The following is a 57,671-nucleotide window of genomic DNA, read 5'->3' on the forward strand; positions in this document are numbered from 1 at the left end:
TCTTCATCGCGCGGAACGCGGCCTGAAGGCAGAAGAAAGCGCCGTTGAGATTGGTATCGATCACCCGGCGCCAATCCGCCTCGGTCAGTTCATCGAGTGCGACCGCCGGCGCACCGATACCGGCATTGTTGAACAACAGATCGATCCGGCCGAGCCTGGCGATAACCTCGGCGAACAGGGTATCGACCAATTCCCGGATGCTCACGTCGCTCGTGATGCAGAAGGTCTCGGCGCCTTCGACCGCGCACAAGGCAGCGCTTTCTTCGAGCTTTCCGAGGCGCCGCCCGGTCAGTGCCAGCCGGTAGCCGCGCCGCGCCAGCGATAGAGCGACCGCGCGGCCGATCCCGCTGCCCGCACCGGTGATGATCGCGATTTTCGCCACATGCATTGCCCTATGCCACCGCCGCCGGCGGCTCCTGCCCCGCCATGACCGCGTCCAGATTGGCGAGCACCATATCGGCCATCGCGCGGCGCGTTTCGACGGTCGCGCTCGCGATGTGCGGGGTGAGCACCGTGCGGTCGCTGCTCCGCAAGGCGGCGGGCACGTGCGGCTCGTTCTCGAACACGTCGAGCGCCGCGCCAGCCAGCCGGCCGGCAGTAAGCGCCTCGGTCAGCGCGGCCTCGTCGACCACCGATCCGCGTGAGATATTGACGAGATAGCCGTCAGGCCCGAGTGCAGCGAGCACGTCGGCATCCACCAGATGGCGCGTCGCCGGATTGGCGGCCGCGGCCACGCACAGCACGTCCGACGCCCCGGCGAGCGCCAGCAGATCGGGAAAATAGTCGTATGGCACGTCCTTGCGATGCGGATCGTAATAAGCGACCGGCCCGAACGCCGCGAGCCGCTGCGCGACGGCAAGGCCGATATGCCCGAGCCCGAGAATGCCGAACCGGCGCCCGCTCACCTTGCGTGCGAGCGGGCGTTCGGCATCCGGCCAGTCGCCGCGGCGGACGTGCGCGGCCGCCGCGGGAAGATCCCGCAGCAGGGCAATCACCAGCCCGATCGCCAGATCGGCCACGTCCTCGGTCAGGGTGCCCGGGGTGGTCGTGACACGGACACCGCGCGCCCGCGCCAGATCGAGATCGACCTTGTCGAAGCCGACGCCATTGATCGCGACGATGCGCAGCGCGGGCAGTCGTTCCATCAGCGCGCTCGGACAGCCGATATGGCCGCCGGTCGCCGCCGCCCGCACTTCGCCGGCATGCTCCGCCAGCCAGTCTGCCTGCGCGCCCGGCGCGAGATCAAACCAGCGCACGACATTGAACCGCTCGGCCAGCCCGGCTTCGAGATAGGGCGAAAGCGGACAGAGCTGCAGTGCGGTCGAGCGATCGGTGGTCATGGCGCCTGCCCTCAGATGACGGAGGTGATGCCGCCATCGACGAAGATGGTCTGGCCATTGATGAAGTCGGATGCGCCCGAGGACAGGAAGATGGCGATGCCATGCAGATCCTGGAGATTGCCCCAGCGCGCGGCGGGCGTGCGCTTGCGCAACCAATCGTCGAACGCCGGATCCTCGACCAGAGCACGGTTCATGGGCGTCGCGAAATAGCCCGGCGCGATGGCGTTGACCTGAATGTTATGGCGCGCCCAATCGGCGCACATGCCCCGCGTGAGGTTGCGGACCGCGCCTTTCGACGCGGTGTAGGGCGCGATGCCGGGCCGGGCGAGATCGCACTGGACGCTTCCGATATTGACGATCTTGCCCCGTCCCCGCGCGATCATGTGCGGCGCCACCGCCTTGCTGACATAATAGATGCTGTCGAGGTTGGTCGCCATCAGCTCGCGCCAGTCATTGTCGTCGAACTGTTCAAGCGGCGCGCGGCGCTGGATGCCCGCATTGTTGATCAGGACGTCGATCGCGCCGATATCCGATTCGATTGCCGCGATCGCCGCGCGGACGGCTGCCGCATCGGTCACGTCGAACACGCTGGTCTCGATGGTCGCACCCGCGGCTCGCAAGGCGGATGCGGCTTCTTCGAGGGTAGCTGGTGAGCGGCCATTGAGGATGATCCGCGCCCCTGCCCCAGCCAGCGCCTCGGCGATCGCATAGCCGATCCCGCGCGCAGCCCCGGTGACGAGCGCGGTCTTTCCCTCCAGGCTGAATGGATTCACGTTCGCCTTGCCCCTCTCCACAGTGATCTCCGCCTAATAAGGGAACGATAACATTGCAACATCGGAGCGCAAAGGATTCAAAATCCAGCTTGCACGGAAAGCATATGGATTGGGCCGCTTGCAGTAAAAAATTGCGCAAGGTTAAAACAAATGATAGCGGTCACATCCGGGAGAGAGGCATGCCTGCCGCAGTTTGCCACGACCGGACCGATCTGCAACTCTGGCCTGCCGCCAATCGCGTGGCCAGAAGTCGATAGAGAAAAGATGAACATGCCCGAGAGGATATCCGATGCGGCGCCGGACGCGGCATCTCCGCCTTGGCCGAGCCCGGCGAGCGGCTGGTTGCTGGCATCGTTGCTGGCGCTCGCATCGATCGTTTCGCAGTTCGACCGCACGGTCATCAATCTCACCGTCCAGCCGCTCAAGGCTGCGTTCGGGCTGGACGATACCCATTTCGGCATGCTGCAAGGCCTCGCCTTCGGGCTGTTCTATGTCACCGCCTGTATCCCGCTCGGGCGAATGGCGGATCTTTACCAGCGGCGGCTGATGATTGCGGGCGGGCTGTTCCTGTTCAGCTGCTTCGCGATGGGATCGGGGCTGGCGCCGACCTTCTTCATCCTGTTCCTGACGCGGGTCGGGGTGGGCGTCGGCGAGGCGACGCTGACGCCTTCCGGCTTCTCGATGCTGAGCGATCATTTTCCGCCCGATCGGCTCGGTCGGCCGATCGCCGCCTTCCTGATGAGCGCACCGTTCGGTCAAGGCCTCGCTTTCATCCTCGGCGGCAGCTTGCTGCAATGGCTCGCCACATCGTCCGTCCTGACTCATGGCCCGCTTGCCGGACTGCAGCCCTATCAGGCGGCCTTCATTATCGTCGGAGCGCCGGGCCTGCTGCTCGTGCCGTTGTTCCTGCTGCTGCGCGAACCCAAGCGCCGGGGCGTCCGGACCGAGGCCATGCCGTTCGGTGAAGTCGTCGCTATCGTGCGCAACCGCTCGGCGGCGTTAGTACCGATGCTGGCCGGCTTTTCGATGGTGACGTTGGTCGTCTACGCCATCTTCATATGGGCCCCGGCGATGTTTCAGCGCTCCTATGGCTGGAATCCGGCAGAGGTCGGGCTCGGCTTCGGGCTGATCCTGATGACCTGCGGCATGGGCGGCGCCTTCTTCAGCGGTTGGATGATCGATCGGCTGACCAGAAAGGGTTATGTCGATGCGCCCCTGCTAGTGGCTGGCTATGGCTTCGTCGGCTGCGGCTGCTTCGGGGCCGCGGCCGCGTTGATGCCGAGCGCGCCGCTGGCGCTCGCTTTCTTCGCGCCCGCGATCTTCCTCAGCAACATGCCGTTCGCATGCGCCGCGACCGCTATCCAACTGATCGTCCCCAACCGTGCACGCGCGCAAGTGAGCGCACTCTACATCACTTTGACGACTTTGGTCGGCTTGACGATCGGACCAATGGTGATCGGGCTGATGACCGATCATCTGTTCCGCAATCCGGCCGATGTGCGCTATTCGCTCGCCATCATCGTTGGCCTACCCGCCCCGATCATGTTCACTTTGATGATGATTGCGCGGCGCCCCTACCGTGCGTTGAGGGCAGAGTTGGCATGATGAAGCGAATTGTTTTCGCCGCGCTCGCTTTGCTCGAGGCTACAGGGGCACACGCCGCAGCGCCCTGCCCGTCCAGCGACGGCCTGCATTATATTTGCGGGCCTGTCGGGAGCGAAGATCTGGCGCGCGTGCCGGGCACATCCTGGCTGATCGCGAGCGGCATCCGGACCGACGTGCCGGGCCGACTCTACCGGATCGACACGCGCACCGGGCGGGCCGAAGCACTGACGATCGCGATCCGGCCCGATCCCGTGCTCGCGAAGGATTGCCCTGCCCCGCTCGATCCGTCGCGATTGTCGATCGACGGGATCGGACTGCGGGGGCGCCGGCTTTATGGTGCCAATCATGGCGGTCGACAGGCGATCGAGATATTCGATATCGATCGGCAAGACGACAAACCGCGTCTGACATGGATCGGCTGCGCGCCGACGCCGATCGGCACGCTCGCCAATTCCGTCGCGCCCTTGCCCGACGGCGGCATCGTCGTCACCAGCTTCTATGATCCACGTGACATGGCGGCGTGGGAACGGATGGGGCGTGGTGAGCCGACCGGTTCGCTTTGGGAATGGCATTCCGATCGCGGTTTCCGCCGGATGGATGTCGGCCCGATTTCAGGCGCGAACGGGCTCGCGATCAGTCGCGACGCCGGCACGCTCTATGTCAGCGCGTGGAGCAGTCATGCCTTGCTGGCGATCGACCGGCAAACTTTGGGGCGCCGCACGATCGCACTCGATTTCATGCCCGACAATCTCAAGCTGGCGGCGGACGGGACGCTCTTCGTTGCCGGGCAGGCGACGACCGTCGCAAGTATCGCGGCTTGCACCGGGCCGGTTTGCGCGCAGAATTGGGTGGTCGCGCGGGTTGGTCCCGAGCGCGGCACGGTGACCAAGCTCATCGCGCGTGCCGGCAATGCCACCGTCAGCTATGCATGTGGCGCGTTGGCGGTCGGTGACCGGCTCTATATCACTGCGCGCGCGGATCGACGGCTCATCACAATGCCTCTTAGCGAACTGCCATCCTTGCGCTGATCGGGCCAGCCAACGGAACTAGGGAGCGGTACCAAGGCAATCGTCCGTAATCTGTCAAAACGCTTATTTGCCTGACCCAAAAACAAATGGTATCGGTCCCATGGGAGATCATGATGCTTGCTGCCGTTTGTCACGGGAAGAAAGACCTGCGAATCGAGGAGGTCGTCGACCGCGCACTGGCGTCCGATGAGGTGCGGGTTGCGGTGGCCTATGGCGGCATCTGCGGATCGGACATGCACTACTACCATCGTGGCGCGGTGGGCGATTTCGCCGTGCGCGAGCCGATGGCGCTGGGCCATGAAATCTCGGGCGTGGTGGTCGAACTGGGCTCGGCAGTAACGGGTTTGAAGCCGGGTATGAAGGCCGCGCTCGATCCCAGCCGGCCGTGCCGGGTGTGCCGTGCCTGTCGGGAAGGCCGCGCCAATCTGTGCTCGAACATGCTCTTCCTCGGCAGCGCAGGACGCTTCCCGCATGTGCAAGGGGGATTTGCCCAGCGCCTCGTGTTGCGCAGCGACCAGATCATCCCGGTTCCCGATGACACCGATCTTTTGAAGCTTTCGGTCGCCGAGCCGCTTTCGGTCGGCCTCCATGCGGTCAACCGCGCCGGTCCATTGATGGGCAAGCGCGTGATCGTCACCGGATCGGGGCCGATCGGGTTGTTGACCGCACGCTCGGCGCGTCTTGCCGGTGCGATCGAGGTGGTCTGCACCGATGTCGAGGATGCCGCGCTCAAGGTGGCGCACGACACGATGGGCGCCACACGCACCGTCAACGTCGCCGCCGATCCCGAGGGACTGATCGAATTCGAGGCCGATGGCGGCTATTTCGATGTCGCGTTCGAGGCGTCGGGCGCGCAATCGGCGCTGGCCTCGCTGTTCAAGATCGTCCGCCGCGGCGGAAGGATCGTCCAGGTCGGCATGCTGCCGCCGGGCACCGCGCCGATCCCCGTCAATGGGCTGCAATCGCGCGAGATCGAATTCGTTGGTGCCTTCCGCGCCAATGACGAATTCGGGCTGGCGGTCGAGTTGATCGTCTCGGGAGGGATCGACGTCACTCCGATTCTGTCGGGCACTTACAGACTGGCCGATGCGCAGGCCGCGTTCGAACGCGCGGGCGATCGTTCGCGGGTCGTCAAGCTGCACATCGCCGTCAACGAGGAATTGGCATGATCACACGCACTGCCGTCTTCGAGGGCCGGCTCAAGGACGGCTGCGAGGAGCGCTTCTTTTCCGAAATCCGCGAACGCCTCGCCCCGCTCTGGCGCCAGTTCCCCCATGCCAGCAACGTCCGGCTCCATCGCATTGAGAGTACCGATGACGACACGACCCCGATCCTGATGATCCAGCAGATCGATTATCCGTCGCACGCCGCAGTCGAAGAGGCGCTCGCCTCCCCGGTCCGTGCGCAGGCGCGCGCGGTCACGATGGAATTGATGGAGATGTTCGAGGGGCGATTCTATCATCTGCTCAGCGAAGGCAATGCCGTGGAGCCAAGCGCTTGATCCGCCTATACAGTGCGGACCAATGCGAGAGGTAGCCTATGATCCGGCCGGGACAGACGAAGGACAAGGACGAGAAACCGGGCAAGCGCGGATCGTCACAACCGACCATCCGCGATGTTTCGCGACTGGCGGGCGTATCGCGCATGACCGTCTCGCGTGTCGTCAGCGATCCCGAGCTGGTGCTGCCCGCCACGCGCGAGCGGGTGAACAAGGCGATTGCTGACCTGGGCTATGTGCCCGATCGGGCGGCGGGCAGCCTGTCGAGCCGGCGCACCGGCTTCATCGCCCTGATGCTGCCGACGTTGACCAACGCCAACTTCTCGGCGGTGGCGCACGGCCTGACCAAGGTGCTGCGCGAGCGCGATTATCACCTGCTGATCGCTTATACCGATTATGATCTGGCCGAGGAAGAGCGCCAGCTGCGCAACCTGCTCGCGCGGCGCCCCGAGGCGATCGTGCTGACCGGCACGTTGCACAAACGCGCCTCGTCGCGGATGCTGATGGCGGCCGACATTCCGGTGATCGAGATCGCCGATCTGCCACCGCACCCGATCGACCATGTCGTCGGCTTCTCCAACTATCAGGTCGGCCGCACTGCTGCGCGCCACCTGATCCAGAAGGGGTTCAAGCGCATCGGTGCGGTCGCCGCCTCGCCCGAAGGGGAGGTGATGGACCATCGCGGCGAAGAACGCATGCGCGGCTTCGAGGACGAATTGCGCTTCTCCGGGCTCGCGACCGATCTGGTGCTCCGCCATGGCAGCGCGCCGGTCAGCTACGATCATGGTGCCAAGGCGATCGCCTTGCTGCTCGACAGGGCGCCGGACATCGAAGCGGTGTTCGGCGTCTCGGATCTGTCGGCGGTCGGCATCGTGATGGAATGCCAGCGGCGAGGCATCGCGGTACCCGATCGGCTTTCGGTCATGGGCTTCGGCGATTTCGAGATCGGTCGCGAGATCAACCCGCCGCTGACGACGATCCATGTCGATTTCCGCGCGCTCGGCCAGCGCGCGGGCGAGCTCATGCTGAAACTGCTCAAAGGCGATGCTGCAGCCGACACCCCGACGATCGACGATGTCGGGTTGACGGTGGTCGAGCGGGCGTCGGTCAAGGAGATGACGTGATCAAGGTTGCCGTTATCGGCGTGGGCGTGATGGGATCGGCGATCGCCGGTCGCCTGATCGATACCGGTGCCTCCGTCAGCGTCTATGACGCGACGCCGGGAAAGACCGACGCTCTGGCCGCAAAGGGGGCCGTGGCCGCCGGCTCCGCCAAGGAGGCGGCCGCGGCGGCCGATTATGTCATCACCAGTTTGAACAGTGCGGCGATCGTCGAGAAGGCCGTGTTCGGCCCCGACGGCGTTGCCGCCGCAGCTGGCCCAGACAAATTGCTGGTCGACATGTCGAGCATCGACGCCGCCAAGACCGCCGAAATGGCGGCCCGCCTCGCGACCGAAACCGGCATGGGCTGGGTCGATGCGCCGCTTTCGGGCGGCGCGCCAGCGGCGGCCAACGGGACGCTGACCCTGATGCTGGGCGGCGCCAAGGGCGATGTCGCGCGCGCGCAGCCGCTGCTGTCGCTGTTGTCGACCAATTTCAACCACATGGGCGCGTCAGGCGCGGGGCAGACGGTCAAGCTGATCAACCAGATCCTCTGCGCCAACACCTTTATGGCGGTGGCCGAGGCGGTGCGCTTCGCCGAGGCGCATGGCGTCGATGCGTCGCTCGTGCCCGGGGCACTGGCGGGGGGCCGTGCGGATTCGCGCATCATGCAGGAATATATGGCGAAGATGGCCCGGCGCGATTTCTCGCCGACCGGGCGCATCGACAACATGCTGAAGGATCTGGAAACGGTGCAGGTCGCGGCGCAGGGCAAGCGCCTCGCGCTTCCCGTCACCTCGCTGATCGCCGATCTGCATCGTATGCTGGTGGCGGGCGGCCTCGGCGCGGCCGATAGCGCCGAATATGTCCGGTTGTTCGATTTCGGACGCGAAACCGCATCGTGATCCGGGCTGTAGTGGTGATGGGCGTCAGCGGCAGCGGCAAGACGACCCTGGGGCTGGCGCTGGCAGAGCGTCTGGGCTGGCACTATGTCGAGGCCGACGATCAGCATCCGCCCGAGAATATCGCGAAGATGGCGGCGGGCATTCCGCTAACCGATGACGATCGGATACCCTTCCTCACCAATGTCGCCAATGCGATGGCGGCTCTTAAGGATGAGGGCGTGATCGCGACTTGCTCGGCGCTCAAGCGCAGCTATCGGGATCTCATTCGCGATCGGGTCGGTGCGGTCGCCTTCCTGATGCAGGTGCTGACCCCGGAGGCACTGCGCGCGCGAATGAAGCATCGGGAAGGCCATTTCATGCCAGCCTCCCTGCTCGACAGCCAGCTGGCCTCGCTCGAACTGCCGGGCGACGACGAGAATGCGATCTTCGTCGATGGCGATGCGCCGGTCGACGCGCAGGTGGCCGAGGCAATCTCCGCACTGAAGCGCCTCGCCACGATCGCTTGAAAGCGTCGCATTTTGGGCATCGCGTCGTTCGGTATGCCGCGCCCGCCACTCCGATCTTTCGGGCCTGTCGCCCGCCGCGTATACGCAGTATCGGCGAGCTGCCCGATGATGCTCGAACAATCATGCTGAGCTTGCCCGAACAGGCCATGCTGAACCTGGAACAGGCGCGCGATCTGCGCGCGTCCGGCTACCCCTATCGTGAGATCGGCCGCCGGCTCGGCCTGACGTCCAATCAGCTCAGCCACATCCGTCGCACTTTGAAACGCCAGAAAGCGGCCAGCACGCGGTTGCGTACGCGCCGGCCGGACGCGACCGATCGCGACCTGCCGGTCGGCCAGTCGGTGCTTCCGCCCGGGCTGCGAAAATTGCTGAAGGCACTGGGTTATCTGACGCTTGGCGATCTGGCCGATCGCGTCGCAGACCCTGACCTGCCGGGCCTGGCGACAATCAACGGCATAGGCCCATATCGATTGCAGCTGATCCGCAGGATGCTCGATCATTACGGCCTGCTGCCGGGATCGGATGATCTGCAGGCCGAGGTGGAGCAGCTATTTCCGGAGTTTGGCGACGCGCTCCCCGCCACGCCCATGCCTGACGACTTCTAGTCAGACACTCAACTCCGCCGCTGCGATATCGCGGCGCACGGTCCGCCCCGCCAACCAGTAATGCAAGCCGGCCCAGACGTTGACCAACGCGACGGTCGCCATAGCAGTGCGCAGGGCTTCGGGGCCAAGCCGGGGCAGCAGCGCATCGCTGATCATTCCGGTGACAAGCGGGCCGATACCGAGGCCGATCATCGTCTGGATGAAGAGCAGGACCGAGGCAGCGAGCGCGCGGCGGCTGGGGCTGGCAAGGGCCTGTCCCATGGCAAAGGACGGGCCGAAGAAGAAGGACGCAAAGAAGGCGCTGAAGGCGAAGCCGGTCATCGCCAGCGGCACGGTTGGGGCGAGATAGCCGAAGATCTGGAACGGGATACCGACCACCGCAGCGGCGCCGGGCGCCCACATGTAGAAACGCCGATCATGGAACCGCGCCGACAGCCGATCGGCGAGCATGCCGCCGGCGAACGTACCGGCCGCGCCGGCAATTGAGAGAAAGGCAAGCCAGCTCCCTACTGCGCTGGTCGTGAGGTGATGCGTCTTCGTCAGGAAGAGCGAGTTGAACGTGCTCGCGCCATACCAGACGAACGAATGGAGCGCGACGCCGAGTGCCATGTTGCGGAAGGCGGCGCGCCGCATCAGCTCGGGTATCGCGCCAAACGATCCTGCGGCGAGCCCGGTGCGCCGGGTGGAAACGTGCGTGCGCCGCGGCTCACGCACCGTCGTTGCCATCACCAGGGCGAGCGCCAGCCCCGGCACGCCGGCCAGCATGAAGGTGGTTCGCCAGCCGAAATGGTCGCTGCTCCAGCCCGCCAGCGGCAGGCCGACAATTCCGCCGACCGAAACGCCGAGCGCATAGAAAGCGAGTGCCGTGCCCCGCTTGTCGGGCGGGAAATAGTCCGAGATCAGCGAATGCGAAGCCGGGCTCGCGCCCGCCTCGCCCGTCGCGGTGCCGACGCGGCCGATCAGCAACTGGACGAAGTTGGTCGCCAGCCCGCACAGGCCGGTCATCACGCTCCAGCCGACGATGCAGATGGTGAGCACCCATTTTCGGCTGGTGCGATCGGCCAGCCCGGCGATGGGGATGCCGAGCGTGGCGTAGAACAGCGCGAAGGCCAGCCCACCGAGCAGGCCGACCTGCGTGTAGCTGAGCGCGAACTCCTTCTGGATCGGCGGCATCAATATGCCGAGGACACCGCGATCGATCGAGTTGACGACGTAACCCAGGAAGAGAACGAACAGGACGTAATTTCGGTAGCCTACGGACGGGGCGACGTCGTCGTTCAAGCAAATGCTCCTGAAACTGAAATCCTCCCCGAGCAACCCAAGGGAAGGACTTCCTAAAGTCGATCGTCGATCCGGGAGCGTACGAAACCTACGGGGAAATCCTCCACGTGATTACCCACGATCGTATATTCCTTGCCGGCGCCGGTGAAGCGGCTTTCCAGCTCCATATAGGACTGCGGATCGAACAGGGGCGTGGCACTCATGCCCATGATGCCGGTCGCATCGACCTTCTGGCAGGTGTAATGGCAGCCCTGCTGCTTCACATTGTGCAGCCCATGCTCGAGCATGCCGTCCATCGCCGCCTTGAGCGTATAGTGCATCGTCAGGAAGTTGAAGCCGAGCGGCCACAGATCCTCGACCGTCACGCCGGGCTTACCGTCGATATCGCGCACGTCGGGGAACATCTTCCAGCCCGGCACCTTGCTCGAGACGTACTTGGCATGATCGAGCGTGCTGATCTTGACGACGGTGCTCATCTTCGCACCGAGTTCGATCGCCATGGCCATGCGCTCGCAGCCTTCGTCCATCTGCGTCTCGGGATCGGCGTTGGTGCGCGCGAGCAGGAAGCAGTCGGTCCCTTCCAATGCGGCGACAGCGGCGCGGACCTTCTCATAATATTTCTCGCGCGGCAGCAGCCCGGTCGATTCCTCCATGTCGCTGGCATCCTCGAGCTGGAGCGCCTTGGCGCCCGCCATGGCGAGGCGCTTGGCCGAGCGATACACCGCGAGCGGGCCGCCGAAACCGTCCTCGATATCGGCCGCCAGCGGAATGGCCGAGGTCTGGCTGATGCGGCTGGTGATCCATTCGATATCGGTGAGGTTGCAGAAGCCGTAGTCGATCACGCCGTTCATCGCGATCGAGACCTCACCGCCCGACAGCATCATCGCCTCGAACCCGACCAGCTCGACCGCGCGCGCCGACGCACAATCATAGACGCAGGGCGCCACGATGGTGTGGTTCGTCCGTTCCAGCAGCTGCAACAACGACTTGTTCGCCATTCCGGGGATTCCTGATTACTGAGTGTGTATATTGGTTGGCGATCGCGGCTGCCGGTCACATCCGGACGCGCACGCCCGCCTTGAAGTAGCGTCCGATCGGATCGAAATACACTTGGTTGGTGCCGCCCTGCGCGCTCGGCGCCAGGGGCGGATCCTTGTCGAACAGATTGTTGATTGCGCCGAATATCTCGATGTTCGAGGTTACGCGAAAATTGCCGCTGAGATCGAAATAGGTGCGCGCGGCGACCCGGTTCGAGCTGACGCTATTGGTGAGCGTGACCGCATAACCCGGATCCTCAGGCCCGACGAGCAAGGCATCGAGCTTGCCGCGCGAGATGAAGCGGGCATGGCCGGTCAGCGTGAAGCGATCGATCGTCCAGCCGATCAACGCATCGGCGGTCCAGTTGGGCACGCCGGTGGTGGTACCGGCGCGGTAGCCGGTCTGGCCGACGCGATCGGTAACGCCGACCGTGTCGCGCGTCGAGAACTCCAGATAATGGGTGGCCAGCAGGCGGAAGTCGAGCTTGCCGAGCGAGCCGATGCGGGTGGCGTAATCGCCCTCGAAATCGATGCCGCGGCTGACCTGCTGGTTCACGTTCTGCAGCACGTCCTGCACCAGGGTCAGGGTGTTGGTAGAGTCGCGACTGACGAACGGGCAGAATTCGGTCGCGCCGGCGGCACAGCGCTGCACGACGGTCTGTGCGCCGAGCGTCGCGATGGCACCCTTGACCTTGATGTCGAAATAATCGGCCGAGAAGCGCAGCGAACGCACGAAATCCCAGTGCGGGCTGAGCACGATGCCGGCCGTCCAGGTGTCCGCCTTCTCGGGATTCAGCGCCGGGTTCGATCCGCTGAGCGAGTTGATCTGGATCTGCTGGCCGCCATTGACAGGATCGATGATCGTGGTGCGACCCGACGTCACCGGCCCGAACAATTCGCTGATATTGGGCGCGCGGATGTCGCGCGATTTGGTGGCGCGGAAGCGGATGTCGGGGATCGGCTGCCACACCGCGCCGAACTTCCAAGTCGTCGCATTGGCGGTCGACGAGGCGGCGGCCACGCTGCTGCGCTTGTAGTGGGTGCGGCGTACGGCGCCGTTCAGTTCGAGCGATTCAGCGAAGGGTACGTCCTTGAGCAAAGGCGCTACCGCCTCGACATAGCCTTCGGCCACCTCGATCTTGCCATTGATCGCCTTGCCGTTGAACGACCAGAAAGCACTTGCAGCCGAGAGCGGATCAGCACCGCCGACCAGCTTGTCGCTGCGAAACTCGGCGCCCGACGCGATCGACAGAGGACCACCCGGCAATTGGAACAGATCGCCATGGACGTTGCCCGACACGACATTCTCAGTGGTGTCGGCGGTTTGCCAGCCGCTCGGTGCGACATAGGCGCGCGCAGCGGCGCTGGACTGGCCCCGGCCGAACAGGTTGAACGGCACGCATGATGGATCGTCGTTGGTGGTGATGTTGTCGGCGTTGATCGCACAGACGGTCGTGCCGTTGCTCACCACCGCATTGGTGGCGTTGCGCATCCGCGCGATGATCACGTCGCCGGTATAATCCTGGCGGAATTTGTTGCGCCCATATTCGTAATAGGCGTCCCACTTCCACGATCCGCCGATCCTGCCTTCGAGCGACGCGACCGCACGATACGTATCATTCACAGAATGGTCGACCGAACCGCCGAGATCGCCGAACACGCGGCCGACCGAGACCGAGGTCAGGTTGTTGGCATCCATGACGCCGGCAAGCTGGGCCGGCAGGAAGGCGTTGTTGCGATTGATCACAAAGGCCGCATCGCGCGCTTCGGAGCCGATGATGGTACCCTTCACCTGGCCGTAGGACAGGTCGAGGTTCGCCTTGAGCGCATCGCTGAATTCATAGTCGAGATGGCCGTAGCTCGTGATGCGGCGCACCGGTGGCATCAGGATGATGCCCTGTAGGTAGCCATTCTCGTTGGCACCCTCGCCGCCGATCATGAACAAAGGCGCGGTGCTGTTGCCGATGATGCGCCCATACTGATACTGGCGGGTCGTGCCGCCGGGATTGAAGGTGATGCCGCGCGGTGCGAGCGACGTGGCGCCGGCTGCCGTCGTCCCGAAATTGACGAGGCCGTCTTGCGACAGGTTGCCCGTGCCGTTGGGGCCGGCGCGGTAGCTGGCCGGAAACCCGCCGTCGCCTGCCTTCGAATTGCCGACGAGCATGTCGTTCGGGCACCAGGCGCTGCGCGTGTAGCAATCGCCCATGCCCTTATTCTTGTCGAATTCGCCGCCCACGATGAAGTGGCCGCGATCTTCCGCGAACTTCGTGCCGTAAGCGAGCGAGACATTGTAGTCCTTGGCGTCGCCGCGCTGGGACTCACCATATTGAACGCTACCCTTGAAGCCCTGAAACTTCTTGTCGAGGATGAAATTGACGACACCCGCGACTGCATCCGATCCATAAGCGGCAGACGCACCACCGGTCACCACTTCGGTCCGCTGGACGAGGATGCTGGGGATCAGATTGACGTCGATCGTGCCGGTCGTGGTCGAAGGCACGAAGCGCTTGCCGTCGAGCAGCACGAGGGTGCGGGCAGCACCCAGGCCCCGCAGATCGAGCACGCGCGCGCCGATATTGCCGCCCGCCGCCTGCTGCGTCGCCGGCGTTACCAAGGCGCGGAAGGACGGCAGCTCGTTCAGCGCCTCGCCGACATTGGTGATGGCGCGTGCTTCAAGCCGCTCTGCACCGACAACCGTGACCGGGGTCGGCGAGGTGAAGCCGGTGCGTGCGATGCGCGATCCCGTGACGACAATATCCTGCGTCGGATCGGCCGACGGCACCGAAGGCCCGGTGGACGCTTGCTGCGCGTTACCTGCGCTACAGGCCAGTACCAACGCACCGAGGGCAACGCCCCGACATAGAAAACTTCCCTTGAATGTCCTTGATCAATTCACCGGCCATCCCCTTTGCATCTTTTGTTCGCTTTCCGGCGCAAGGCGGCGGAAAAGCACATGCTATCAATGTGACCGATATCATAATTAATTTTGCTGTCTACCCCCTCAGCGAATGACCGCCTTCCCGATACGTCTAAACAACGGTCTATATGACGATTAAATATGGTTTTTTAAAATCGGACGCCGCCATCAAAAACACTGCCCAGGGCCATGATAGCGTTATCAAGATGCGCTACGAACGATCGTCTTAGCCGACCGTTACGGGACGTGGCTCGGCCCAAATGTCTTCATAGAGAAGCCACGCGGCAACCCACGCTGCGCATAGTAGGCGCAGCGTGGGGTCGTTCATAATACCTCACGGATCAGCCGGGCGTCAGCACGGTCCGATCGGTGGCGTGCGCTTCGACGGCTGCCTTGCTAAACCACAAGGGCTGCTCCGCCCCTGCCAGCCAATCGGCATAGAAATCGCGATAGTGCGCCGAGCGTGGGTCGGTCGACTGGCCGGGCAACAGCAAATAGCGCGTATTGTCCCACGCACCGACGTCGGCGACCATCAGATAGCTCGCGCCATGCATGACGTTGTAGCTGCGCGCGGGACTGACGCCCCGCGCCATGACGGTCGTGCCGTCGCCGCCCGATCGGCCGCCCTCGATCTTCGGGAAGGCCGCTGCGATCGCCGGGATGCTGGCGGCGAGCGGATGCGCCAGCACCACGGCGTGCAGATCACCCCAGCGCCATTGAGCGGGATCGGCGCCGCGCAGCCGCACCGCCTTTTTCCACCCGGCGACAAGCGCCTTGTCGATCAGCGTGTCGCGCGCGGCCGCCGGATCCTTGCCCATCCGCGGATCGGGATTAGCCAGCAGCTGCAACATTTCGGACAGGTTGACCGACTTGATTAGATCCTGCGCAGCCGGCGGAATGACGAGATCGCGGAAGCGCGCCGACAATTCGGGCATGACTATCTCGTAGAGCAAGGCAGCGGCGCTATCCGCCCCGATCTCGCAATCCCAGCCGCGCAGCAGCGCCACCGCCGGCGCCGCCTCGGGAGAGGGCGCCGTGGGTAGCAACTTGATCAGAGCGCGTGCCGGTAGCGATTGCACATCGTGCTGGAGCGCGACGCTATCCTCGATGCGATGCTTCGGCTGCGCGCCCAGCACCTCGTCGATGCGATCATGCCGATAAGGATCGCTCCAGCTGAAGCTGATGATGCGTTCCTTGTAGGGATAATCGGGCGGCAAATTCATCTGGTTGGCCGAAGCGAACCAGCCCTGCTTCGGATTGTAGATGCTCGGCATCTCCTCGACCGTCAGGATCCCCGCCCAGTCGAAGCTGCCGTCGCCCGGCGCGGGGAAGAGACCGTCATGCTTCGGGCGCTTCGGCGTATAGCCACTCGCCTGCCAGCCGGTATTGCCCTGCACATCGGCATAATGATGGTTGGTCGGCGAGACGTGGAGCTTGAGCGCCTCGCGCAGCGATGCCCAGTCATGTGCCAGGTTGATCGCGATGATCGCGAACCGCATGTTCGCCCCCGGCAGCAATTCGACCGACGCGAACGCGACGGCACGGTGCCGGGAAGGATCCTGCGAGACGATCGGGCGCCCCTGCGAATAGCGCAGGGTGACGCGTTCGGACGGCGCGCCCTGGACGAGGATTTCCTCCTCGACGGTCTCGAACCGCTTCCACTGCCCGTTATGCCAATATTGCTCGGGGTCGTCCTCGCGCGTCCTGAGGATGAAGAGATCGGTCTGGTCGATGTGAAAATTGGTGCGGCCGAAGGCGAAGCGATCGGTATGCCCTTGCATGATCCCCGGCAGTCCGGGCTGGCCGCCACCGATCACATCGAGCCCTGGCGCGGTCAGATGCGCGATATGGCGTGGGCTGGTGCCGCCGATACCGAGATGCGGATCGTTGGCGAGAATCGGCCGCCCCGTCGCAGTGCGCGATCCCGCAACCGTCCAGGCATTGCTGCCCTGCCCTGCCAGATCGACGCGATCCAGTTCGCGATCGTAGAAGGCCACTTCCTTCACGCCGAACGGCAGCGGCTTGGCGGCGTCGAGCAACGTGCCGAGGTCGGCCTCGGTCACAGCGCCGCAATCGAGCCCATCGGGTACCTTGAAGTTCCATGCCGGGCGCAGCGGATCGAGCAGCAGATCGAAGTCGAGCAGACCGCGCGCCTGAAGCTGGGCGCGGCGCACCTCGTCATCGACATCGCCCATCGCCGCGCTGCGGATGCGGACGAGATCGCGGATGTCCCAGCGCAGCGGCTTGATACCCAATATGCCATATTCGGGCGGCAATAGGCTGGGATCGGCCTCCAGTTCGGCGATCCGGGCATTGACGCCGGCGACATAACCCTTGGCGCACTCCAACACCTCGGGCGGGAGCGCCTTGAGTTCGGCTTCGATGTCGCCGTGGTAAAGGAACAGCCGTGCGGCGCGATCGGCCGCCACGAAGCGGGGGCCGAACACCTCGGCCATACGCCCCGCCTCGCGCCGATAGCTGGAATCGATCTGATAGAGCCGGTCGCGTGCAACGACGTAGCCCTGGCCGAAGAATGCATCATGCTTCGATTTGGCGCGGATGTGCGGAATGCCGCGCTCTTCTTCGAGTATCTCGATCGGCGCGCGCAGGCCGGTCAGGCGGATGGTGCGGCTTTTCTTGAGGATCGGCCGGGCGCACCCGACGCCTTGCAGCGACAGCAAGGCGACCGAAGCGAGCAGGAACGAGCGGCGCTGAAGCATTACGCGCAATGCTCCGGCTTGGGGCGGAGTAGCGCACGACCGGCCGTCACACCCGTGGTCTGGCTGTTCTCCACGGCAAGTTGGCCGTTGACGAACAGCTCCTTCACCCCGACGCTCAGTTCGCGCGGATGCACATAATTGGCGCGCGGCGCATAATGGGCCGGATCGAGCACGACCACGTCGGCGAAATAACCCGGCCGCAAATAACCGCGCCGATCGATCTTGTAGATGTCGGCGGTGCGTCCGGTCGATTGGCGGATGAAGGTGGTGAGATCGATCACGTGCCGATCGCGGACATATTTGACGTATTTTTCGGGGAAGGTCGCGAACATGCGCGGATGGCCGTCCGATCCGTCCGACGAGGTGACCACCCACGGCTGCTTCATGATCAGGTCGACATCGGCCTGCGCCATGTTGAACGAGGCGACCGCGGTGCCGCCGCGCTCCTCGCCCGAATCTTTGCTCGCGGCGCTGCGGCGGATGATGCGCAGCGCCGCGTCGAGCGGATCGACACTCCATTCCTTGGCGACCTGCGCCAGCGTCTTGCCAGTCCAGGGAAAGCCCGCGGTGATCAGCAACAACGAATCCGGGCCGCCACGCCGGCGCATATTCTCCTTCATTTCCGTGCGGATACGCGCCAATGTTTCCGGATTGTCGAGGCGCGCGAGCAAAGCCTTGTTGCCGCCGTCGACCGACCAGCGCGGCAGCAGCGAGGCATCGAGACTCGATCCCGAGGCCAGCCACGGATATTGATCGGCGGTGACATCGAGCCCGCTTGCGCGTGCGGCGTTGATCGCGGCGATCACCGCCGGTGCCTGCCCCTGCACATCGACGCCCAATGCCTTCAGATGCGCGAAATGAACGGGCATGCCCGCCTCGCGCCCGATGCGGATCACCTCACGCACCGAACCGAGCAGGCCGATCGTATAGGAGGATTCATCGCGCTGGTGGGTGTCATAGAGGCCGCCACGGATCGCCGCCTCGTGCGCGACCGCGATCACCTCCTCGGTCTTGGCGAAGCTCTGGGGCGCGTAGAAGAGGCCGGTCGAAAGCCCGACGCCGCCCTCGCACATCCCCTTCGCGACGAGCTTCTTCATCCTATCCAGTTCCGCCGGGTTGGGCGCACGCGCATCCTGCCCCAGCACGCGCTCGCGGATCGCGCCGAAGCCGATGAAGGAAACGATGTTGGTGCCGATCCCCGACGCGACCAGCTTGCTCGTGTCGGCCGCAATGTCAGGCGTGCCATAGCCGTCGACCCCGATCAGCACCGTGCTCGCCCCCTGATCGAGCCAGGCGGCGTTGACCCGCTTCGCCTTGTCGGGCGAGCGGATGAAGCTGTCGGCATGGGTGTGCGCATCGATGAACCCGGGGGCGACGATCATGCCCTTCGCGTCGATCGTGCGCGTTGCGGTCACATCGGTGGCGCGTCCCACATAGACGATCTGATCGCCGCGCAGCGCGACATCGCCCACGTAGGGCTTGCTTTCGGTGCCGTCGTAGATCGTGCCGCCCTTGATCAGAACATCGACCGCACCGCCCGGCGAGGGCGCCGCCGCCCCCGCGGGAACCGCCACCAACGCGGCCGCCGCCAGCAACGACCGCAGCTTTCGCCCAACAACAGGCGAGGCAGGCAAATGCGGCATGGACGTCTCCCTTTGGCATGAAGCGCGCTGATCCGACGGACTCTTGCAGGCCCGGGAGGCGACGTTCAATCAGGCAAGACTTCCTCATGCCCCGGGCGCCGTCCAGACTTGGTTGTTTGGCGCCCCATAACCGCATGGCATAGGGGCCTTTCCGATGTAAGGTGACGCCCATGAATCTGCGCCAGATCGAGGTTTTCCACGCCGTCTACCTGCATGGTACCGTCAGCGCCGCCGCGCGCGCGCTCAACGTCTCGCAGCCATCGGTGACCAAGGTGCTGCGCCATGCCGAACGGACGATCGGCCTGCCCCTGTTCGAGCGCGCCAAAGGTCGGCTCGTTCCGACCCAGGACGCGCATACCTTGTTCGCCGAAGTGTCCGACGTGACGGATCGGGTACGCGTGCTGCGCCAGGTCTGCCAGAATATGAAGCATGGCCGCGGCAGCCTGCTGCGCGTCTCGGCCCTGCCCTCGCTCGGGCTCGGCGCGATTCCCGAGGCGGTGGTGCAGTTCATGAACAGGCATGGCGATGTGCTGTTCGACCTGCAGACGCTTCATCATGACGAGATGGTCCGCAAATTGTTCGAGCGTGAGACCGATATCGCGATCAGCTTCGAGGTACCGCTGACGGCTCCGGTCGCGCATCAGGTGATCGGCGAAGGCGAACTGGTCGTGCTGTATCGCGAGGAGGATATCCCCGATGCCCCGGCACGTATCCATCTCGCCGAATTGCGCTCGCACAAATTTATCAGCCCGCTGCAGGGGGGCCCGATCGGCCGCCGGCTATCGAGCGAACTCAGCCGGCTCGATGTCGAACTGGACGAGGTGATTTCGGCCCGAACCTATTATGTCGCGGCGGCTCTGGTTCGCGCGGGCATCGGCATGGCGATCGTGGACAATTTCACTGCCCAGGCCTCGCTCTCCCCGGGTCTCGCCTCGCGCCCCCTCCAGCCTGCGATCACGTTCGACGTCAACGCGGTCTATCTGCAGAACCGGCCGCCGTCGCGGATGACGTCCGAATTCCTCGACCTGCTGGGAAGCGTCATCGAGAAGCTCTAAGGAGTCGTCCTTCGCGAGGCGCACCTCAGCGAGGGCCGGCAGCCGAAGATGCTGCCTGGTCCGGCGAGGATCTTGCCGCGTGTCGCTCCGCCATGTTGCGCTTCCATCGAAAACGCAGCTCGCCGGGGCGCGCGGCGTAGCTTTCCGTGAGAAACTCCGCGGCGTGGATCCGATCGGTGCGAAAATGGCGAAAATCCTGCCGTAACTCGCACCAGGCGGCCAACATCCTCGCCTGTTCGAGATAACCGACGATCACCGGCCAGATGATCCGGCAGGTCATGCCGCCATGCTCGTCGCGATAGTCGATCCGGATCTTGCGCCCCTCGCGGATCCAGGTGCGTACGCGGGCGAGGTCGATCCCGTCGGGCACACCGCGATAGGAAGGCCTTGTCGCGATCGACGGATCGACGATGAACGGCCGCAGCCTTTCCGGCACCACCGACGTGATCTTGGCGATGAGATCGCGCGCCGCAGCGGCCAGCACCGGATCGCCACGCCCCGCCACCCACTCCGCGCCGAGCACCGCCGCCTCGATTTCGTCGGGGGTCAGCATCAAAGCCGGCATGTCGAACTGATCGTCGAGCACGTAGCCGAAGCCAGCCTCGCCGCTGATCGGCACCCGCTGCCCGATCAGGTCCGCGATATCGCGGTAGATCGTCCGGATCGAGACTTCGAGCTCGCGCGCAATCTCTCCTGCCGTCACCGGGCGCGCCGATCGGCGGAGAATCTGGATGATCTGGAACAGGCGATCTGCGCGGCGCATCCTGCTGACATGATGCTGTCAGCAGGCCCCACCTACAAGCGATTTCGACAGTCACCGTCGTCGAGGAGATCGCCATGATCACATTATACCACGCCCCCCGTTCGCGCTCGTCGCGCATCATCTGGCTGCTGGAAGAATTGGGCGTGCCCTACGAGATCCGGCCGGTCTCGATCTTTCGCCCGATGACCGGCGAAGGCGAAGGCGATCTCGCCAACCCGCACCCCGACAAGCGCGTGCCGGCGATCGATCATGACGGCGAGATCGTCGCGGAATTGGTCGCGATCGTGCTTTACCTGAGCGAAGCTTTCCCCACACCGGCCTAGCCCCCGCGATCGGCGAGAAGGGGCGCGGCACCCACCTCACCTGGGCGTCATGGTATGCGGCCGAACTCGAACCCGCGATGTTCGCCAGTATGCTGGGCGAACTCGGCACGTCGCCGCAGAAGCAGCGCAATTTCGATGCGGCGATGGCGCGGCTTAACGAGGCTTTGTGGAACAACCCTTATGTGATGGGCGATACGTTCTCGGCGGCGGACTTCCTGATCAGCAGCGCGCTCGCCTTCGCCCGCAACGCGTTTCCGCCGAGCGCGGTGCTCGATGCCTATATCGAACGCTGCCAGGCTCGCCCTGCCGCGATGCGCGCGCTGGCGCTCGATGAAGCATCGGGACCGCAGCACGCCGATTGACGGACCGCGGCTCCGGGTTGCAGGACGTATGGATGCGATGTTCTGCAATCCGGAGTAAGCGATGAAGATCGGCTATTGGGCCCAGCGGGCCGATGACGAGACCGCCGAGCCTGCGCCGATGCTCGGCGCCGCATCGCCCGAGGATGCAGCTGCAGCCCTCGCCCAGCGCCTGATCGAGCAGGGCGAAGGCGACTGGACCGAAGGACCGATCCGGGTTTGGGATGCCAAAAGCGGCGTCGAGCATGCGGTGATCTTCGATGTCACTGCCAGCTTCTTCGAAAGCGAAGAGGAAGAAGGCGAGTTCGACTGCGAACTCGAGATTGTCGAACGCGAATGAGCAAGCCTGCGGCAGCGCCCGAATGGGACGGCGCGATGGTGCATATCTGGCTGGAACGCCGGATCATAGCGGCCCGCGCCGATCAGGTGACCGCCGAGCGTGCCGGCCGGGGCGAGCAGGACGATTGCGACAAGGCAGCGGCCGAGGAAATGATCTGCACCTTGCTGAAGGGCAAGGCAGCGACGAACGCGCAAGGCACCCTTGTCGATGAACTGAAGGCATTGCTGGACCGCGACGATTATATCTGGCGCGGCGTCTATGACGATCGGCGCTTCGATCGTCATACCCGGACCTACATCAGGAAGCTGATGAAAATGGCCAAGACCAACACAGGGTTTGGGAACACCACCCACTATCAGTGAAGGGGTGCTACTCGCCCCCGGTGCCGACCCGCTGGAACTTCGGCTCCATGTACGGGACGATCACGTAAGCCAGGCGCTGCGTGAACTTCCAGCCCTGCGCCGTGCGCACCAACCGGTCATCATAGGCGCCGAGATGCCACACGCGCAGCGTGCCATTCTCGGCGGGCGTGATGTGCTGAAACTTGCTGCTTGCCGTGGCACTGTCCCCATCGATATCGATCAGAACGTCGAGCGTGACGTGCCAGGTCCGTGTCGCCTCACTGTCCCAGGGCTTCATATATTGGCCGAGGATTTCGGCGATCCCCACCGGACCGACGCCGCGACCGACGACGCCGGCCCAAACGCCATCCTCGGTGAAGCCTTCGCCGTAAGCCTTGAGATCGCGATTATCGATCGCGGCCTGCATCGCCATGAACAACCGCCAGATCGCCTCGCGATCCTCGGCTTGAGCGAGGCGCTTCTCCATGGCATCGAGGCGCGCTTGAAGGGCTGCTGCGTCCGTCATCATGCGTCCCTATCCATTTGCTTTCGGCAGCGCGTGCCCGAACCGGAAGAATCAATGGCCTTCGCGGGCCATGGCTTCGATATATTGGCGCAGCGCTTCGATCTGATCGTCGTTCAGTTCGGGAAAAGGCGGCATGCCGCGCTGCGCCAGCGCGCCCTTGCGGACAACCTGAACGAAGGCATCCTGCGAATGGTGCAGCGGCGACGCGCGCAGATCGGGCGCCGAGCCGGGCGAGCGCGCGTGGGTGCCATGACAGCCCATGCAGCCGCCCCACAGCGCACCGCCGAGCTTCACCATGGCCGGTTCGAGCTTCATCGAAGGATCGACCAACGGCTGTTCGGGGCCGGCCACGGCGGGTTTGGGAATGGTGCCAGTGCCATCGAGCGCGAAGGTGACGATCCGCGCCGGCTGGGTGCGGAAATTGTAGCCGTAGGCGCTCGCCCCCTCGAGCGAGAATTGCGAGCCGAGCGGCGGGCCGATCACCAGGCTCACATATTGCCTGTCCTTCCAAGCATAGGAGATCGGCGTGCCGCCAGCGGCGGTGTTGACCGCATAGCGCCATACCGGCTTGCCGCTCACCGCATCGTAAGCGACCAGATGGCCATCGATCTGCCCCTGGAAGACGAGCTTGCCGGCTGTGGTCAAAGCGCCGCCGTTCCACGGCGCGGGGGTCTTCACCTGCCACGCCTTGGTCTTGCGCACCGGATCCCAGGCGATCAGCGACGCCGCGCTCGTTGCCGGAAAGCCATCGGCATAAAGCTCGGGCACGCCATTGTTGAGCATGCCCGGCACGTCCTCCCAATGTGCCGGATCGACCCCCTTGTCGGTCATCTTCATGCCGGTCTCGATCGCCGGAATGTAGACGAGGCCGGTGCCGGAATTGAACGCCATCGGCGGCCAATTGTGCAGCCCGAGATTGCCCGGCCATACCTCCGATGCGGTTCCGTCCGCATAGCGCATGCCGGGGTTTTCGACCGGACGTCCGGTCTGAAGATCGATCCGGTCGGCCCAGGTGACCTTACCAAGCTTGTCGGCCGAGATCAGCTTGCCGCTTTCGCGGTCGATCACATAGAAGAAGCCGTTCTTCGGCGCGTGGAGGATGACCTTGCGGGCCTTGCCGTCGATGGCGAGCGTCGCGAGCTCGATATCCATCGTCGAATTGTAATCCCACGCCTCGTTGGGATTCTCCTGATAATGCCAGAGATATTTGCCGGTCTTCGCATCGAGCGCGACGATCGAGGCGAGGAACAGATCGTCGCCGCCCCTCGGGCTGCGAATCTTGGGGTTCCACGGCGCGCCATTGCCGGTGCCGAGATAGATACGACCGAATTCGGGATCGTAGGTGATCGCGTTCCAGACGGTACCCCCGCCGCCATGCTTCCAATATTCGCCCGACCAGGTCTTTGCGGCCATCGCCTGTGTCGCGTCCTCGAAGCCCTTCGCCGGATCGCCGGGAACGGTGTAGAAGCGCCAGAGCTGCTTGCCGCTCACCACGTCATAGGCGGTCACATAGCCGCGCACGGCCGCAAAATCGGCGCCGCCATGGCCGATGATGACCTTGCCGTCGAACACGCGCGGTGCGCCGGTGATGTAACGGCCGTCATCCTGCCCCTCGGTCGTCTGGACCGACCAGTCGAGCTTGCCGGTCTTCGCATCGATCGCAAACAATTGTCCGTCCTGCGCGCCGACGAACACCCGGCCATGATCGTAAGCGAGGCCGCGCGCGCCCCACGCAAAGCGCATCTTGATCGGTGCGGTGTCGAGCTTTGGTTCGAACCGCCACAGCCTTTTGCCCGTCTCGACATCGAACGCCTGCACGATGCTCAGACCGCCAGTGACATAGAGCACGCCATCGACCGCGATCGGCTCCGAATTGGCGCGTGGGACGTCGAGATCGATCGCAGAGACCGGCTTCAGCCGTCCGATCGTAGTGCGATTGATCTGATCGAGCGGGCTATAATGATTTTCGTCCGTCTGGCCGCCATAGACCGGCCAGTTGACGCTCCTGCCGTCTGGATGCGCGCCGGACAGGGCGACAAGCAGGATTGCGGCGAAACCGAGAGTGTGCCGCCTGAACCCTGCCGACATGATCCGCCCCTCCGCCCTGCCGTCCTTTACGACGGGACATGTTAGGCCTTGTCTAGTCGCTCCCGGCAGCCCTGACTTGTTCAGGGCCGAACGGCGCCATGCTTCGCGCGAAAGCGCAAGGCATTCCCGTCCGGCGGGATCAGGCTTACAAACCCGCGCAAAGCGATCGATTTTCCAGATCGCACGAAGGGTGAGGACAGAGGATGATCAAATCCGTCATCGCGGCTGCGACCGCCGGCCTGTTTGCGTTCGGCTTCGCGGCCATGGCGCAGGTGCCGCCCGACATCGCCGCGAAGGTGCGCGCCGCCGGGCAGGCAATGGATCCCTCCATCGGTCAGCTTTACGCGCCGCTATTCGCCAAGGAGCCCTGGGCCGACGTCACCGTTGCACGCGACATCAGGTACGGGCGCGATCCGCTGCAGAAGCTCGATATCTACACGCCCGTGGGCAAGTCGAAACAGCGGCCGGTTTTGCTGTTCGTTCATGGCGGCGGCTTCGTCCGCGGCGACAAGCATGGCGCTTTCTATCCCGACAATATCACCGCCTGGGGCGCGCAGAACGGCATGATCGGGGTCAATATCGACTATCGGCTGGCTCCCAAGGACGTCTGGCCAACGGGCGCCAGGGACATTGGTTCGGCAATCGCCTGGGTTCACGCCAATATCGCGAACTATGGCGGCGATCCCGATCGCATCATCATCTGGGGCCACTCGGCCGGCGCCAACCACGTCAACGACTATATCGCCCATCCCGAGCTTCAGGGACCGGAGGCCGAAGCGGTGAAGGGCGCGGTGATCCTGTCGGCTTTCTATGCGGAGACGCCCGATCCTGCCAAACCCAATGCCTATTACGGGCAGGACCCGGCGCAGACCGCCACCGTCGCGATCGAGGGGCTGAAGCGCAGCAGCATCCCTTTGTTCGTCGCCAATGCCGAATTCGATCCGGAGCAGTTCAAAGTCTATATGACGCGCATGCGAAGCGAACTCTGCAAGACGCCCACCCGCTGCCCGCGCCATGTCTACGTGAAGAATTCCAATCATTTCAGCGAAGGAATGGCAGTGGGCACGGCAGATCAAACCCTGACGGGACCGCTGCTAGAGTGGGTCAAGGGACTGCGTTGACCACGGAGTTCTTCTCGCGCGAAAAGCATGGAGGGCATTGCACGCCGCCGCTTTACATCAGCAACACACCGACTAGTGTCGGGCCCAGGAGGCGATTCCCATGCTGACGATCGAGCGATTGACCCATGTCTACGGCAACGGGACACGCGCGCTGGACGGGGTCGATCTCACCATACCACCCGGCATGTTCGGGCTGCTCGGTCCCAACGGCGCGGGCAAGTCGACCTTGATGCGCACGATCGCGACCTTGCAGACGCCCACGTCCGGCGCGATCAATTTCAACGGGATTGATGTGATCGCCGAGCCCGAGCGGCTGCGGCGCACCTTGGGCTATCTGCCGCAGGATTTCGGCGTGTATCCAAGGGTCTCGGCCTACGACATGCTCGATCATATGGCTGTGCTGAAGGGCGTCGCCACACCGGCCGAGCGCAAGGATACGGTCGAGAGCCTGCTCAACCAGGTCAATCTGTGGGCCGTGCGCAAGAAGGCGCTGGCGGGGTTTTCTGGCGGCATGCGGCAGCGCTTCGGCATCGCGCAGGCGCTGATCGGCAACCCGCAGTTGATCATCGTCGACGAGCCGACCGCCGGTCTCGATCCCGAGGAGAGGAACCGCTTCCTCAACCTGCTCGGCGAGATTGGGGACGAGGTGGTGGTGATCCTGTCGACCCATATCGTCGAGGATGTCGCCGATCTGTGCCCGCGCATGGCGGTACTGGCGGGCGGGCGCATCCTGCTCGAAGGCGCACCGCTCGATCTGATCGAGGCGACGCGCGGCCGCATCTGGCAGAAGACGATCGCGCGAAGCGAACTCGACGATCATCGCGAACGGTATCGCGTCATCTCGACCCGGCTGTTCGCCGGTCGCACGATCATCCACGTGATGTCGGATACCGATCCGGGTGAGGGATTCGCCCCCGTGCGGGGTGGGCTGGAGGATGTCTATTTCTCGACGCTCGACGCCAGCCGTCGCGCGGCAGCCTGAGGCGGCCATGTTCAGGAGCGTCGCCGGCTTCGAACTGCGCTACCAGATGCGCAATCCGGTCTTCTGGGTGGCGACGGTGATATTCGGGCTACTCGCGTTCGGGGCGACCACGATCGACCAGATCCAGATGGGGGCGGGCGGCAACACGCATAAGAATGCGCCCTTCGCCATCGCGCAGATGATGCTCATCTTCTCGATGCTCTACATGTTCGTCTCGACCGCGTTCGTCGCGAACGTCATCGTGCGCGACGACGAGAGCGGGTTTGGGCCGATCATACGCGCAACGCGCATCACGAAGCGCGCTTATCTGCTCGGACGCTTCACCGGTGCTTTCGCGGCGGCGGCAGTGGGCTTCCTCATGATCCCGCTCGCGGTCTGGCTGGGAAGCCATATGCCATGGCTCGAAGCCGAGCAGGTTGGCCCCAACAGCCTCGCTTTCTATCTGCGCCCTTATCTGTGGCTGGCGCTGCCCAATCTGTTCATGACCGCTGCCTTGTTCTTCGCGCTGGCGACGGTCACGCGATCGATGATGGCGACCTATCTCGGCGTGGTCGGCTTCCTCATCCTGTGGACGCTCGCGACGGTCGTGCTCGATCGCAACCCGGCGTGGGAGCTGTTCGGCGCCTATGGCGAGCCGCTCGGCTTCGGCGCCTATAGCTACGCGACCAAATATTGGACCGCGGCCGAGCGTAACACGCTCACCGTGCCGATCGATGGCATGCTGTTGTGGAACCGCGCGATCTGGCTCGCGGTCGGCGCGGCTGCGCTGGCAGCGGCTTACGCCCTGTTCAGCTTCGGCGAACGGCCCCGCCGCCTGAGGCGCCGGGAGCGGCTTGCGCTGCAGGCCGAGGCACCGGTCAGCGCCCCCGCTGTCCACCCCCTGCCCTCGCCGCGCTTCAATGGCGCGACGGCATTCGCGCAGCTTCGCGTGCGCACCCGACTCGAATTCCTGCAGGTGGTGCGCAGCCCGGCCTTCTTCGTCCTGATGGCGCTCGGCCTGTTCAATGCGATGGGATCGCTGATCGATCTCGGCGAAGTGTTCGGCACCCCGGTCAAGCCCGTGACCCGCATCGTGATCAACCTGATCGAAGGCACGTTCGGCTTCATCCCGATCATTGTCGCCATCTATTATTCGGGCGAATTCGTGTGGCGCGAGCGCGAGCGCAAGACGCACGAGATCATCGATGCCTCGGCGGTGTCCGACTGGGCCTTCCTTGTTCCCAAGGTGCTCGCGGTCGCCCTCGTGTTGTTCGCGACCCTGCTGATCAGCGTCGCCGGTGCGATGCTGATGCAGCTGTTTCACGGTTATGCCGAGTTCGAACTCGGCAAATATCTGTTGTGGTACGTGGTCCCGACCACGGTCGATTTCACCCTGCTCGCGGTCCTGGCGGTGTTCGTTCAGGCATTGAGCCCGAACAAATATGCCGGGTGGGGCATCATGGTGCTCTACGTCATCAGCCGGGCGACGCTGCGCAATCTCGGCTTCGGCGACAATCTCTACAATTATTCGGGCCATCCCGGCGTGCCGATGTCGGACATGAACGGGCTCGGCCGCTTCTGGATCGGGGCATGGTGGTTCCGGCTCTACTGGTCGGCCTTCGCGCTGATCCTGCTCGTCCTGTCGCACGTCTTATGGCGGCGCGGGACCGAGACGCGGCTGATGCCGCGGTTGCGGCGGCTGCCGGTGCGGCTCAAGGGCCCGGCGGGTGCGATCGGGCTGGCGGCCTTGCTCGTCTTCGTCGCGACCGGCGCGTGGAATTACACCAATACGCATGTCTGGAACGCCTATCGTACCGACATCTCGGACGAACGCTATCAGGCCGATTACGAGAAGACGCTCCTCGGCTACGAAAATGTCCCGCAGCCCGAAGTGAAGGCCGCCAAGGTCGCCATTGAAATCTGGCCGCATGCCCCGCGGCTGGAGGCGGCGGGCACTCTCACCCTGGTCAATCACACCGGCAAGCCGATCGATCAGCTCCACATCCGGATGGGCGATCGCGATACCGCGCTCGCCTCACTGGATGTGCCAGGAGCGACGCTGGCGAAGGACTATCCGCGTTTCCAGTATCGCATCTACCATCTCGCGCAGCCGCTTGCGCCCGACGCGACAATGCAGATCGCCTTCCGCACCGTTCGCGCGCAGCGCGGCTTCCGCAACAATGGCAACGATCACCGCGTCGTCGACAACGGCACCTTCGTGAACAGCATGGAGATCGTGCCGACGATCGGCATGGACCGCAACGGGCTGCTGACCGATCGCATCCGCCGCCAGAAATATGGGCTGGTGCCGCAATTGCGCCCGGCCAAGCTGGAGGATCTGTCCGCCACGCGGTTCGCCCAGTTGCGCGGCGGCTGGCTGACGACCGATCTCACCGTCACCACCGATGCCGATCAAACCCCGATCGCGCCGGGCTACAAGACCAGCGACCGGATTGCCAACGGCCGCCGCACCGCGCGCTTCGTGGTCGATGCGCCGATCCTCAATTTCTATTCGGTCCAATCGGCGCGCTATGCCGAGAAGCATCTGATGCATAACGGCGTCGATCTGGTCGTCTATTACGACCCCAAACATGGCGCCAATGTCGATCGCATGCTGGCCGCCTTCGCGCACGGGCTCGATCTCTACCAGCCCGCCTTCGGCCCCTATCAGTTCCGGCAGGCCAGGATTATCGAATTCCCCGATTACGATCAGTTTGCCCAGGCCTTCGCCGGTACAATGCCTTATTCGGAAGGCCTCGGTTTCATCGCCGATCTCTCCGATCCAACCAAGATCGACTATGTGACCTATGTCGTCGCGCATGAGCTCGGCCACCAATGGTGGGCGCACCAGGCGATCGGTGCCGATATGCAGGGCGCGACGATGCTGACCGAGACGCTCGCCCAATATTCGGCGCTGATGGTGATGGAGCATCTCTACGGCCGCGATCAGATCCGCCGCTTCCTCAAGTTCGAGCTCGACCGCTACCTCAAGGGGCGTGGCGGCGATGTCGTCGAGGAATTGCCGCTCTATCGGGTCGAGAACCAGCAATATATCCATTATCGCAAGGGCTCGCTGGTCATGTACCGGCTGAAGGACGAGCTGGGCGAGGCGCGGGTCGATGCCGCGCTCCACCGTTATCTCGACGCGCACAAGTTCAAGGGCGCGCCCTATCCGCGCTCGCTCGACCTGATCGCCGAGTTCCGCAAGGGCGCGAGCCCGGCCGAGCAGGCACTGATCACCGATCTGTTCGAGCGGATCACGCTCTACGACATCAAGACCAAGGCGGCGCAGGTGCGGAAGCTGCCCGACGGCCGCTACGAGACGAAGCTGACGATCGAGGCGCACAAGCTCTATGCCGACGGCAAGGGCAAGGAGACCGAGGCGCCGATGCAGGAGACAACCGAGGTCGGCCTGTTCACCGCCATGCCCGGCAGAGGCACCTTCGCCGCCAAGGATGTGGTGCAGTTGACGCGCGTGCCGATCCATAGCGGGGTGCAGACGGTGACGTTGGTCAGCGCGAAGAAGCCGGACTTTGCGGGTGCCGACCCTTACAATGTACGGATCGATCGCAACTCGGACGATAACGTCATCGCCACCGCGTCCTGATGCCGATCGGTCGGCTCGCACTCCTGGCTCTGGCTGCGTGGCAACCGCCCAATCCGGCGAAATGCTTACTCGGGCAAGGGATCACGGCGGCTCAGGCCAATCAGGGCCTTTGCGGCTTCGACGCAGCGACGCTGCGATTTACCGGAACGCCGGCCGATCAGGCGCGCTGCCTGACACGGCATGTCGGGCGCGGCGGCACGATCGGCGGCCCCCAACTGCCCGCCCACCTCGCGCAATTGATCGGGCTTGCTCTGCCGTTCGCGCCGGAGCGGGTGGCCGCCTATGTGCAGGCGCTCGGCCTGACCGACCGGCAGCTTGGCGGCCCTTTAAGCCGCCCGCTCGCGGCCGATTATTTCATCATCCACGACACCAGTTCGCCCAATTGTTCGCAGCTCGACGACCAGCATGAGAAACTAAGCGAGTGCGATCGGCTCGATGCCTTTCCCGCTGATCGCGACAAACGAAGCTGGTCCGGCAACCAGACGTTCGAAGGGCGCCCGAAGCAGGCCCCCAACCGCGCTGCGAATGTGTTCACCAACCGCGTCGGCAATTCCGTGACCGAGGTCGATTTCGCCGATCCCTTCTACACGACTAAGTTCGAGCAATGCGCGAACGAGGGCCGCGCGATCGGCCATTTCGTCGGCATCGAGAATATCCAGCCGCGCCTCCCCTCCCCCGTGCCGCCACCGTCGCGCGAGCGGATGAACGATCTCGACGCGCCCGATCCGGGCTTCACCGATCCGCAATATGCGCGGCTGGCTTTGCTCTACATCGTCGCGAGCACGCGGCACGGCCGGTGGCTGATCCCGGCCTATCATGCCGTCGTCGATAGTCTCTATCTGGACCGGCACGACGATCCGCAGAAGTTCGACGTCGGGCGATTTGACGCGGCGATCGCGGCGCATCTGAAAGCAATGCGATAAAAAACCGCCCCGGCGTCGGCCGGGGCGGAAAGAGTGACTTCGGTTGCGATCAATCAGAATTTCTGGCCGAACTTGACCCCGAAGAATTGCGGCTTGATCGTGAACGTACGCGACGACCCCGAGCAGAAGGTGATCGAGCAGAAGGTATTCTTGGTCAGCTGCCCACGCTTGTCAAACGCGTTCTGCAGGAAGAAATCGACCGTCCAATTGTCCTTCTTGAAGCCCGCCGAGAAATCGAAGCTGACGAAACCAGGAGTGTCGCCCAACAGCTGATCGTTAAGCGTGTTCAGGTCCTGCGTTGCTCCCGTCTGGTAAAGCGCTGCGCCCATGAGATAGGCGCGATAGGGACCCAGATCGGTGTCGTAGCGGATCGAGGTTGTTCCCTTGAATTTTGGCTGACGGGGTAGGCGCGTGCCGTCAGCTGCCGCAACTTCGGACGTGGCGACATTGACACCGTTCACCTGCTTGGTTGCCGAGCACGTGGCCAACTGGGTGATCGACTGTGTGACCGGGTCTGCGACGAAGTTACAGAAATTTCCCTTCAGCCTGGCATCATTATAGGCACCCGACGAGGAGATCGTAACTTTACCCAGCCTCAAGTCCGCATCATATTCTAAGCCCTTTACCTCAGCCTTGCCGGCATTGCCGGTGTATCCAGCACCCTGAGCACCAGCGACCACCACGCCGTATTGGATATTATTCCATTTCTCGAAGTACACGGCCGCATTGAAGCGGAAGATGTTGTGCCAGGTTGTCTTTAAACCGATCTCATAATTGGTCAGCGTTTCCGATTTAAACGGTGGGGCACCGACGACGATACCGGTGGTCCGGATGCGCAATGGCCGATTGTAGCCGCCTGGACGGAAGCCTGTCGAATAGTTCGCATAGATCATTTTTGACGGCTCGAACTGCCAGTTCAATGCCACCTTGTGCGTTTCGCCACTTTCGCTGTAGCGCCCGACTTCGTCAGATGCGAGCGGGTTCTGGTTGAGGCACTGCAAGCGGGCGGCTGGCAGCGGCGTCGGGCACCCCTTCGTTCCGGTCGGGACGTAGAGCGAACTGGCGGTACTCGCAGCGGAACTCCGCACACCGGCAAAGCCGGTTATGCTGTAATCCGTCCAGAAGTATCGGATGCCTCCCGTAATTTTGAGCTTGGGCGTAATATCGTAATGGCCCTCCGCGAAGATCGCTTCGTCGTGATAAAGTTGGTCAGTTTCGATGATATAGAAGCCGTCCTGCTTCACGGCCGGCGATATCGTCGTTACCATTGTGCCGCCTTGCGAAACGGGAACACCGAAGCCCGCCAAGCTGGTTGTATTACCGTCGCAAGTGTCCTTCACATAGCTATAGGCGCAGGCTTGCGTATAACCGGCGATCTGATCCAGGCCTCGGATCGCATAGTAAGCGTTGTTCTCCTGCTTCTGGCGCTGGTAAAAACCACCGACCGTCACATCGAAAGGCCAGGTCTTTGGCGTGCTGAGCCGAAGTTCCTGCGTGAACTTGTTCCGGTTGGTCGTGCTATGATAATATTGCTGCGGATTGATGAGCGTGGAACACTTCAAGCTGGCGCCTGATCCTGTGCAACCGCTCTTGTCAAAAAATTGCAGATAGTTTTCGTAGCCGCCACCGAAGCCATCATAGGTCACGGTGTAATAGGTGTAATCGTTGTTCAGCTTGGTCTTGCGCTTGAAATAGCCGGTCGCTGAAACCAGGTCCCAGTCGCCGATATGGCCATGGATGGACAGCGCGGCCTGGAACCACTTGTCGTCCTGGCGGGTGAGATCATAGTCGTGCACCTCGAGATCGCCGACCCGCGGATCGTAACCGAAATATCCGTAGGCGATCTGGCGCTGCGCGGTGATCTCCGGCGTCAGGCTCCAGCCTGGCGCAACTTGCCACAGCGCCTGCAAGCGACCGCCATATTCGTAAATCGGATTATAGTCTTTTTTCGCAATAGCGGCGTTGCTCAACGTATAGTTGGTAAGCGGATTGGTATCGCCCAGGCCCAGCGTCGACGATCTACCGTCGTTGAAATTGCCGTTGTTCGGCGTATTATCGATATATCCGCCATCGCGGCGATAATACCCCATGGCACGGACCGCGACCGCATCGCCCATCGGAACATTGACATAGGCTTCACCCTGGCCGCCATAGCCGCCCTTGCCATATTTGTTCCCCTCAAGATCATAGCCGAACTGCCACTCGCCGATCTTAGGCTTGTTGGTGATAAACCGGATCGTGCCGGCCAGCGAACCGGCGCCGTAGAGCGTACCCTGCGGACCCGACAGCGCCTCGATACGCTCGAGATCATAGACGTGGATGTCGGGAACACCGGTACCGGTGATCGGGATGTCGTCGAGATAATAGCCGACCGACGCATAATTGCCGCCCGCGGGCACAATACCGCGGAAATAGGCGGTGCTGCGGCCGGGGCCAATGCCGGCAAACGAAACTGAAGGAAGCAGTGCGGCGAAGTCGCTTAGGCCCTTTACCTGACGCTCGCCCAGCGTTTCAGCACCCAGCGCCTGGATCGAGATCGGGACCTTCTGGATGCTCTCTGCCTTGCGGGTCGCCGTCACGACGATCTCGCCCAATGGCGCGTCCGACGCCGGCTCGGCTGCGGCGGGTGCCGGCGCGGGATCGGCGGCAACGGCCGCAGCCGCGGCACCCGACGTCATCACCGCCTGTGCGGGAGCCTGGCCGCCCATCATGAACGGCGTCAGGAACGTCGTCGTTCCCAACAGCCAAGAGGCGCTCTTACGGCGCCTCGCCGCAATGGTCTTCATCTGTGAACCCCCTTTATTGGTGCGTGACTTTCCTCCTTGTCCTCTCCTGGTCGACGGTGGCTTAGCTTACTAAGTCTCTACCGCGACTCCCCATCTGGGCGGTTGGTCCGATCAGACGGGAAATCCTTTTCCCGCCTCCTGCGCCGGCCGGCTGCAAGCCATTCCCGCCGGTTTCCCGGCGTCCGTGAATGTTCACGGGACTTATCTGACGACCGTCAAGATTCGCATACTGGTCATCATTCAGCTTCTGTCAAGCACTATGGGAAATGGCCCGAACGCGACCCCGCGCTGTGTCCTTTTCTCCTCATCGACAAAGCTTGACTCCCGCCCTAGCTTCGCACCCGCAGCAATACGGGATGGCAGGATATGCGGGGTGTGGCGGCGAATGCGGCGGGTGGCCTGAACGAGGCGATTGCCCATGCCACGCGCCTGCTCGGAGCCGATCCCGGTGGGGCATTGGCCCTCGCGCGCGACATATTGCGCGCAGCACCGGGGCATCCTCATGCCTTGTTGATCGAGGGCCAGGCGCTGCGTCTGACGGGCAATGCGGGCGAGGCGTTATCGCGACTCGCCGCGCTGGCGCGGGGCCAGCCGCGCATGCTCGATGCATTGTGGGAGCTATCGCAGGTGGCGAGCGCGACCGGCGACAGCGCACAGGCGGTCGCAGCATTGGAAAGCCTCACACGGCAACAGCCGGCGGCGGCGAACGCCTGGTTCCTCATGGCGAAGGAATTGCGCAAGCTGGGCCGGACCCAGGATGCGTGGCGCGCCGATCTGTCGGGCGTGCATGCCTCGTCTCGCAACCCCGAACTGCTCAAGGCCGCAGTTGCGATGAACGAAGAGCGCTTCGACGCGGGCGAGGCGATCCTCAAGGCGTGGCTACAGCGCGCGCCCGAAGACGCCGCCGCGACCCGGTTGCTCGGTGAGATGATCTGGCGCCGGGGCGACCTGACCGAGGCAATGGCGCTGGTCGAACGCGCAGTTGCGCTTGCCCCGGGCTTCGATCTGGCCCGCGATTTCCTGATCCGCCTGCTGCTCCAGGCCAATCGCCTGCCCGATGCGCTGGCACACGCAGAAATATTGGTCACTTCCCCGCTCAAGAATCCGGGCCACGATCTCATCAAGGCTTCGGTGCTGGTGCGTCTTGGGGAGCAAGCTCCGGCCGGCGAGATCTACGAGCGCCTGCTGAAGCTGCAGCCCAACCAGCCGCAAGTCTGGCAGAATCTTGGCCATGTACGGAAAACGCTGGGCCAGCAGGCCGAGGCGATCCACGCCTATCGTCAGGCGGTGACCCATCAGCCGACGATGGGTGAGGCCTGGTGGAGCCTCGCCAACCTCAAGACGGTGAAGCTGGGCGACGAAGATGTAGCGGCAATGGAGAGTGCGCTGGCATCGCTGGCGCCGGACCGGCGGGAGGATATCTTCCATCTCCATTTCTCGCTCGGCAAGGCGCTGGAAGATGCGAAGGACTATGCGGCGTCCTTCCGCCATTACGAGGCGGGCAACCGGATCCGCCGGGCGATGGTGCAGCACGATGCCGCCGAATTCACCGCCGAGGTGGAGGCGACGGCCAAAACCTTCACCGCCCCCTTCATCGCCGCAATGGGCGATGGCGGCTGCCCGGCGCCCGATCCGATCTTCATCGTCGGCTTGCCCCGCTCGGGCTCGACTTTGGTCGAGCAAATCCTCGCCAGCCACAGCCAGGTGGAAGGGACGATGGAACTGCCGGAGATGATGATCATCGCCAGCCGTCTGCAAGCCCGGGTGGACGAGGGTGAATTCCCCGATTTCCGCACGATGATCGCCTCCCTCACGCCCGGTGACCGGCTGCGTCTGGGCGAGGAATATATCGAGCGCACCCGCGTCCATCGCCAGACCGGCCGGCCGCTCTTCATCGACAAGATGCCCAACAACTGGCAGCATATCGGCCTGATCAAGCTGATCCTGCCGAACGCGAAGATCATCGATGCACGGCGCCATCCCTTGTCCTGTTGCTTCTCGGGCTGGAAGCAGCATTTCGCGCGCGGCCAGACCTTCTCCTACGATCTCACCGACATCGGCCTTTATTATCGCGACTATGTCGCATCGATGGCCTCTTATGACGAAGCCGCCCCAGGCGCGGTGCACCGCGTCCTCTACGAGGATATGGTGCGGAACACCGAGCATGAGGTGCGCCGGCTGCTCGACTATCTCGGTCTGCCGTTCGAGCCGGCCTGCCTCGAATTCTACAAGAACGACCGCGCAGTGCGCACCGCCAGCTCCGAGCAGGTCCGCCAGCCGATCTTCACCGACGGGATCGAGCAGTGGAAGAATTACGAGCCGTGGCTCGGTCCTTTGAAAGCCGCACTCGGCCCTGTGTTGGCAGCCTATCCATCGGCGCCGGATCGGGCATCGTGACGCCCGACCGATAACCTTTCAACGCTACGCAACGATACGCGGTCCAGCATCTTCACCTTGATGTCGAAGATGCTCGCGTCAGGCTTTGGTGACGATCACCCGCAAATAGGTGGCCGCGATCACGGTATCATCCGCGCCACCCTTATTCTGGCTTTCGAACAAGGCGGCGAGTTCCGCCTGCAGTGCGTCGGCATTGCCCGCGCGCGAGGCCGCCTCGAAAGCGTTCATCGTCGGCCCGTAATAGTCCCGGAACAGGCCCAGCATCTCCACCGGCGGGCCAGGATGGCGAAAATAATAAGGCGCCGGCTTGCAACTGATGTCATCGGGCCTGATGCCCGCAGCTTCGAACCGTTCACGCACCGTCGCCTCGACGCCCCACGTCACCGGGCTTACGAAGCCTTCGGGCGGCGGCGGGGTGTAAGCGGCACTGATCCTGAGAATTTGCGCAACCAACGTCGGATCGCGCGGAATCCAATTGCCCATGACGATCCGGCCACCCGGACGGACGACGCGGACCATCTCGCGCGCCACATCGAGCGGCTTGGGCGCGAACATCGCGCCGAAAATGCTGACGACGAGATCGACGCTTTCATCGGCGACATCGCCCAGGCAGGAGGCATCGCCCTCCTGGAAGCGAAGATTGTGCAACCCCGCCTGCCCAGCACGCGCATTGCCCGCCGCGACAAGATTGGCGGCGATATCGACCCCCAGTACGTTCGCGCCGAGCCGCGCGGCAGGGAGCGCCGTCGTGCCGTCGCCGCAGCCGAGATCGAGGATTTCCATGCCGGGCGTCACCTCAAGCGACGCGATCAATTCTTCGCCGCTTTCGCGCATGCAAGCGGCGATCCGGGTGAAATCCCCTTTTTCCCACAGGGCCTTGTTTGGGTTGGCGGGCAAGGCCGCCGTAACGGGTGAATGTGTCGTCATCATCGAGTTCCAGATTTTGAGCGGCAAGACGATCCCGCCTGCTGGTACCGCCACAGCAGATCGGCACTGCAAGCAGCCAGTTCAGGAATTGAATCCAGACCGGTATAGAAACTGAACTGGTTCGCGCGTGCGCACGGATATAATGATGCGCTAGGTTCAGGTCCGGGGAGGATGTCATGCCGGAAGGTGGTCACAACCAATTTTGTCCGATCGCGATGGCGTCCGACATATTGTGCACACGCTGGACGATCATGCTCGTGCGCGAACTTCTGCTCGGCACCACGCGTTTCAACGATCTGCGGCGCGGTCTTCCCCGGATGTCGCCCGCTCTGTTGTCCAAACGATTACGCGACCTTGAGACGGCCGGGGTCGTTGCCCGGCGCCGCGCCGAAAGCGAACCCGATCTCTACGAATATATTCTGACCGAGGCGGGACAGGCCCTGAAACCGGTCGTCTACGCAATCGGCGATTGGGGCCACCGTTGGGTTACGACCGAGGCCAGCCTCGCCCATCTCGATGTGAGCCTGCTGATGTGGAACATGCGGCGCAACATCGATCCGGACCCGATGCCGGCCGGCCGCAGCACGATCCAGATCATCTATCCCGATCTGCCGCCGGCGCGCCGCAACTGGTGGCTGTTGGTCGAGCCGGGCAAGGAGACCGACCTCTGCTCGGTCGATCCCGGCTATGACGTCGATCTCTACATCACCACCGACTTGCGGACGATGACCGAGATCTGGATGGGCTATGCGACGATCCGCTGCGCCAAGGCCGACAACCGCCTGACCTTCGTCGGCAACCGCGCGCTGGAAAGCACGTTCGAGTTCTGGATCGGCTCGAGCCGGTTCGCGAGAATGGAGAAGCGCGTCGCTTAGGACTTTTCCGTCATCCCCGCGAGGGCCGGGATCCATAAACTCCAAACCTCAAAGAATATGGCCCCCGCCTTCGCGAGGATAACGAGGTTACTTTGACGGGATATGATCCCGATACTTCTCCCAATGCCCCAATATCTCGTGCACCACAGGCGCACCTACCCGGTAATTGGCCTCATAGGCGACCAATTGCCCCGGCCCCTCGTCGCCAACGCTGTCGGCGGCCGACACACCCGGCGGCGGCTCGGTCTGGTTGCTGGCGGTGCGCAGCACCATCATGCGATCGAGATCGACCAAGCCGGCCTTGGCAAGCACGTTCATCGCACCCGCCAGCGACTGGCTTTCCATGTTCGACATCGCGAACACGCCCTTGCCGCCTGTCCACAATTTGACCCAATCCTCGGCCCATTTGGTACGGCCGGGCCCGTGCCAATAGCGCACCGATCCCAAGGTTTCGCCCATCAGCACGAAAGGCGGGCGCTGCGCGTTGAGAAAGCCCTTCCATAAAGCGCGCTGCCTCTGCAACTCGGGTGAATCCGGAATCGGCACGTCCTTCGTGCGATCATAGGCCCAGCGCGCAAGCCCCTGATTGAGTTCGAGCGCCATCGATAATTTGCCGCTGTCGGTATAGCCGGCGAAGCTCCTGGGATCGGCGGGAAGCGCGTTGGGCCGGGCGGCGCCGATCGCGAACAGCCCATAGGGCCAGTCCTTCGCGACCTCGCGATCGTCGAACTCGCGCAACGTATCGCCCTGGATCACCCACCGCGCCCAAGCCGCACTACCAACGGAGGCGAGATTGGGATCGGTCCCGGAGATGCCTGTAAACAGCCAATAGGTCTTGCGGAAATCGAAGCGCGGATCGAGCACCAGCGCTTCGAGTTGCTCCGCGACGCCACCGACCATCGTGCCGGCATCACCCCAAACCATGCCGTACAGCCCGTTCGCGTTGCGCCGCAGCGGATGGAGCGCGCCCTTGATCGGGATCACCTGATCGAGATGCTCGCGCTCGGCCCAGAGTTGAAACTCGCCGGGCTCGTCGCCCATGTCCTTGCCCGGCTCGAAATTGGCGATCACCACGAATTTGACCGCGATCCGGTGCTTCACCACCGGCAGGGGCGGTATAAGAGGTTCTGCCGCTCTCGCCGTTCCGCTCGCGACCAATGCGGCGGCCAACATCGCATTGCGCCACATCTGACGGCTCATCGAACACCCCCCAACTTGTGCCAACCGGGACATATTGCACCGCAGCATAGTCCGGCACAACCCGCGGCTCGGCGCCAAATAGATGGGACGCGGTCACATCGCCACCGGCATCGCTTCACGCTTCCCCTCCTTGCGATAATGTCTTAGCAGATCGCCATAACGCTGGCGGTCGCGACAAAAGAAGGTGAGGAACGCACATGGATGGTATCGGTAACATGGATGTCACGGCTGCAATCCTGAGCGAACCCGATGGCCCCTTCACGATCGAGCAGCTCACCGTCGAGCAGCCGCGCGCGGGAGAGGTGCTGGTCAGGATCGTCGCCGCCGGCATGTGCCACACCGATGCCGCCGTGCGCAGCCGCGATCTGCCGACGCCCCTGCCGGTTGTGCTCGGTCACGAGGGTGCGGGCGTGGTCGAGGCCGTCGGCGCCGGCGTGACCAAGGTGGCGCCGGGCGATCATGTCGTCATCACCGTCAACAGCTGCGGCCAGTGCGACCAATGCCTGTCGGGCCATCCCTCGATCTGCGACATGATCTTCCCGTTGAATTTCGCCGGATCACGCCTCGATGGCAGCCACGCTTTGTGTGGGCACGAGGGCCTGAACGACCAGTTCTTCGGCCAATCCTCCTTCGCGACACGCTCGCTCGCGCACGAGCGCAACGTCATCAAGGTGACGAAGGAGGTCCCGCTCGAACTGCTCGGGCCGCTCGCCTGCGGCATCCAGACCGGCGCCGGATCGGTGATCAGCGGGCTGCGCGTCAAGGCAGGCGAGAGCTTCGTCGTGTTCGGCAGCGGCGCGGTCGGCCTGTCGGCGGTGATGGGCGCACACGTCTGCGGCGCTGCCATCATCATCGCGGTCGATATCAACCCGTCGCGGCTCGAACTCGCGCGCGAACTCGGTGCAACCCACGTCATCAACGGACGGACGGAGGATGTCGTCGCGCGGATCATGGAGATCACCGGCAAGGGCATCCATCATTCGCTTGATACGACAGGCAATCTCGCCGTGATCCAGAGTGCGATCGATTGTCTGCGCCCGGGCGGTGTTTGCGGCATCCTCGGCGCGAGCCCGCCGGGCGCTGCGCTGGCGCTGCCGGTCGGCCCGTTCATGAGCATGAGCAAGACCTTGCGCGGTATCGTCGAGGGTGATGTCGTGCCCGAAATCTTCATCCCGCAGATGATCGCGCTCTATCAGCAGGGGCGCTTCCCGTTCGATAAGCTGATCAAATTCTACGAACTGGATCAGATCAATCAGGCGCTGGAGGACAGCGAAAAGGGTGTCACGGTGAAGCCCGTCATCAAGATGCCGGCGTAACATTCAGCAAGCCTCTCCTTTCGAGACACGTCAATTGGAGTTCCATTTCTCCTCGTCATGCTGAACTTGTTTCAGCATCCACCAGGCAACTTGCACGGACAGTGCGGCACGCACGGTGGACCCTGAAACAATTTCAGGGTGACGGGCGGAGGAGGCAAGCGGCGCCCTTAACCAGCCAGGTGCAATTGCCCTGACAGAAGGCGACAACTCAGACTACCGACGCAATCGCGCGCAGCCACAACGCCACCGCATAAGCCCCCGGATCCGGATGGCCCAGCGCGCGATCACCGACATAGGAGGAACGGCCGAGGCGCGGGTGCATCGTCTTCGTCGCCTCGACACCGCCTTCGGCCGCCGCGACAGCAGGGCTCAGCACGCTGACCGCGCCATCCCCGACAGTCCGTTCGATCGCCTCCGCTGCCGGCAGCAACGCATCGAGCATCGTCCGGTCCCCGGCCTTCCCGCCGCCCAAGGCCTGGATTCCATCGACGCCCGCACGGAACGCTGCAGCCCAGGCCGCCGCCCGGCTCACATCCGCCGCTTCGGCAAGCCCGGTCGCGATCCGCAGCACGAACGCCGCATAGAGCGGCCCCGACGTGCCGCCCAGCGCCCGCCGCAACGTGGCGGAGATATCGCGCAAGGCAGCAGCCGGGTGATCCAGATCGAGGCGTGGGGTCAGTTCGGCGATCGCGCGCGCGCCGCGCGACAGGCTGATGCCGATATCGCCGTCACCCACGACCGAATCCAGTTCGGTCAGCCGCGCCTCGGCCTGTTCGAGCGCCGCGATCACCGCCGCGATCGCAGCGGCAAAGCGTACCTTGTCGGCATTGGTCGCCCACGCGGCCCCGCGCGCCATGTCACTATGGACGTCATCGGGCAGCGACACCGCCTCGATTGCGGAAACGGGCTGCGTCGGAGGCGCCCAGGCGCCGGCCGCGCTAGGCGCAAGCAGGCGCTTCAGGCGGCCTTCGTCGAGTTTCAGCAGCGAGACCGAACAGCCCGGCATTTCGAGCGCGGTCAGGAATGTGCCGACCAGCGCCGCTTGGGCATGCACGCCCGCCCGTCCCAGTCGCTGCAAGGCGTGTCGCGCGACGACGCTCAGTTCCTGGACCGCCGTGCCGCCGAGATTGTTGACCAGCAGGGCCACCCGATCGCCGACGACGATCCCGCCGCGCTCGATCAACCGATCGAGCAATCGATCCAGCATGACATCGGCGGCCGCGATCGGGCCCCGCCGCGCACCGCTCTCGCCATGGATGCCAAGGCCATATTCGACCTCGTGATCGCCCAATTCGAATCCGCGTTTACCCGCCGCTGGAACGATGCAGGCGCCGAGCCCCAGGCCCATGCTGAACAGGGCTTGGCTTGCCGCCTCCGTCTCGGCCTTGACCTCGGCGAGCGATAGTCCCGCCTCGGCGGCGGCGCCCGCCACCTTGTGGATCAGCACGGTACCGGCGATGCCGCGCCGGCCGACCGCGCCGCCATCATCGGCCAGTGCGACATCGTCGCGCACGATCACCATCTCGACCGCGATGCCGGACGCCCGGGCGACCTCGGCAGCGAGGCCGAAATTGAGCCGATCACCCGTATAATTCTTGATGATCAGCAGCACGCCTGCGGGTCCTGCCACCGCGCGGATCGCGGCAATCACCGCATCGACGCTGGGTGAGGTGAAGACCGCCCCGATCACCGCCGCGGTGAGCATGCCGTGCCCGACATAGCCGGCATGGGCAGGCTCATGCCCCGCCCCGCCGCCCGATATGATCGCAACCTTGCCGCTCGCCGCGAGTGCGGCATAATCGCGCCGCAACACGACATTCTCACCCTCGATGCGGGTCAGGCGACCATCGGCCAGCAACAAGCCTTCGATCATCTCCTCGACGATCAGCAACGGATCGTTGACCAGCTTCTTCATGCGTCCTCCGCTTGGCTAGCCCCGATCAAAGTAGGATAAGATACGAAGCCCGTTATCGCTACCGTAGATCGAGCTTGTTCTTCTTCAAGAATAACGAAAGTTGATCGGCCACCTGAACGTTGTTCATATCGGCAAAGGCGATGTGCGTATTGCCTTTGAGCCCGACCGAGGGGAGCATCAGCATCTCGGCATGCCCGCCATGCGCGTTGATGCTGGCGACGAATTGCCGGCAGACCGCGACGCTATCCTTCCAGAAAGTCTGTCCGGTATTGTCGCCCCAGACGATCTGGATCGGTATGTGGGTGAGCTTCATGAATTCGGCCAGCGGGACGTGGGTCGGGCCGAATGCACCTTCGGGCTCTTTCGGTCCTTCGCCATCGGGAAAGACATAGGCCGGCGTCTCGTAGGCGACGATGCCCTTCACATTTCCGCTCTTGAGCGCGGCCAGCATGCCGCGCCAGCCGCCCGCGGAATTGGTCACCAGAACGACCGGGCCGATCCTGTCGATCGCCTTCGCCGCCGCCTCGGCCTCCATGTGCGCATTCTTGGCGATGTCGAATTCGTCGTAGCGCGCGCTCATCGCCTGATCCCAGGCTTCGGCATCGTCGCGCGGAAATTGCACGCCGGGAAACCACTGGCCGGCAACCGGGCCGAAGCGCCACGCCATATGGTTGAGCTGGTCCGAATTGAGCCGCGGGACATAGCTATAGCCCTCGCAGCTCCAGTTGCCGCGGCCGACGCGCGGTCCATCCCAGATGTAGACCGGGAAGCCGCGCCGCAGGAATATCTGTTGATAGCCCTCCCCACCATCCCAGCGTTGCTGCCATACCTGCGCGCTCGAACTGTGCCACAGGAACAGGCCGGTTTTCCGGGCATGGACCGGGATCTGATAGTCGACGAAGCCGTGATCGCAGTGGAGTGTCGCCTTGGCCGGATCGCCGATCACCGTGCCGCCGGCGGTGAAACTGCCGAGCTTCTCGATCATGATGGGCGGCCGGGCTGCGATCGGCAGCGGCAGCGCGAGCGCAAGAACCGCGCTTATATGTTTGCAAAGACCGATGACCGACATGGCATCCCTCCAAGATTTAGTCTTGCTCGCTAAATGCCATCGACTTCCGCCAGCGCCTCGCCCGCAGCGGCAAAACTATCGACCGCAGCGGGAATCCCACCATAGGCCATGGCGTGGAGCAGGATTTCGCGAATCTCGTCACGCGACACGCCATTGGCGAGCGCGCCCCTGACGTGCAGCTTGATCTGATTAGGTTTACCGAGAGCCGCGAGCATCGCGATCGTGAGCATGCTGCGCAGCTTGAGATCGAGATGCGGCCGGTGCCAGAGTTCACCGAAGCAGGAGCGTGTAACCATCTCCTGGAGCGGCCGGGTAAAATCGGTGGCCGCCGCTATTTGCTGGTCGGCGCCGGCAGGGCCAAACATCTGCCGGCGCAGCGCAAGACCGCGATCAAATTCGGCATCTGCCACCCGATGCGCCCTCCCCGCTCCGGCGCCATCCCGTTCGGCTGGTCACCTTTCATCTCGTCACGTCAAATCATTTAACGTGATAAGTTTTGGATGGCAATGCGGACGTCCAATCGACTGAGGCAAGCCGATCACGACCTTGGACCGTGAGGTTATTCGACGCCTTTGATCGCCGCGGAAAGCGCGCGCAGTTCGTTGACCAGTTTCTCGAGGCGCTGGGCGCCGAACCGATCCGAATATTCGCGCATGATGCGGACAACCTGACGGGACACCACCTTGACGATCTCGCGGCCTTCGGGGGTAAGCGCCACCAGCGCGCGACGCCGGTCGTTGATGTCGGGCTCGCGCACGACGAGCTTGCGCTCTTCCAGTTCCTTGAGGATCCGGGTGACGCTCGGCGCATGGAGCAGGCCGACTTCGGCCAGTCCGGTCGCATCGGTCGCACCGCGATCGTTGATCACGCGCATGACGCGCCATTGGGGTTCGGTGATCTTGAACTCGCGCAGCTTGGGCCGCATCGGCGCAATGACCGCTTCCTTGGAGCTGAGCATGATCGCCGCGAGCGACTGCTCGAACGGCGGGATTTTGCGGATGGCGCTCATCCCTGACTATTGCTCCGGCCAACCGGCATTACGTCTCTCCCGTTAAGATTTAAACCGAAACAGCACCAAATCGTATCATGCTACCAATATTCGAAAAGCCCCGACATCGCGCGTTCGAAGGATCGGATATCAGAGGCGACCGGAGATGTCGCCTTTTGCTGCGACCGGGGGAAGCCGCGATTGCAGGGCGCGTAACAGAGTTGTCGCCGGTCATTTGTAGATCGCGCCCGCAGGGGGGCGCAACTCGACATGCCGCACGGCCTTGGCGGACCATTACGGCGGGCCACGATCGGTGTCGCGATCGGGCTGATGTCGGCCGACACGCCGGCTTACGCGGCGGGCGGTCCCGATATCGTCGATGATGCCTTTGCCGAAACCCCTAAGGTCTGTCATCTCGAAAGCTGGCTGATCGCGCCACTCCATGGCGATGCGCTGACCCACGCCGGCATAGGCTGCACCTTCGCCGCCGTCCCGCGGCTGGAGCTCGACGGCGCGGTCGAATATCAGCGCGGCAATGCCGATGGGCCATGGTCGTTCCAGCCGACCGCCAAATATACGCTGCTTGTCCACCCCGGCGTCTTTGCGATCGGCCTGAGCGGCGCCGGCTTCGTCGATCGCCACGGCCATTTGGATGGTTTCGCGGTGGACATGCCGGCCAGCTTCACGCGCGGCCGCTTCACCACGATCAATGTCGATATCGGCTGCGTCGGCACGCTCGAACGGCACGCGCCGGCACAATATCAGGTGAGTTGGGGCGTGCAGATCGTCCAGGCGATCGCGCCGCATTTCTCGCTGATGGGCGAGGTGTTCGGCGTCGAGGCGCAGAAACCCGGGGAACAGGCCGGGGTGCGCTGGTCACCCGGGCCACAGAAGGTCGATATCGATCTGCGTGCATCGCACGGCGGGACGTTTGCAGGGACGGCGCTGACGTTGGGAATTACGTTCCGGGTTTAGGGGTTGACCGCCGCAACCTTCAGCCGCACCTCGTACAGCGCATCGCAGGCGGTGATGAACAGGCTCCTCCCGTCCGCGCCGCCGAAGGCGAGGTTGGTCGCGCAAATCTGCCGTTTGGGTTCGCCACCATAGATGGGTAGGTTGAGCGTGCCGAGCAATTTGCCGGAGGGCGCGGTCACCCGGACGATGCCGGGGCCGCCGCCATTGGTGGAATAGAGATTCCCCGCTCGATCGGTCTTCATGCCATCGCCCATGCCGATCCCGCGGGTGAAAGGCTCACCGGGGCCGAGCGTGCCGTCGGCCAGGACCGGATAGCGCCGGATCAGATCGAAGCCGACCGAGAGATAGAGATATTTGTCATCGGGTGACAAAGCGATACCGTTGGGGATACCGCCGAGCGCCTTGTCGTCCATCAACTTGATCGTCTTGCCGCCGCGGATCAGATAGATGCCGTCTGACATCTGCTTGTCCGGATTCTTGCCATAGTCGCGCAAGCCGAACGAATTGTCGGCGAGGTAGATCGCGCCGTCGCGCGCGATCGCGATATCGTTGGGGCCGTTGAATTGCTTGCCGTCATAACCCGCCGACAGGACGGTGCGCGTCCCGTCCTTCTCCAGCCGCATCACCATCCGGTCATTGTCCGCGCACCAGAGAAGGCGCCCCTGCGCATCGCGGGCGGTGCAGGACGGGCCGATCAGCAGCACGTGCGACCGGCCCGATCGGGTCTGGGTGCCGGCATGCTCGGGATCGTTGCCGGTGTAGCCCGCACGTTCGAGGAAAACGGAGACCTTATGGGCGAGCGTCACCTTGTAGATGACGTTGTCGAGCAGCCCGCTCACCAGCACGAAGCCGCTTTTGCCGTCGGGAAACCAGACCGGACCCTCGTTGAGGCCGAAGCCGCGCGCGAGTTCGATCGGCTTGGTTTTGGGATCGATGATGGCGGCAAAAGCGGGATCGCTGACCGTGATGCTGAAGGGGGTCGGCGCCGGCGGTGGGCCGTCGCCGCGCATTTGCGGTCTGGGTGTGACCGGGGGTTCTATCTTCGACATCGGGGCCGCGACCTGTGCGGATGCCATCGAACAACCGAAGATCAGCGCAAAAGCAAGCAATCCTCTCATCACACCCCCGTCGCCCCTGTGTAGGCAGGGGCCCAATCTCTATTTGATCGAAAGCTGCCTTTCGTTGGGAGAGACATAGGCCCCTGCCTACACAGGGGCGACGGTTATTCTACTTCCCTTTCATCCGCTTCGCGGCGATGCGGCACCCCTCCGACATCGCTTTGAGTTTAGCCCAGACGATCTCCTCATGGCCGACGCGTGAGCCGATACCGCAATCGGTGCCGGCATGGACATTTTCCATGCCAACCAATCTGGCGAAATTGAGCAATCGCTCGGCAACCAATTCGGGATGCTCGACCAGATCGGTATAATGGCCGACCACGCCAGGCACGAGGATCTTGCCCTCGGGCAGCTTCACATCCTCAAACACGTGATATTCGTGCGCGTGGCGGACGTTACTATGCTCGAACGAATAAGCCTGCGCGTCGATCTTGAGCAATTTATCGACGATATGCTTGAACTCGATATCGTTGACATGCGGGCGGTGGCCCGATCCCCAGCACATGTGGAAGCGGATCTGCTCCTCGGGCAGCCCTCGCAGCGCATGATTGATGATCTCGACGCAGAAATCGAGATGACTGCGATATTGCTCGACGCTCCAGTCGGGATAGAACATCCACGTCGTCGCGAATTCGGGCTCATCGACCTGCAGGATCAGGCCCGCATCGGTGATCGCCTTATACTCTTCGCGTACGCAATCGGCGACCGCGAACATGTAATCGCGCTCGTCCTTGTAGTGGAGATTGTGGATCCCGGCACCCAAGCTGAGCGGCCCCAAGGCGGCGATGAAGCCGTCGACGCCCGATTTTCCGATCAGCGCCTGCTTGAGCGCGTCGATGTCCTTCTGGATGGCATCATAGCCGTGATAGGTCACCGCCGCGGTGCAGGCGCGGATCTTAGCCGGCTTCGGATCCATGATCCCGCGCCAGCCACCGCCAGGCGCGACGAAGCCGGGGCGCACCGGCCCGCCCGAACCCGCAAACCACAGGCCGCTCTCGTAGAAGCCCGGAAAGTCGCGCCGGTCGCGCTCGGCGGTGAAGTAGCGCTTCGGTTCGAGCCCCTCGGGTCGGTCGATCGTGCTGTAGCCGCTGATACGATCGAAGATGTAGGCGGCGTAAGTGCCGGGATGCGCGGCCTTCACATATTCGCCGTCGTTCAGGATATCGACGCCGCACTCCATCTGCTTGGCGACGACCCAGTCGACCGCCTTGGGCAGTTCCTCCGCGATCGCGGCTTCATTCTCCTTCGCGTTGGGCAGAAGGCTGGAGAGGCTTTCGGGCAGCGGCAGATTGCCGCCATGGCTGCTGAGGAAATAGTCGGTCGAACGCCGCATTGGCTGTCCCTTTCAAAAATAGCTCGGTGGATTAGCGGCCGAAGCCCCAGCTCATCGGGGGTGGGCCCCAGTCCTGCGAAGCCGGTGGCAGGTTGAACAGGCGGCGTGCATTGCCGCCGAGCACCAGTGCCTTCTGTTCGTAGGTCAGATGGCCCGAATGGAGGAGGTAGTTGAGGTTTTCGCCATAGGTGATGCCGCGCCGGCGCGGGCGGTCGCCCTTGGGCAGATCGGCGCTGCGCAGGCGGGTATAATCGCTGCCCCACAGGATGCGGTCATGGCCGAAGGCCGCGAACATGCGGTCGAGGTTCGGCCACACATCCTCGTAAGGATAATTTTCCTGCGACAGCAGAGGCGCGCCACACAGCTTGACGTGGACATTCGGATACTTGGCCAGTTCGAGCAGATCCTCGAACGGTGCCCAGGTCATCGTTTCAGGCGGCGACACCGGATGCTGCGCGACCCCGATATGGTCGACGATCAGGATCAGGTTGGGATGCCGCTCGGCCACCGCCGCCATGTGGGCACAGCCGCCGTGGGTGGAATTGAAGATCGGCAGGCCGACCTCCTCTGCCGTCGCATAGATCGGATCGAACACGCCGGCGGCGAATTCGGGCCGCATCCTGGCATTGATGAAGTCGCCGACCAGCGCCCGGCCCGCCACCATGGCCGGATTGGCGCGGATGCGTCGCACCTCGGACGCCAGATCGGGGTGGGTGTGGAAGAGCGTGTGAACCCCCGGGAAGCGCCCCGGATAACGCTGATGCGCCAGCTCGATGAACGCCTCGCTCGTCACCGCCAGCGCGATATCGACCCCGATCGCGTCCATCGCCTCGCGCGCCAGCTCGACCTGCCACAGGCTGGTCTGCGGCTTCATGTCCTCGTCGAGCGGCTTGCCCGGCCAGGGCTCATGGATTTGCGCGTCGATGATCTCGAGAGATTCCAGATTGGTGCTCATGCCGTCCTCTTCGTTGCGGCGGATAGGGATCAGTTGGCGAATTCGCGCACGGCACGCTCGTAGGAGCGGGCGTAGGGCTTGAGTCCCTGCCACACGACCAGCAGCGCGAGCGTGCCCATGATGACGGCGTTGAGCACCATCGAGTAACGCAGCGCGGAGGAGTCGCCGAACAGGTAGTCGGTGAACAGGGCAACGATCAGCGGGCTGATCGCGAAGGCGATGACGTTGTTGCAGAACTGGGTCAGCGAACCGACCTGCGCGCGCATCCGATTGGGCGTGATTACCTGGAAGGCCGCGATGCTCGGGCCGAACCCGAGCGTGCCGATGAAACCGCACAGCGCGTTCACCGCCAAGACGAGATAGGGGCTCGGCATCAGCGGTGAGATGATCATGAGCGGGACGGACGCGAGCAGGCCGTAGAAGACGATGCGCAGATTGGCATCGTTGCGGCCCTGCCTGGTCCAATATTCGGACAGTTTGGCCCCCGCCAGCAGCGCGATCGGCGAGATGATCAGGGTGATCGTGCCGCTGATCATGCCGACCTTGGCCAGTTCCCACCCGAACTGGCGGTGGAGGAAGGTTGCCCCCCAGGTGGCCGGGCCGGTCAGCAGCATCGCCTTGATGCACATGCCGCCGATCACGGCCAGATACGTGCGCCAATCGTCGCGCAACCAGCGCCCGACTTCGCCGACCGGCACCTTCCGCGCCTTCTGCCCGGCAAGCAGCCCGCGGCGCGGCGGCTCCTTGGTGGTGAGCACGATCAGAGCGACGATCAACCCTGGTGCTCCGACGATCATGAAGGCCCATTGCCAGGGGCGGATCACGCCCATCCCCAGCAAGTGGACCGGGGGCATGCCGGAAACGAAGTGGAGCGCAGCCCCACCAAGGAAGAGCGCCAGCCCGGTGCCGAGCATCGCGCCGATGCCCATCGTGCCGGTGGCGAAGGCCACCTTCTCACGCGGCCAATTATCGGTCGCGATCGACCAGCTCGCCGGGCCGTAGCCGGATTCACCCGCTCCGATCCCCATGCGCGCGATCAGCAGGCCGGCGAAGCCTTGGACTATGCCGCAAGCGACGGTGGCAGCGCTCCAGAAAGCGATCGAGATCGCAACGATATTGCGCCGGCTGTAGATGTCCGCCGCGCGCGCCACCGCCAGCCCGACAATACCATAGGGCAGTGAAAAACTCGCGCCGATCAACAGGGCCGCTTCGGTATCGGTGATGCCGAAATCCTGCTTGATCGGATCGATCAACAACGAGAGCACGCTGCGATCGAGCACGGTGAACATCACCACGATCGTCATCACGAACAGCGAATAATAAGCATCGCGGCGCGGCGGCCAAGGGAGGCTTTCGGGAGCCGTGGCCGGGGGCGGATCATCCGCCTGCCGGCCCACCAAGGGCACGTTTGCTACACCAGCCATGAACCGCTCTCCGGGGCTTGTTCTATTCGTTATCGGCTGCCTTAACCCACCCGCACCCCGAGGGTAATGCTTAATGTGATAAGTATTACAGCAGCCTGGTGGGGCTCGCATGCCCGCCTGCGCGGCGCTTGCTCGGGACGGAAGTTGGGTGTGCCCGCTACGGAATTGGTCGTCATCCCCGAGAGGCCGGGAATGACGGACTTATCGGAATCGGTGCTCTACGAGAGCGCCTGCCCGCGATAATCACTGGCCGAACAGCCGAACTGGCTGCGGAAACTGCGCGCAAAATGCGGAGCGCTGTTGAAGCCCCAGCCGAAGGCGATGTTGGTGATCGAATAATGACGCCAGCGCGGATCGCGCAATTGGGCCGCGCATTCCTCGAGCCGGCGGCGCAAAATATAGGCCGAGGGCGCCTCGTCGCTGACCGCGAAGATCATCCGCAAATAGCGATCGGAGAGGGCCATACGCCGCGCGATGAAGCAGGGCTTCAGTTCGGGATTGCGCAGATGCTCCTCGATGAAGAGCTTCACCTTCCAGAAGCGCGCCGCCATCACCGCCGAAGCCGCGTTGCGATCGTTGAACGCGGCCATGTAGGCGCTCGCCAACACATCGAGCAGGTGCCGCCCTGCCCGTTCGGCCTGATCGGGATGCAGCCGGCTCGGATCCTCGCTAACGAGGGTCTGCGCCATCGCCGCCGCCATCGGCGCGAGGCTCACATCGTGCGCCAGCCGCCGCCCGCACAGAAAATCCGACAAGGGAATGGTATCGTGGACGATCGCGGTCGGCACGCGAAACATGATGATCTCGCTCGGCCCGTCGGGCCGCAGTTCATATTGCGTGCTGTTGTTGCAGAGCGTGAAATCGCCTTTTTCCAGCGCGATCTGGTTGCCGTAATGGTTGAAGGCGCTGCATCCCCGCACTTGGTGGATGAAGGTCGACATGCCGTTCGAGCGTTCGCGGATGTCGGCGGCCTCGCGCCGGATCGAAACCGATCCGCAGCGCAGCCTTATCAGCCCCATCCGTCCCATCTCGAAGCTGCGATATTCATGATCGGGAACGCGCGAAAACACCTCCACCTGGGTGCGCTCGCCATGCAGGGTCGAGGTGTAGATGGGCGCGCCGTCCCCCGGCCCGCGCTGCGGATAGTCCGGGACTTCGCGCATCGTCTGATCCTCTCCGAGCCGGCCGAAGCCGCTTTTTGGAGTATCATATGCGATCGTCATAAGTGGTCAATTCCACGCGATAGGCGAACCCATTCGGCCCTGGATAAAAAAACTCCCCGGGGCGTGCCCGGGGAGCAGAGGGAGAAGGATAAATCAGAACACGCGCCGGACCGACAAAGTGATTTCGCGCGGTGGCGCCAAGCGCGTCTGGGCGTCGAGCGTTCCCTGCAGCACCTGATAACGGTAGAATTTGTCGGCCAGATTGGCGACCGACAAAGTCGCGGACCATTTGCGATCATCGGTTTCGTAAGCGATCTGCGCGTTCCAGAGCGAATAGGGCTTGATGATATAGACCGGTAGCGGCGCACGCGACTGCGCCGACGGATCGTAATCCTGCTGCGATTGCCAGCTCCAGTCGATCCGCGGTGTGAAGCTGCCGATCGGAGTTTGAATCGCGTAGGACGCATCGGCGTGCATGTTCCAGATCGGCTGGCGATGGTTGCCGGGGAAGAGATAGCCCGGCTGGCCGACCGTCTTGATGCCAGACTTGAAGTGGTTGTAGCCACCGGTCCAGTCAAGGCGCAGCCCTTCGATCGGAACCAACGTAATATCCCACTCTGCGCCGTAGATCTTCGCCGGGATCGCAGCATTGATGAAATATTGCACGTTGCCAGTGTTAGGCGCGTATTGCTGGCACGACGCCGGGGTCGGATACCAGATCGCGGTCGCACCGGTCTGGCCGACGCATTCATAGCCCTGCACCGATGTCGCGAGCGACTTATAGTCGGTATAGAAGGCCGACAGGTTGGTGCGCAGGCGGCGTTCGAACCATTCCGCCTTGAGCCCGGTTTCGTACGAGATCAGATCCTCGGCCGGCGTCGGCGAAAGCTGGCGCGCGGTGTTGACGATCGTGGTCAGGCCCGGCGGGCGCGATCCGGTCGCAGCATTGGCATAAGCAAGAATATTGTCGGTGATCTTGTAATCGGTCGAGATCAGCCAATCCCAGCGATGTTGCACCGACTTGACCGGATCGATGACCGACACCGCGGTCGGGTTGTTGATCGTGATCTTGATCGTGCCGTCGGTATAACGCGCACCACCCGAAACCCGCCATCTCGGCGTGATGTTGAAATCGAGGTGGAAGAAGCCCGACTGCGAGTTGTTGGTGCCGTGCACGACCGATTGCTGACTGGTCGTCAGGAAGTTGATGCTGTTCTTCTGGTAGCCGTCGAGCCGCAGCAGATAGCCGCCGACGACCCAGTTCAGCCGATTGTCGAACAATTTGCCGTCAAGCCGTACCTCGCCCGACCCCTGATTGTCCTGGTTGGTGAAGTGCGAGACGACATAACCAAAGGGAGACTGATCGCCATTCTGGGTGAAGGCGTTACTATACTTGGTATAGGCGCCGATCCCGGTCAGATGGATATCATCGGTGATGTCGTAGTGGATCTTGCCCGAGAATAGCGCGTGATCCGCCTGCTTGCCGCGATCGAAGCAGAAGCCGTTAGGCTGGATGTTGATGTTGGGCCGGCAATTGGTCGCGTAGGTGGCGTAGCCGCCCGTGCCCGGCGGAGCGACGAAGCGGCTGTCGAGTTGGATGCCGAACGCGTTCCGGACTGCGATATTGTAGGTTTCCACCAGCGCGTTGGTCGTGTTCGGATTGGGGTTAGGCTGGTATGACAACGCCACTTCGGGCGTTTCCTCGTCCCGCTCGATATGCTTGCGCGCGGTCAGGATGATGTCGAGTTTCTCGGTCGGCCGCCAGCGCAGCTTCACCTGGCCGGTCGTATGATTGTAACCGCCGAGACGACCAAGTACACAATCACGCGCCGCCGAATCCGGCTGCGCGAGCGGCAAGGTTCCGGCCAGCGCCGGCGTGCCGAGCTTCTGCATCTCGCAGGTGAAATCGAGCCTTTGCTCAAACCCGTCCTGCCGCTCGAAATTGCCCGAGACGCGGATCGCCAGGGTCGGCGAGATGCCCAGGTCGATCGCGCCGTTGGCACCCAGTTTCTTGCGGCTGCCGCCCTCGAACGAGAGATAGCCCGAATTGTTGCCGACCGGATCCTTGGTGTAGAGCTTGATCGAGCCGCCGATGCTGGCATTGCCCGAAAGCGTGCTCTGCGGGCCGCGATTGACCTCGACATGGTCGAGATCGGTGAAATCCAGTTCCGAGCCCGCCGTCGTCGCGTGATAGACATCGTCGGTATAGATCGCGACCGCAGGCGGCACCGCGATGCTCGACGATTCACCCTGGATGATGCCGCGCATCCTGATCTTGGGCGTGCCGGCCGATTGTGAATCGCCCGGTATGGTCTGCAGATTCGGCACCACTGCACCCAGCGTGCCGACATTGGTGACGTGCGCGGCCTCCAGCTGTGCATTGGTCTGCGCCGTGATCGCGATCGGTGTGTCCTGCAGCTTTTCGCTCACGAAACGCGCGGTGACGACGATATCGCCGAGCTGATCGACCTTTGCCGACGCCGCGCCCTGGTGCGGTGTCTCGGCATTTTGCGCCACCGCCGGCTGCGGCAGGACAACTAACGCAGCCAGACAAGTGCCGGCAAGCAATTGCCGGCCCGTGGCTGCGGACGAACAGAACCCTCCCCTTAGTGCCATTCCGATTTCCTTCCTCTCTTGTGCGCATCGATGGCCGCCATCTTGCGTGGAGCCTGTGCGCTGCATGCCATGTAGCCGCGCCACAAAACATAACATGATAACTATCTTCAAGAAAAGCTCGAGTCAACGAAGCGCGATGCGCGACACCCTGCGGATCCCGTCGCGGATGCATAACCCGTAGGAAAATATCATATAATCAGATAGTTGATAATAGCCGTGCGAGCGGTTAATTATCCGCAATGGCACTCACCCCATCCAACCGCGCGAGCGCCTAGACTCCCATAGAAGATTTTATCAAAAGTACGTTTAACGCATTAAGTTGTCGAAATAGGCAAAATTTTGTGCCGTCCCCGGCAAGCGACTGCGTGATCAAGCCCGATCCGGTCGTTCAAAGGGAATCGATGCGGAACGCGATCGGGCACGCTAGCGATACGGAGAGGCCGCCAGCGTTGCGGGGGAGGAAAACAGGATGAGGCGATCACAGCCCAGCAGGCGATATTTCCGTCGGCGATCGATCGGGTGTGCGCTGGTGGCCGTATGTCTGGGCATCGGCGCCGTCAACGCCCACTCGGCGGCCCGGCCGTTCACGATCGTCAGGGCCGACCCCGCGCTCGACGCGTTGATCGCACCAGACGCCAAACTCAGGAAGATCGCCTCGGGCTTTGGTTTCGCCGACGGGCCGGTCTGGGTACGCGGCCAATCCGGCGCACCGGGCTTCCTGTTGGTCAGCAGCATCATCGGTAACGTGGTGTACAAGGTTACGCCGGGCGGTAAGGTTTCGGCCTATCTCGAAACCGCCGGCTATAGCGGCACCGATTTCGCGCATGACGGCAAGCTTGCTTCCTTCGCGCGGCTCCATCTGATCCTGATCGGTCCGAATTGCACCGGCATCGACGGACAAGGGCGCCTGATCTGGTGCGCAGGACAGGATCGCGCAATCAAGCGGCTTGAGAATGACGGCACGCGCACCGTGCTGGCCGACAAGGCGGACGGCAAGCGCTTCAACGGGCCGAACGACGTTGCGATCGCTGCGGACGGGGCGATCTATTTCACCGATTCCGACGTCGGCCTGCGCGGTGGCATCAATGGCGGCCTCGCGCAGATGCCGGACTCGGTCTGGCGGTGGAAAGACGGCGAGGTCAGCAAGGTCGTCAGCCGAGAGCAACTCGGCGACGAACCCAACGGGATCGCTCTCTCGCCCGACGGCAAATATCTCTACCTTTCGGCCGGCACGACCGCCGCCAATCCGCGGGTCATACGCTACCCGGTCCGCCCCGACGGCAGCGTCGGTGCCGGCACCCTCTTCACGCAGGGCGAAGGCATCGGCGACGGGATGAAGACCGACGCCCGGGGCAATCTCTATTCGACCGGGCCGCTGACGGGGAGCGTGCGCATCACTTCGCCCGCCGGCAAGTTGCTCGGCATTCTGCGCATGCCGAAACCGGGCGATGCCGAGCCCGCCCGACTGGTCTGCGCCTCAGCACTCGCGTTCGGGGGTGACGACGCCAAGACGCTCTACATCACCGCCTGCGACGATATTTACGCCGTTCCATTGAAATCGCCCGGGATACTCGAAGGCCCCGCGCGCTAGACCAGACACTGGAGAATATAATGGCCGAGCCGGACACCGCCCTGATCCCCGTCGCGATACGCGCGCGCGATATCCCACCGCCGTCGACGATCAGCCCGATCGCGCAAGCGGCGCTATCGGCAGGCGCGGCGATGCCCGCCATGCCGTGGCCCTCGCCCGACGACACCGACGCCTGGCGCGCTCAGGTCGCAGCGAGCGACGCCAATTGGGAACAGATGGCCGCGCCCGTCCTTGCGACGATCGCGGCAAGGATCGAAACGACCGAGATCGGCGGCGTACCCTGCTACGATTGCGAACCCACTGGCGGCGTAGCGGCCGACGGCCCGCTCTATCTGTTCGTTCATGGGGGCGCATTCGTGGTCGGCGGCGGCGCGTTCGCCAAAGTGATGGGCGCGCGCGCCGCGGTAGCGATCGACGCGCGCACGGTGTCAGTCGACTATCGCATGCCGCCCGACCATCCGTTCCCGGCAGCACCGGAGGATGTCGTCGCGGTCTATGCAAATCTGATCGAGACACTCGATCCGACACGGATCGTGATCGGGGGCAGTTCCGCCGGCGGCAATATCGCCGCCGCCGCGACCTTGATGATCCGCGATCGCGGGCTGCCCCAGCCAGCTGGAACGGTCTTGCTCACACCCGAAGTCGATCTGACCGAAGCTGGCGACAGCTTCCGCACCAATGAGGATCTCGACGTCGTTCTCAAGCGCGGCCTGCCCGAATGCAACGCGCTCTATGCCAACGGGCACGACTTGCGCGATCCTTATGTCTCGCCTCTGTTCGCGGACTTCACCAAAGGCTTCCCGCCGACCCTGATCCAGACCGGTACGCGCGACCTGTTCCTGTCCAACTCGGTGCTGATGCACCGCAAGTTGCGCGACGCTGGGGTCGATGCCGAACTGCATGTGTGGGAGGCGATGCCGCACGCCGGTTTCCTGCCGAGCGAAGCACCGGAGAATGCCGAGATCGACGTCGAGGTGGCGCGGTTCGTGAAACGCGTGGTAGCGTAGTCAAATCCTAAAATCGGCGCGCGGCACGTAAGTTTCGTCGAAGATGTCCGGCAGACCTGAATCGGCGATCACCACCCGCTTGGTAATCCGCCACCGGCCGTCCTGTTTGGTCAGCCGGTCGAACTCGCGCCCCTGCTCGATCAACCGCGGCGGTCCCTTGATCGTGTCGTTCAGCGTCTGGGTCCACAGCATCTGCGCGGTGGCCGTGTCGCCGTCCAGCGCGATCACCAGATTGCTCAGGATCATCCGGAACTGGCCGGTAAGCCGCGGCTTGTCGGCCGAGACCGCACGATACAGGTCGGCAATCTCGCTAAATCCGTGCGCCACATAACCGTTCACGTCCAGTTCGGCGCCTTCGACGAAATATCTGCCGAAGCCTTCGGGATCGCCCGCGTCGAGCCCCGAATAATAACGTGTGAACAATTCCTCGATCTGCATGCGATCGTACAACGCCTGCGCCATTGTCTCCGGGCTCATCGTCATCCCCTCTCAATCCGTGCCGGGCTCTTGCGCGCAGATGCCGCTTATTGCAAGGTGAACATGTTAACTAGATTGGAGAGGAAAGTGGCCGGGTTACCCGATCAGACCGCGCTGCAAAAGGTGATCGACAGGCTCGAGATTGCCGAGATGCAGAACCGCTACATGTATGCG

General features: G+C 63.5%; 49 protein-coding genes (2 of these 49 running past the window's edge). 24 read left to right on the forward strand and 25 right to left on the reverse strand.

What is annotated here, in order from left to right; all coding sequences use genetic code 11:
* The 3 genes in view from AB4Z44_RS09755 to AB4Z44_RS09765 are tightly spaced (at most 11 nt apart) and all read right to left on the reverse strand, a layout consistent with a single transcriptional unit that may run on beyond the window.
* Window positions 1-382: the 5' portion of an SDR family oxidoreductase gene (locus AB4Z44_RS09755; RefSeq protein ID WP_404713839.1), read on the reverse strand. Its footprint begins 368 nt before the window's first position; only the first 382 of its 750 coding nucleotides appear in the window; the start codon lies at window positions 380-382; its stop codon lies off the left edge, out of view.
* Window positions 383-392: 10 nt separating this feature from the next.
* A complete protein-coding gene (locus tag AB4Z44_RS09760; RefSeq protein WP_404713840.1) occupies window positions 393-1,340 on the reverse strand; it encodes a 2-hydroxyacid dehydrogenase in 948 nt (315 codons plus the stop codon).
* 11 nt (window positions 1,341-1,351) lie between these two features.
* A complete protein-coding gene (locus AB4Z44_RS09765; RefSeq protein WP_404713841.1) occupies window positions 1,352-2,113 on the reverse strand; it encodes a glucose 1-dehydrogenase in 762 nt (253 codons plus the stop codon).
* Between the two features lie 270 nt (window positions 2,114-2,383).
* Between AB4Z44_RS09765 and AB4Z44_RS09770 the strand changes: the two genes are divergently transcribed.
* The 8 genes from AB4Z44_RS09770 (at window position 2,384) to AB4Z44_RS09805 (ending at window position 9,360) form a co-directional block, all read left to right on the forward strand.
* Window positions 2,384-3,718 carry an MFS transporter gene (locus tag AB4Z44_RS09770; RefSeq protein ID WP_404713842.1) on the forward strand — a complete coding sequence of 445 codons (1,335 nt, stop codon included), beginning with the start codon at window positions 2,384-2,386 and terminating at the stop codon, window positions 3,716-3,718.
* Complete coding sequence (locus AB4Z44_RS09775) at window positions 3,715-4,746, forward strand: SMP-30/gluconolactonase/LRE family protein (protein ID WP_404713843.1); 1,032 nt, start codon at window positions 3,715-3,717, stop codon at window positions 4,744-4,746. Before AB4Z44_RS09770 ends, AB4Z44_RS09775 begins: the two co-directional genes overlap by 4 nt.
* 110 nt (window positions 4,747-4,856) lie before the next feature.
* Entirely contained in the window at window positions 4,857-5,915 is a 1,059-nt protein-coding gene (locus AB4Z44_RS09780; RefSeq protein WP_404713844.1) for an L-idonate 5-dehydrogenase, read from the forward strand.
* Complete coding sequence (locus AB4Z44_RS09785; protein WP_404713845.1) at window positions 5,912-6,247, forward strand: hypothetical protein; 336 nt, start codon at window positions 5,912-5,914, stop codon at window positions 6,245-6,247. The genes AB4Z44_RS09780 and AB4Z44_RS09785 overlap by 4 nt, the downstream gene beginning before the upstream one ends.
* A gap of 38 nt (window positions 6,248-6,285) precedes the next feature.
* A complete protein-coding gene (locus tag AB4Z44_RS09790) occupies window positions 6,286-7,368 on the forward strand; it encodes a LacI family DNA-binding transcriptional regulator (protein ID WP_404713846.1) in 1,083 nt (360 codons plus the stop codon).
* Complete coding sequence (locus tag AB4Z44_RS09795; protein ID WP_404713847.1) at window positions 7,365-8,249, forward strand: NAD(P)-dependent oxidoreductase; 885 nt, start codon at window positions 7,365-7,367, stop codon at window positions 8,247-8,249. Before AB4Z44_RS09790 ends, AB4Z44_RS09795 begins: the two co-directional genes overlap by 4 nt.
* Entirely contained in the window at window positions 8,246-8,755 is a 510-nt protein-coding gene (locus tag AB4Z44_RS09800; RefSeq protein WP_404713848.1) for a gluconokinase, read from the forward strand. The genes AB4Z44_RS09795 and AB4Z44_RS09800 overlap by 4 nt, the downstream gene beginning before the upstream one ends.
* A 122-nt stretch (window positions 8,756-8,877) precedes the next feature.
* The gene (locus AB4Z44_RS09805) at window positions 8,878-9,360 is read left to right on the forward strand and encodes a hypothetical protein (RefSeq protein WP_404713849.1); all 483 of its coding nucleotides are present in this window, start codon (window positions 8,878-8,880) and stop codon (window positions 9,358-9,360) included.
* Here the strand turns inward: AB4Z44_RS09805 and AB4Z44_RS09810 are convergent, their stop codons facing one another.
* The 5 genes from AB4Z44_RS09810 to AB4Z44_RS09830 form a co-directional block, all read right to left on the reverse strand.
* Window positions 9,361-10,641: a spinster family MFS transporter gene (locus AB4Z44_RS09810; protein ID WP_404713850.1), complete on the reverse strand. Its 1,281-nt coding sequence runs from the start codon at window positions 10,639-10,641 to the stop codon at window positions 9,361-9,363.
* Between the two features lie 53 nt (window positions 10,642-10,694).
* Window positions 10,695-11,639, reverse strand: coding sequence for an isocitrate lyase/phosphoenolpyruvate mutase family protein (locus AB4Z44_RS09815; RefSeq protein ID WP_404713851.1), 945 nt, complete (start codon window positions 11,637-11,639; stop codon window positions 10,695-10,697).
* Between the two features lie 55 nt (window positions 11,640-11,694).
* Window positions 11,695-14,460, reverse strand: coding sequence for a TonB-dependent receptor domain-containing protein (locus tag AB4Z44_RS09820; protein ID WP_404713852.1), 2,766 nt, complete (start codon window positions 14,458-14,460; stop codon window positions 11,695-11,697).
* Between the two features lie 476 nt (window positions 14,461-14,936).
* Window positions 14,937-17,315 carry a penicillin acylase family protein gene (locus AB4Z44_RS09825; RefSeq protein WP_404713853.1) on the reverse strand — a complete coding sequence of 793 codons (2,379 nt, stop codon included), beginning with the start codon at window positions 17,313-17,315 and terminating at the stop codon, window positions 14,937-14,939.
* Entirely contained in the window at window positions 17,315-18,958 is a 1,644-nt protein-coding gene (locus AB4Z44_RS09830; protein ID WP_404713854.1) for an amidohydrolase family protein, read from the reverse strand. The genes AB4Z44_RS09825 and AB4Z44_RS09830 overlap by 1 nt, the downstream gene beginning before the upstream one ends.
* Before the next feature lie 170 nt (window positions 18,959-19,128).
* Here AB4Z44_RS09830 and AB4Z44_RS09835 point away from each other — a divergent pair, with 170 nt between their 5' ends.
* A complete protein-coding gene (locus AB4Z44_RS09835) occupies window positions 19,129-20,013 on the forward strand; it encodes a LysR family transcriptional regulator (protein WP_404713855.1) in 885 nt (294 codons plus the stop codon).
* Window positions 20,014-20,038: 25 nt separating this feature from the next.
* On the opposite strand, the gene AB4Z44_RS09840 is transcribed toward AB4Z44_RS09835, so the two are convergent.
* The gene (locus tag AB4Z44_RS09840) at window positions 20,039-20,776 is read right to left on the reverse strand and encodes a helix-turn-helix transcriptional regulator (RefSeq protein ID WP_404713856.1); all 738 of its coding nucleotides are present in this window, start codon (window positions 20,774-20,776) and stop codon (window positions 20,039-20,041) included.
* A 74-nt stretch (window positions 20,777-20,850) separates the two neighbouring features.
* Here AB4Z44_RS09840 and AB4Z44_RS09845 point away from each other — a divergent pair, with 74 nt between their 5' ends.
* The 4 genes from AB4Z44_RS09845 to AB4Z44_RS09860 all read left to right on the forward strand — a co-directional run bounded on the left by AB4Z44_RS09845 (window position 20,851) and on the right by AB4Z44_RS09860 (window position 22,160).
* Window positions 20,851-21,099 (forward strand): glutathione S-transferase N-terminal domain-containing protein, encoded by a 249-nt coding sequence (locus AB4Z44_RS09845; RefSeq protein WP_404713857.1) that lies wholly within the window; start codon window positions 20,851-20,853, stop codon window positions 21,097-21,099.
* 77 nt (window positions 21,100-21,176) lie between these two features.
* Window positions 21,177-21,461, forward strand: a complete 285-nt coding sequence (locus AB4Z44_RS09850) for a glutathione S-transferase family protein (RefSeq protein WP_404713858.1) — start codon at window positions 21,177-21,179, stop codon at window positions 21,459-21,461.
* 61 nt (window positions 21,462-21,522) lie between these two features.
* Window positions 21,523-21,798, forward strand: coding sequence for a hypothetical protein (locus AB4Z44_RS09855; RefSeq protein WP_404713859.1), 276 nt, complete (start codon window positions 21,523-21,525; stop codon window positions 21,796-21,798).
* Entirely contained in the window at window positions 21,795-22,160 is a 366-nt protein-coding gene (locus tag AB4Z44_RS09860; RefSeq protein WP_404713860.1) for a hypothetical protein, read from the forward strand. The genes AB4Z44_RS09855 and AB4Z44_RS09860 overlap by 4 nt, the downstream gene beginning before the upstream one ends.
* A 7-nt stretch (window positions 22,161-22,167) precedes the next feature.
* Here AB4Z44_RS09860 and AB4Z44_RS09865 read toward each other — a convergent pair whose 3' ends face one another.
* On the reverse strand, window positions 22,168-22,668 hold the full coding sequence (locus tag AB4Z44_RS09865; RefSeq protein WP_404713861.1) for a nuclear transport factor 2 family protein: 501 nt from the start codon (window positions 22,666-22,668) through the stop codon (window positions 22,168-22,170).
* Between the two features lie 48 nt (window positions 22,669-22,716).
* The gene (locus AB4Z44_RS09870; RefSeq protein WP_404713862.1) at window positions 22,717-24,753 is read right to left on the reverse strand and encodes a PQQ-dependent dehydrogenase, methanol/ethanol family; all 2,037 of its coding nucleotides are present in this window, start codon (window positions 24,751-24,753) and stop codon (window positions 22,717-22,719) included.
* Between the two features lie 203 nt (window positions 24,754-24,956).
* Here AB4Z44_RS09870 and AB4Z44_RS09875 point away from each other — a divergent pair, with 203 nt between their 5' ends.
* From AB4Z44_RS09875 to AB4Z44_RS09890, 4 genes are all read left to right on the forward strand, one after another.
* Entirely contained in the window at window positions 24,957-25,874 is a 918-nt protein-coding gene (locus AB4Z44_RS09875; RefSeq protein ID WP_404713863.1) for an alpha/beta hydrolase, read from the forward strand.
* A 100-nt stretch (window positions 25,875-25,974) separates the two neighbouring features.
* Window positions 25,975-26,856, forward strand: a complete 882-nt coding sequence (locus AB4Z44_RS09880) for an ABC transporter ATP-binding protein (protein ID WP_404713864.1) — start codon at window positions 25,975-25,977, stop codon at window positions 26,854-26,856.
* Between the two features lie 7 nt (window positions 26,857-26,863).
* The gene (locus tag AB4Z44_RS09885; RefSeq protein WP_404713865.1) at window positions 26,864-30,442 is read left to right on the forward strand and encodes a M1 family aminopeptidase; all 3,579 of its coding nucleotides are present in this window, start codon (window positions 26,864-26,866) and stop codon (window positions 30,440-30,442) included.
* Window positions 30,442-31,365 carry a hypothetical protein gene (locus AB4Z44_RS09890; RefSeq protein ID WP_404713866.1) on the forward strand — a complete coding sequence of 308 codons (924 nt, stop codon included), beginning with the start codon at window positions 30,442-30,444 and terminating at the stop codon, window positions 31,363-31,365. Before AB4Z44_RS09885 ends, AB4Z44_RS09890 begins: the two co-directional genes overlap by 1 nt.
* A gap of 53 nt (window positions 31,366-31,418) precedes the next feature.
* On the opposite strand, the gene AB4Z44_RS09895 is transcribed toward AB4Z44_RS09890, so the two are convergent.
* A complete protein-coding gene (locus tag AB4Z44_RS09895; protein WP_404714206.1) occupies window positions 31,419-34,076 on the reverse strand; it encodes a TonB-dependent receptor in 2,658 nt (885 codons plus the stop codon).
* A gap of 450 nt (window positions 34,077-34,526) precedes the next feature.
* On the opposite strand from AB4Z44_RS09895, the gene AB4Z44_RS09900 reads away from it, so the two are divergent.
* Window positions 34,527-36,548, forward strand: coding sequence for a tetratricopeptide repeat-containing sulfotransferase family protein (locus tag AB4Z44_RS09900; RefSeq protein ID WP_404713867.1), 2,022 nt, complete (start codon window positions 34,527-34,529; stop codon window positions 36,546-36,548).
* 78 nt (window positions 36,549-36,626) lie between these two features.
* On the opposite strand, the gene AB4Z44_RS09905 is transcribed toward AB4Z44_RS09900, so the two are convergent.
* Entirely contained in the window at window positions 36,627-37,502 is an 876-nt protein-coding gene (locus AB4Z44_RS09905; RefSeq protein WP_404713868.1) for a class I SAM-dependent methyltransferase, read from the reverse strand.
* A gap of 149 nt (window positions 37,503-37,651) precedes the next feature.
* Between AB4Z44_RS09905 and AB4Z44_RS09910 the strand changes: the two genes are divergently transcribed.
* Window positions 37,652-38,350, forward strand: coding sequence for a winged helix-turn-helix transcriptional regulator (locus AB4Z44_RS09910; RefSeq protein WP_404713869.1), 699 nt, complete (start codon window positions 37,652-37,654; stop codon window positions 38,348-38,350).
* A gap of 87 nt (window positions 38,351-38,437) precedes the next feature.
* On the opposite strand, the gene AB4Z44_RS09915 is transcribed toward AB4Z44_RS09910, so the two are convergent.
* Window positions 38,438-39,550, reverse strand: coding sequence for a purine nucleoside permease (locus tag AB4Z44_RS09915; RefSeq protein WP_404713870.1), 1,113 nt, complete (start codon window positions 39,548-39,550; stop codon window positions 38,438-38,440).
* 197 nt (window positions 39,551-39,747) lie between these two features.
* Here AB4Z44_RS09915 and AB4Z44_RS09920 point away from each other — a divergent pair, with 197 nt between their 5' ends.
* On the forward strand, window positions 39,748-40,866 hold the full coding sequence (locus AB4Z44_RS09920) for an NAD(P)-dependent alcohol dehydrogenase (protein ID WP_404713871.1): 1,119 nt from the start codon (window positions 39,748-39,750) through the stop codon (window positions 40,864-40,866).
* Window positions 40,867-41,074: 208 nt separating this feature from the next.
* On the opposite strand, the gene dhaL is transcribed toward AB4Z44_RS09920, so the two are convergent.
* The 4 genes from dhaL to AB4Z44_RS09940 all read right to left on the reverse strand — a co-directional run bounded on the left by dhaL (window position 41,075) and on the right by AB4Z44_RS09940 (window position 44,859).
* Window positions 41,075-42,781, reverse strand: coding sequence for a dihydroxyacetone kinase subunit DhaL (dhaL, locus tag AB4Z44_RS09925; RefSeq protein WP_404713872.1), 1,707 nt, complete (start codon window positions 42,779-42,781; stop codon window positions 41,075-41,077).
* 58 nt (window positions 42,782-42,839) lie between these two features.
* Window positions 42,840-43,850 (reverse strand): alpha/beta fold hydrolase, encoded by a 1,011-nt coding sequence (locus AB4Z44_RS09930; RefSeq protein ID WP_404713873.1) that lies wholly within the window; start codon window positions 43,848-43,850, stop codon window positions 42,840-42,842.
* 29 nt (window positions 43,851-43,879) lie between these two features.
* On the reverse strand, window positions 43,880-44,260 hold the full coding sequence (locus AB4Z44_RS09935; RefSeq protein WP_404713874.1) for a carboxymuconolactone decarboxylase family protein: 381 nt from the start codon (window positions 44,258-44,260) through the stop codon (window positions 43,880-43,882).
* A gap of 149 nt (window positions 44,261-44,409) precedes the next feature.
* Window positions 44,410-44,859, reverse strand: coding sequence for a MarR family winged helix-turn-helix transcriptional regulator (locus AB4Z44_RS09940; protein ID WP_404713875.1), 450 nt, complete (start codon window positions 44,857-44,859; stop codon window positions 44,410-44,412).
* 249 nt (window positions 44,860-45,108) lie between these two features.
* On the opposite strand from AB4Z44_RS09940, the gene AB4Z44_RS09945 reads away from it, so the two are divergent.
* Complete coding sequence (locus AB4Z44_RS09945) at window positions 45,109-45,813, forward strand: hypothetical protein (protein WP_404713876.1); 705 nt, start codon at window positions 45,109-45,111, stop codon at window positions 45,811-45,813.
* On the opposite strand, the gene AB4Z44_RS09950 is transcribed toward AB4Z44_RS09945, so the two are convergent.
* The 6 genes from AB4Z44_RS09950 to AB4Z44_RS09975 all read right to left on the reverse strand — a co-directional run bounded on the left by AB4Z44_RS09950 (window position 45,810) and on the right by AB4Z44_RS09975 (window position 54,323).
* On the reverse strand, window positions 45,810-46,823 hold the full coding sequence (locus AB4Z44_RS09950; protein WP_404713877.1) for an SMP-30/gluconolactonase/LRE family protein: 1,014 nt from the start codon (window positions 46,821-46,823) through the stop codon (window positions 45,810-45,812). The two genes, AB4Z44_RS09945 and AB4Z44_RS09950, sit on opposite strands and share 4 nt — an antisense overlap.
* A gap of 217 nt (window positions 46,824-47,040) precedes the next feature.
* Entirely contained in the window at window positions 47,041-48,264 is a 1,224-nt protein-coding gene (locus AB4Z44_RS09955) for an epoxyalkane--coenzyme M transferase (RefSeq protein WP_404713878.1), read from the reverse strand.
* 31 nt (window positions 48,265-48,295) lie between these two features.
* On the reverse strand, window positions 48,296-49,219 hold the full coding sequence (locus AB4Z44_RS09960) for an amidohydrolase family protein (RefSeq protein WP_404713879.1): 924 nt from the start codon (window positions 49,217-49,219) through the stop codon (window positions 48,296-48,298).
* Window positions 49,220-49,248: 29 nt separating this feature from the next.
* On the reverse strand, window positions 49,249-50,643 hold the full coding sequence (locus AB4Z44_RS09965; RefSeq protein ID WP_404713880.1) for a spinster family MFS transporter: 1,395 nt from the start codon (window positions 50,641-50,643) through the stop codon (window positions 49,249-49,251).
* A gap of 218 nt (window positions 50,644-50,861) precedes the next feature.
* Window positions 50,862-51,806: a helix-turn-helix domain-containing protein gene (locus tag AB4Z44_RS09970; RefSeq protein WP_404713881.1), complete on the reverse strand. Its 945-nt coding sequence runs from the start codon at window positions 51,804-51,806 to the stop codon at window positions 50,862-50,864.
* 153 nt (window positions 51,807-51,959) lie between these two features.
* Entirely contained in the window at window positions 51,960-54,323 is a 2,364-nt protein-coding gene (locus AB4Z44_RS09975; protein ID WP_404713882.1) for a TonB-dependent receptor, read from the reverse strand.
* Between the two features lie 628 nt (window positions 54,324-54,951).
* Here AB4Z44_RS09975 and AB4Z44_RS09980 point away from each other — a divergent pair.
* Both AB4Z44_RS09980 and AB4Z44_RS09985 read left to right on the forward strand, forming a co-directional pair.
* Window positions 54,952-56,013 carry an SMP-30/gluconolactonase/LRE family protein gene (locus AB4Z44_RS09980; RefSeq protein WP_404713883.1) on the forward strand — a complete coding sequence of 354 codons (1,062 nt, stop codon included), beginning with the start codon at window positions 54,952-54,954 and terminating at the stop codon, window positions 56,011-56,013.
* A 20-nt stretch (window positions 56,014-56,033) separates the two neighbouring features.
* Window positions 56,034-57,020 carry an alpha/beta hydrolase gene (locus AB4Z44_RS09985; protein ID WP_404713884.1) on the forward strand — a complete coding sequence of 329 codons (987 nt, stop codon included), beginning with the start codon at window positions 56,034-56,036 and terminating at the stop codon, window positions 57,018-57,020.
* Here AB4Z44_RS09985 and AB4Z44_RS09990 read toward each other — a convergent pair whose 3' ends face one another.
* Window positions 57,021-57,497, reverse strand: a complete 477-nt coding sequence (locus AB4Z44_RS09990) for a nuclear transport factor 2 family protein (protein ID WP_404713885.1) — start codon at window positions 57,495-57,497, stop codon at window positions 57,021-57,023.
* Between the two features lie 87 nt (window positions 57,498-57,584).
* Between AB4Z44_RS09990 and AB4Z44_RS09995 the strand changes: the two genes are divergently transcribed.
* Window positions 57,585-57,671: the start of a nuclear transport factor 2 family protein gene (locus AB4Z44_RS09995; protein ID WP_404713886.1), read on the forward strand. The gene runs 402 nt beyond the window's last position; the window shows 87 of its 489 coding nt (coding positions 1-87); the start codon lies at window positions 57,585-57,587; its stop codon lies beyond the right edge, outside the window.

The organism is Sphingomonas sp. MMS24-J13, assembly GCF_044905095.1.
In the GTDB taxonomy this organism is placed as follows: domain Bacteria; phylum Pseudomonadota; class Alphaproteobacteria; order Sphingomonadales; family Sphingomonadaceae; genus Sphingomonas_I.

Coding starts and splice junctions, on each gene's coding strand:
- AB4Z44_RS09760 (WP_404713840.1), bottom strand. CDS start 1,340: ATGACCACCGATCGCTCGACCGCACTGCAGCTCTGTCCGCTTTCGCCC.
- AB4Z44_RS09770 (WP_404713842.1), top strand. CDS start 2,384: ATGCCCGAGAGGATATCCGATGCGGCGCCGGACGCGGCATCTCCGCCT.
- AB4Z44_RS09775 (WP_404713843.1), top strand. CDS start 3,715: ATGATGAAGCGAATTGTTTTCGCCGCGCTCGCTTTGCTCGAGGCTACA.
- AB4Z44_RS09780 (WP_404713844.1), top strand. CDS start 4,857: ATGATGCTTGCTGCCGTTTGTCACGGGAAGAAAGACCTGCGAATCGAG.
- AB4Z44_RS09785 (WP_404713845.1), top strand. CDS start 5,912: ATGATCACACGCACTGCCGTCTTCGAGGGCCGGCTCAAGGACGGCTGC.
- AB4Z44_RS09790 (WP_404713846.1), top strand. CDS start 6,286: ATGATCCGGCCGGGACAGACGAAGGACAAGGACGAGAAACCGGGCAAG.
- AB4Z44_RS09805 (WP_404713849.1), top strand. CDS start 8,878: ATGCTGAGCTTGCCCGAACAGGCCATGCTGAACCTGGAACAGGCGCGC.
- AB4Z44_RS09815 (WP_404713851.1), bottom strand. CDS start 11,639: ATGGCGAACAAGTCGTTGTTGCAGCTGCTGGAACGGACGAACCACACC.
- AB4Z44_RS09825 (WP_404713853.1), bottom strand. CDS start 17,315: ATGCTTCAGCGCCGCTCGTTCCTGCTCGCTTCGGTCGCCTTGCTGTCG.
- AB4Z44_RS09830 (WP_404713854.1), bottom strand. CDS start 18,958: ATGCCGCATTTGCCTGCCTCGCCTGTTGTTGGGCGAAAGCTGCGGTCG.
- AB4Z44_RS09835 (WP_404713855.1), top strand. CDS start 19,129: ATGAATCTGCGCCAGATCGAGGTTTTCCACGCCGTCTACCTGCATGGT.
- AB4Z44_RS09840 (WP_404713856.1), bottom strand. CDS start 20,776: ATGCGCCGCGCAGATCGCCTGTTCCAGATCATCCAGATTCTCCGCCGA.
- AB4Z44_RS09845 (WP_404713857.1), top strand. CDS start 20,851: ATGATCACATTATACCACGCCCCCCGTTCGCGCTCGTCGCGCATCATC.
- AB4Z44_RS09850 (WP_404713858.1), top strand. CDS start 21,177: ATGTTCGCCAGTATGCTGGGCGAACTCGGCACGTCGCCGCAGAAGCAG.
- AB4Z44_RS09855 (WP_404713859.1), top strand. CDS start 21,523: ATGAAGATCGGCTATTGGGCCCAGCGGGCCGATGACGAGACCGCCGAG.
- AB4Z44_RS09860 (WP_404713860.1), top strand. CDS start 21,795: ATGAGCAAGCCTGCGGCAGCGCCCGAATGGGACGGCGCGATGGTGCAT.
- AB4Z44_RS09865 (WP_404713861.1), bottom strand. CDS start 22,668: ATGATGACGGACGCAGCAGCCCTTCAAGCGCGCCTCGATGCCATGGAG.
- AB4Z44_RS09870 (WP_404713862.1), bottom strand. CDS start 24,753: ATGTCGGCAGGGTTCAGGCGGCACACTCTCGGTTTCGCCGCAATCCTG.
- AB4Z44_RS09875 (WP_404713863.1), top strand. CDS start 24,957: ATGATCAAATCCGTCATCGCGGCTGCGACCGCCGGCCTGTTTGCGTTC.
- AB4Z44_RS09880 (WP_404713864.1), top strand. CDS start 25,975: ATGCTGACGATCGAGCGATTGACCCATGTCTACGGCAACGGGACACGC.
- AB4Z44_RS09885 (WP_404713865.1), top strand. CDS start 26,864: ATGTTCAGGAGCGTCGCCGGCTTCGAACTGCGCTACCAGATGCGCAAT.
- AB4Z44_RS09890 (WP_404713866.1), top strand. CDS start 30,442: ATGCCGATCGGTCGGCTCGCACTCCTGGCTCTGGCTGCGTGGCAACCG.
- AB4Z44_RS09895 (WP_404714206.1), bottom strand. CDS start 34,076: ATGATGGGCGGCCAGGCTCCCGCACAGGCGGTGATGACGTCGGGTGCC.
- AB4Z44_RS09910 (WP_404713869.1), top strand. CDS start 37,652: ATGCCGGAAGGTGGTCACAACCAATTTTGTCCGATCGCGATGGCGTCC.
- AB4Z44_RS09915 (WP_404713870.1), bottom strand. CDS start 39,550: ATGAGCCGTCAGATGTGGCGCAATGCGATGTTGGCCGCCGCATTGGTC.
- AB4Z44_RS09920 (WP_404713871.1), top strand. CDS start 39,748: ATGGATGGTATCGGTAACATGGATGTCACGGCTGCAATCCTGAGCGAA.
- dhaL (WP_404713872.1), bottom strand. CDS start 42,781: ATGAAGAAGCTGGTCAACGATCCGTTGCTGATCGTCGAGGAGATGATC.
- AB4Z44_RS09930 (WP_404713873.1), bottom strand. CDS start 43,850: ATGTCGGTCATCGGTCTTTGCAAACATATAAGCGCGGTTCTTGCGCTC.
- AB4Z44_RS09940 (WP_404713875.1), bottom strand. CDS start 44,859: ATGAGCGCCATCCGCAAAATCCCGCCGTTCGAGCAGTCGCTCGCGGCG.
- AB4Z44_RS09945 (WP_404713876.1), top strand. CDS start 45,109: ATGCCGCACGGCCTTGGCGGACCATTACGGCGGGCCACGATCGGTGTC.
- AB4Z44_RS09950 (WP_404713877.1), bottom strand. CDS start 46,823: ATGCGCGGCGACGGCCCACCGCCGGCGCCGACCCCCTTCAGCATCACG.
- AB4Z44_RS09955 (WP_404713878.1), bottom strand. CDS start 48,264: ATGCGGCGTTCGACCGACTATTTCCTCAGCAGCCATGGCGGCAATCTG.
- AB4Z44_RS09960 (WP_404713879.1), bottom strand. CDS start 49,219: ATGAGCACCAATCTGGAATCTCTCGAGATCATCGACGCGCAAATCCAT.
- AB4Z44_RS09965 (WP_404713880.1), bottom strand. CDS start 50,643: ATGGCTGGTGTAGCAAACGTGCCCTTGGTGGGCCGGCAGGCGGATGAT.
- AB4Z44_RS09970 (WP_404713881.1), bottom strand. CDS start 51,806: ATGCGCGAAGTCCCGGACTATCCGCAGCGCGGGCCGGGGGACGGCGCG.
- AB4Z44_RS09985 (WP_404713884.1), top strand. CDS start 56,034: ATGGCCGAGCCGGACACCGCCCTGATCCCCGTCGCGATACGCGCGCGC.
- AB4Z44_RS09990 (WP_404713885.1), bottom strand. CDS start 57,497: ATGAGCCCGGAGACAATGGCGCAGGCGTTGTACGATCGCATGCAGATC.